General features: G+C 64.2%; 52 protein-coding genes and 2 pseudogenes (2 of these 54 cut by a window edge). 38 read left to right on the forward strand and 16 right to left on the reverse strand.

From position 1 onward, the window contains the following. The 4 genes from HT136_RS04305 to HT136_RS04320 form a co-directional block, all read left to right on the forward strand. A protein-coding gene (locus HT136_RS04305; RefSeq protein ID WP_214198190.1) for an urea amidolyase associated protein UAAP2 crosses the window boundary here: on the forward strand, positions 1–193 show its end. The gene continues 443 nt to the left of window position 1, outside the view; the window shows 193 of its 636 coding nt (coding positions 444–636); its start codon lies off the left edge, out of view; its stop codon occupies positions 191–193. Further along, entirely contained in the window at positions 190–3,786 is a 3,597-nt protein-coding gene (gene uca / locus HT136_RS04310; RefSeq protein WP_214198192.1) for an urea carboxylase, read from the forward strand. Before HT136_RS04305 ends, uca begins: the two co-directional genes overlap by 4 nt. Next, positions 3,783–5,552, forward strand: a complete 1,770-nt coding sequence (gene atzF, locus HT136_RS04315; RefSeq protein ID WP_214198194.1) for an allophanate hydrolase — start codon at positions 3,783–3,785, stop codon at positions 5,550–5,552. Before uca ends, atzF begins: the two co-directional genes overlap by 4 nt. 67 nt (positions 5,553–5,619) lie before the next feature. Next, positions 5,620–6,558: a Vgb family protein gene (locus HT136_RS04320; RefSeq protein WP_214198196.1), complete on the forward strand. Its 939-nt coding sequence runs from the start codon at positions 5,620–5,622 to the stop codon at positions 6,556–6,558. Positions 6,559–7,772: 1,214 nt separating this feature from the next. Here HT136_RS04320 and HT136_RS26575 read toward each other — a convergent pair. Further along, the gene (locus HT136_RS26575) at positions 7,773–8,117 is read right to left on the reverse strand and encodes a hypothetical protein (protein ID WP_343222108.1); all 345 of its coding nucleotides are present in this window, start codon (positions 8,115–8,117) and stop codon (positions 7,773–7,775) included. Here HT136_RS26575 and gntA point away from each other — a divergent pair. Both gntA and HT136_RS04330 read left to right on the forward strand, forming a co-directional pair. Further along, positions 8,008–8,631, forward strand: a complete 624-nt coding sequence (gene gntA, locus HT136_RS04325; RefSeq protein ID WP_343222106.1) for a guanitoxin biosynthesis heme-dependent pre-guanitoxin N-hydroxylase GntA — start codon at positions 8,008–8,010, stop codon at positions 8,629–8,631. The genes HT136_RS26575 and gntA overlap by 110 nt on opposite strands. After that, positions 8,628–9,221, forward strand: coding sequence for a DUF1989 domain-containing protein (locus HT136_RS04330; RefSeq protein WP_214198198.1), 594 nt, complete (start codon positions 8,628–8,630; stop codon positions 9,219–9,221). Before gntA ends, HT136_RS04330 begins: the two co-directional genes overlap by 4 nt. Before the next feature lie 289 nt (positions 9,222–9,510). Here the strand turns inward: HT136_RS04330 and ligD are convergent, their stop codons facing one another. The 4 genes from ligD to HT136_RS04350 all read right to left on the reverse strand — a co-directional run bounded on the left by ligD (position 9,511) and on the right by HT136_RS04350 (position 14,008). Continuing rightward, positions 9,511–12,033 (reverse strand): DNA ligase D, encoded by a 2,523-nt coding sequence (gene ligD, locus HT136_RS04335; RefSeq protein WP_214198406.1) that lies wholly within the window; start codon positions 12,031–12,033, stop codon positions 9,511–9,513. Further along, positions 12,030–12,542, reverse strand: a complete 513-nt coding sequence (locus HT136_RS04340) for an MgtC/SapB family protein (protein ID WP_214198199.1) — start codon at positions 12,540–12,542, stop codon at positions 12,030–12,032. The genes ligD and HT136_RS04340 overlap by 4 nt, the downstream gene beginning before the upstream one ends. Positions 12,543–12,545: 3 nt before the next feature. Beyond that, on the reverse strand, positions 12,546–13,451 hold the full coding sequence (gene ku / locus HT136_RS04345) for a non-homologous end joining protein Ku (RefSeq protein ID WP_214198202.1): 906 nt from the start codon (positions 13,449–13,451) through the stop codon (positions 12,546–12,548). Between the two features lie 185 nt (positions 13,452–13,636). Beyond that, the gene (locus HT136_RS04350; protein ID WP_214198205.1) at positions 13,637–14,008 is read right to left on the reverse strand and encodes a PRC-barrel domain-containing protein; all 372 of its coding nucleotides are present in this window, start codon (positions 14,006–14,008) and stop codon (positions 13,637–13,639) included. A 483-nt stretch (positions 14,009–14,491) separates the two neighbouring features. Between HT136_RS04350 and HT136_RS04355 the strand changes: the two genes are divergently transcribed. The 6 genes from HT136_RS04355 (at position 14,492) to HT136_RS04380 (ending at position 22,654) form a co-directional block, all read left to right on the forward strand. Beyond that, positions 14,492–15,586, forward strand: a complete 1,095-nt coding sequence (locus HT136_RS04355; protein WP_214198207.1) for a glycosyltransferase family 4 protein — start codon at positions 14,492–14,494, stop codon at positions 15,584–15,586. Next, on the forward strand, positions 15,583–17,820 hold the full coding sequence (locus HT136_RS04360; protein ID WP_246543328.1) for an amylo-alpha-1,6-glucosidase: 2,238 nt from the start codon (positions 15,583–15,585) through the stop codon (positions 17,818–17,820). Before HT136_RS04355 ends, HT136_RS04360 begins: the two co-directional genes overlap by 4 nt. A 207-nt stretch (positions 17,821–18,027) precedes the next feature. Beyond that, positions 18,028–20,316 (forward strand): FdhF/YdeP family oxidoreductase, encoded by a 2,289-nt coding sequence (locus tag HT136_RS04365; protein WP_214198408.1) that lies wholly within the window; start codon positions 18,028–18,030, stop codon positions 20,314–20,316. A gap of 166 nt (positions 20,317–20,482) precedes the next feature. After that, positions 20,483–21,088, forward strand: a complete 606-nt coding sequence (locus tag HT136_RS04370) for a flavodoxin family protein (protein ID WP_214198209.1) — start codon at positions 20,483–20,485, stop codon at positions 21,086–21,088. Then, a complete protein-coding gene (locus HT136_RS04375; RefSeq protein ID WP_214198211.1) occupies positions 21,085–22,347 on the forward strand; it encodes an NAD(P)/FAD-dependent oxidoreductase in 1,263 nt (420 codons plus the stop codon). Before HT136_RS04370 ends, HT136_RS04375 begins: the two co-directional genes overlap by 4 nt. Positions 22,348–22,501: 154 nt before the next feature. Then, positions 22,502–22,654, forward strand: coding sequence for a hypothetical protein (locus HT136_RS04380; protein ID WP_214198213.1), 153 nt, complete (start codon positions 22,502–22,504; stop codon positions 22,652–22,654). A 7-nt stretch (positions 22,655–22,661) separates the two neighbouring features. On the opposite strand, the gene HT136_RS04385 is transcribed toward HT136_RS04380, so the two are convergent. Genes HT136_RS04385 through HT136_RS04395 form a run of 3 tightly spaced genes read right to left on the reverse strand, consistent with a single transcriptional unit; the run spans position 22,662 to position 23,423 of the window. Then, positions 22,662–22,847, reverse strand: coding sequence for a hypothetical protein (locus tag HT136_RS04385; RefSeq protein ID WP_246543329.1), 186 nt, complete (start codon positions 22,845–22,847; stop codon positions 22,662–22,664). A 17-nt stretch (positions 22,848–22,864) separates the two neighbouring features. Beyond that, a complete protein-coding gene (locus HT136_RS04390) occupies positions 22,865–23,125 on the reverse strand; it encodes a hypothetical protein (protein ID WP_214198215.1) in 261 nt (86 codons plus the stop codon). Then, positions 23,118–23,423 carry a DUF3175 domain-containing protein gene (locus HT136_RS04395; RefSeq protein ID WP_214198217.1) on the reverse strand — a complete coding sequence of 102 codons (306 nt, stop codon included), beginning with the start codon at positions 23,421–23,423 and terminating at the stop codon, positions 23,118–23,120. The genes HT136_RS04390 and HT136_RS04395 overlap by 8 nt, the downstream gene beginning before the upstream one ends. Positions 23,424–23,835: 412 nt before the next feature. Here HT136_RS04395 and HT136_RS04400 point away from each other — a divergent pair, with 412 nt between their 5' ends. The 13 genes and pseudogenes from HT136_RS04400 (at position 23,836) to HT136_RS04460 (ending at position 35,847) form a co-directional block, all read left to right on the forward strand. Next, positions 23,836–24,234 (forward strand): CinA family protein, encoded by a 399-nt coding sequence (locus tag HT136_RS04400; RefSeq protein ID WP_246543330.1) that lies wholly within the window; start codon positions 23,836–23,838, stop codon positions 24,232–24,234. 277 nt (positions 24,235–24,511) lie between these two features. After that, the gene (locus tag HT136_RS04405; protein WP_214198219.1) at positions 24,512–25,174 is read left to right on the forward strand and encodes a cytochrome c3 family protein; all 663 of its coding nucleotides are present in this window, start codon (positions 24,512–24,514) and stop codon (positions 25,172–25,174) included. Continuing rightward, complete coding sequence (locus HT136_RS04410; RefSeq protein ID WP_214198220.1) at positions 25,162–27,909, forward strand: 4Fe-4S dicluster domain-containing protein; 2,748 nt, start codon at positions 25,162–25,164, stop codon at positions 27,907–27,909. Before HT136_RS04405 ends, HT136_RS04410 begins: the two co-directional genes overlap by 13 nt. After that, positions 27,909–29,279: an NrfD/PsrC family molybdoenzyme membrane anchor subunit gene (gene nrfD, locus HT136_RS04415; RefSeq protein WP_214198222.1), complete on the forward strand. Its 1,371-nt coding sequence runs from the start codon at positions 27,909–27,911 to the stop codon at positions 29,277–29,279. Before HT136_RS04410 ends, nrfD begins: the two co-directional genes overlap by 1 nt. After that, positions 29,276–29,761, forward strand: a pseudogene (locus tag HT136_RS04420) (quinol:electron acceptor oxidoreductase subunit ActD); the annotation flags it as partial. The gene nrfD and the pseudogene HT136_RS04420, both read left to right, overlap by 4 nt. 20 nt (positions 29,762–29,781) lie before the next feature. Further along, positions 29,782–30,285 (forward strand): c-type cytochrome, encoded by a 504-nt coding sequence (locus HT136_RS04425; RefSeq protein WP_214198226.1) that lies wholly within the window; start codon positions 29,782–29,784, stop codon positions 30,283–30,285. Beyond that, positions 30,282–31,220, forward strand: coding sequence for a hypothetical protein (locus HT136_RS04430; protein WP_214198228.1), 939 nt, complete (start codon positions 30,282–30,284; stop codon positions 31,218–31,220). The genes HT136_RS04425 and HT136_RS04430 overlap by 4 nt, the downstream gene beginning before the upstream one ends. Further along, complete coding sequence (locus tag HT136_RS04435; protein ID WP_214198231.1) at positions 31,213–31,548, forward strand: hypothetical protein; 336 nt, start codon at positions 31,213–31,215, stop codon at positions 31,546–31,548. The genes HT136_RS04430 and HT136_RS04435 overlap by 8 nt, the downstream gene beginning before the upstream one ends. Next, a complete protein-coding gene (locus HT136_RS04440; protein ID WP_214198233.1) occupies positions 31,545–32,342 on the forward strand; it encodes an SCO family protein in 798 nt (265 codons plus the stop codon). The genes HT136_RS04435 and HT136_RS04440 overlap by 4 nt, the downstream gene beginning before the upstream one ends. Beyond that, a complete protein-coding gene (coxB, locus tag HT136_RS04445; RefSeq protein ID WP_214198234.1) occupies positions 32,332–33,255 on the forward strand; it encodes a cytochrome c oxidase subunit II in 924 nt (307 codons plus the stop codon). The genes HT136_RS04440 and coxB overlap by 11 nt, the downstream gene beginning before the upstream one ends. Beyond that, complete coding sequence (gene ctaD / locus HT136_RS04450; protein WP_214198236.1) at positions 33,252–34,925, forward strand: cytochrome c oxidase subunit I; 1,674 nt, start codon at positions 33,252–33,254, stop codon at positions 34,923–34,925. The genes coxB and ctaD overlap by 4 nt, the downstream gene beginning before the upstream one ends. Continuing rightward, entirely contained in the window at positions 34,925–35,554 is a 630-nt protein-coding gene (locus tag HT136_RS04455) for a cytochrome c oxidase subunit 3 (RefSeq protein ID WP_214198238.1), read from the forward strand. Before ctaD ends, HT136_RS04455 begins: the two co-directional genes overlap by 1 nt. Before the next feature lie 11 nt (positions 35,555–35,565). Next, entirely contained in the window at positions 35,566–35,847 is a 282-nt protein-coding gene (locus tag HT136_RS04460) for a cytochrome C oxidase subunit IV family protein (RefSeq protein WP_214198240.1), read from the forward strand. A gap of 34 nt (positions 35,848–35,881) precedes the next feature. Here HT136_RS04460 and HT136_RS26160 read toward each other — a convergent pair. Beyond that, positions 35,882–35,974: pseudogene (locus HT136_RS26160) on the reverse strand (NAD(P)-dependent oxidoreductase); the annotation flags it as partial. Positions 35,975–36,354: 380 nt separating this feature from the next. Here HT136_RS26160 and HT136_RS26165 point away from each other — a divergent pair. The 4 genes from HT136_RS26165 to HT136_RS04480 all read left to right on the forward strand — a co-directional run bounded on the left by HT136_RS26165 (position 36,355) and on the right by HT136_RS04480 (position 40,238). Beyond that, the gene (locus HT136_RS26165; RefSeq protein WP_246543331.1) at positions 36,355–36,726 is read left to right on the forward strand and encodes a tyrosine-type recombinase/integrase; all 372 of its coding nucleotides are present in this window, start codon (positions 36,355–36,357) and stop codon (positions 36,724–36,726) included. A 427-nt stretch (positions 36,727–37,153) separates the two neighbouring features. Beyond that, positions 37,154–38,929: a ParB/RepB/Spo0J family partition protein gene (locus HT136_RS04470; RefSeq protein WP_214198242.1), complete on the forward strand. Its 1,776-nt coding sequence runs from the start codon at positions 37,154–37,156 to the stop codon at positions 38,927–38,929. A 55-nt stretch (positions 38,930–38,984) separates the two neighbouring features. Continuing rightward, a complete protein-coding gene (locus tag HT136_RS04475) occupies positions 38,985–39,209 on the forward strand; it encodes an RNA polymerase sigma factor (protein WP_214198244.1) in 225 nt (74 codons plus the stop codon). 99 nt (positions 39,210–39,308) lie between these two features. Then, positions 39,309–40,238 carry a HEPN domain-containing protein gene (locus HT136_RS04480; RefSeq protein WP_214198246.1) on the forward strand — a complete coding sequence of 310 codons (930 nt, stop codon included), beginning with the start codon at positions 39,309–39,311 and terminating at the stop codon, positions 40,236–40,238. 21 nt (positions 40,239–40,259) lie between these two features. On the opposite strand, the gene HT136_RS04485 is transcribed toward HT136_RS04480, so the two are convergent. Next, positions 40,260–40,622, reverse strand: a complete 363-nt coding sequence (locus HT136_RS04485; RefSeq protein ID WP_214198253.1) for a hypothetical protein — start codon at positions 40,620–40,622, stop codon at positions 40,260–40,262. Between the two features lie 363 nt (positions 40,623–40,985). Here HT136_RS04485 and HT136_RS04490 point away from each other — a divergent pair, with 363 nt between their 5' ends. The 5 genes from HT136_RS04490 to HT136_RS04510 all read left to right on the forward strand — a co-directional run bounded on the left by HT136_RS04490 (position 40,986) and on the right by HT136_RS04510 (position 44,306). After that, complete coding sequence (locus HT136_RS04490; RefSeq protein ID WP_246543332.1) at positions 40,986–42,938, forward strand: DUF3363 domain-containing protein; 1,953 nt, start codon at positions 40,986–40,988, stop codon at positions 42,936–42,938. Positions 42,939–42,982: 44 nt separating this feature from the next. After that, positions 42,983–43,432, forward strand: a complete 450-nt coding sequence (locus HT136_RS04495) for a CopG family transcriptional regulator (protein ID WP_214198255.1) — start codon at positions 42,983–42,985, stop codon at positions 43,430–43,432. After that, on the forward strand, positions 43,429–43,617 hold the full coding sequence (locus tag HT136_RS04500) for a helix-turn-helix domain-containing protein (RefSeq protein ID WP_214198258.1): 189 nt from the start codon (positions 43,429–43,431) through the stop codon (positions 43,615–43,617). The genes HT136_RS04495 and HT136_RS04500 overlap by 4 nt, the downstream gene beginning before the upstream one ends. A 33-nt stretch (positions 43,618–43,650) precedes the next feature. Then, positions 43,651–43,851: a hypothetical protein gene (locus HT136_RS04505; protein ID WP_214198260.1), complete on the forward strand. Its 201-nt coding sequence runs from the start codon at positions 43,651–43,653 to the stop codon at positions 43,849–43,851. A 224-nt stretch (positions 43,852–44,075) separates the two neighbouring features. After that, on the forward strand, positions 44,076–44,306 hold the full coding sequence (locus tag HT136_RS04510; RefSeq protein WP_214198261.1) for an NADPH-dependent FMN reductase family protein: 231 nt from the start codon (positions 44,076–44,078) through the stop codon (positions 44,304–44,306). Positions 44,307–44,320: 14 nt separating this feature from the next. On the opposite strand, the gene HT136_RS04515 is transcribed toward HT136_RS04510, so the two are convergent. From HT136_RS04515 to HT136_RS04530, 4 genes are all read right to left on the reverse strand, one after another. Beyond that, positions 44,321–45,466: an AI-2E family transporter gene (locus tag HT136_RS04515; protein ID WP_214198263.1), complete on the reverse strand. Its 1,146-nt coding sequence runs from the start codon at positions 45,464–45,466 to the stop codon at positions 44,321–44,323. Positions 45,467–45,471: 5 nt separating this feature from the next. Beyond that, the gene (locus HT136_RS04520; protein ID WP_214198273.1) at positions 45,472–46,746 is read right to left on the reverse strand and encodes a cation:proton antiporter; all 1,275 of its coding nucleotides are present in this window, start codon (positions 46,744–46,746) and stop codon (positions 45,472–45,474) included. 45 nt (positions 46,747–46,791) lie between these two features. After that, positions 46,792–47,088, reverse strand: a complete 297-nt coding sequence (locus HT136_RS04525; RefSeq protein WP_214198275.1) for a hypothetical protein — start codon at positions 47,086–47,088, stop codon at positions 46,792–46,794. Between the two features lie 99 nt (positions 47,089–47,187). Continuing rightward, on the reverse strand, positions 47,188–47,583 hold the full coding sequence (locus tag HT136_RS04530; protein WP_214198276.1) for a hypothetical protein: 396 nt from the start codon (positions 47,581–47,583) through the stop codon (positions 47,188–47,190). Between HT136_RS04530 and HT136_RS04535 the strand changes: the two genes are divergently transcribed. The 4 genes from HT136_RS04535 (at position 47,582) to HT136_RS04555 (ending at position 55,044) form a co-directional block, all read left to right on the forward strand. Then, positions 47,582–49,840 (forward strand): acyl-CoA dehydrogenase, encoded by a 2,259-nt coding sequence (locus HT136_RS04535; protein ID WP_214198278.1) that lies wholly within the window; start codon positions 47,582–47,584, stop codon positions 49,838–49,840. The two genes, HT136_RS04530 and HT136_RS04535, sit on opposite strands and share 2 nt — an antisense overlap. A gap of 23 nt (positions 49,841–49,863) precedes the next feature. Further along, positions 49,864–51,099, forward strand: coding sequence for an acetyl-CoA C-acetyltransferase (locus HT136_RS04540; RefSeq protein WP_343222107.1), 1,236 nt, complete (start codon positions 49,864–49,866; stop codon positions 51,097–51,099). A 112-nt stretch (positions 51,100–51,211) separates the two neighbouring features. Continuing rightward, complete coding sequence (locus HT136_RS26580; protein ID WP_343222104.1) at positions 51,212–53,188, forward strand: 3-hydroxyacyl-CoA dehydrogenase NAD-binding domain-containing protein; 1,977 nt, start codon at positions 51,212–51,214, stop codon at positions 53,186–53,188. After that, the gene (locus HT136_RS04555) at positions 53,185–55,044 is read left to right on the forward strand and encodes an acetyl-CoA hydrolase/transferase C-terminal domain-containing protein (RefSeq protein WP_214198284.1); all 1,860 of its coding nucleotides are present in this window, start codon (positions 53,185–53,187) and stop codon (positions 55,042–55,044) included. Before HT136_RS26580 ends, HT136_RS04555 begins: the two co-directional genes overlap by 4 nt. Before the next feature lie 374 nt (positions 55,045–55,418). On the opposite strand, the gene HT136_RS04560 is transcribed toward HT136_RS04555, so the two are convergent. Then, positions 55,419–56,849 carry a mechanosensitive ion channel domain-containing protein gene (locus tag HT136_RS04560; RefSeq protein ID WP_246543333.1) on the reverse strand — a complete coding sequence of 477 codons (1,431 nt, stop codon included), beginning with the start codon at positions 56,847–56,849 and terminating at the stop codon, positions 55,419–55,421. 309 nt (positions 56,850–57,158) lie between these two features. After that, on the reverse strand, positions 57,159–57,448 hold the end of the coding sequence (locus HT136_RS04565; protein WP_214198291.1) for a tyrosine-type recombinase/integrase. It continues 868 nt past the right edge of the window; 290 of the gene's 1,158 nt are visible here — the last part of the coding sequence; its start codon lies off the right edge, out of view; its stop codon occupies positions 57,159–57,161.

Consider the following 57,448-nt stretch of genomic DNA (forward strand, 5'->3'; position numbering starts at 1 on the left):
CAACTTCTTCATGAACGTGCCGGTCGAGGACGACGGCTCGCTCGGCATCGTCGATGGCATTTCGGCGCCGGGCCTGACGGTCGATCTCAAGGCCGAGATGGACGTGATCGTGGTCGTCTCGAACTGCCCGCAGATCAACAACCCGTGCAACGGGTTCAATCCCACTCCGGTACGGATGATCGTTTCGGCATGAGCTTCGACACTGTCCTGATCGCGAACAGGGGCGCGATCGCCACCCGCATCATCCGCACGCTGCGACGCATGGGCCTGCGTTCGGTCGCGGTCTATTCCGAGGCCGACGAGAACTCGCTGCACGTTTCCGAAGCCGACGAGGCCGTCTGCATCGGCGGCGCGCGCCCGTCCGAGAGCTATCTCAACATCGCCGCGATCATCGATGCGGCGAAGAAGACTGGCGCCGGGGCGATCCATCCAGGCTACGGTTTCCTGTCGGAGAACCTCGAGTTCGCCAGGGCTTGCGCCGATGCCGGGATCGTCTTCGTCGGGCCCACGCCCGAGAACATCTCGACCTTCGGCCTCAAGCACTCGGCGCGCGCGCTTGCCGCCGCGCACGAGGTGCCGCTGGCGCCCGGCACGGACCTCCTCACCGACGAGGAAGAGGCGGTCAAGGCCGCTGCCGCGATCGGCTACCCGGTGATGCTCAAGGCCACTGCCGGCGGCGGCGGCATCGGCATGCGCGTGTGCGAGGACGAAGCCGACGTACGCGAGGGCTTCGCCGCCGTGAAGCGCCAGGGCATGGCGAGCTTCGGCGACGCGGGCGTGTTCCTCGAGAGCTTCATCCGCCGCGCGCGCCACATCGAGGTGCAGCTTTTCGGCGATGGCGAGGGCTGCGTCGTGGCGCTCGGCGAGCGCGACTGCTCGCTCCAGCGCCGCAACCAGAAGGTGGTCGAGGAAAGCCCCGCGCCGTGCCTGCCAGAGGCGGTGCGCGCGGAGCTGATCGCCTCGGCCATTCGGCTGGGCCAGGCCGCCAACTACCGCTCGGCGGGCACCGTGGAGTTCCTCTACGATGCCGACAAGGAGCAGTTCTTCTTCCTCGAGATGAACACCCGTCTCCAGGTCGAGCACGGGGTGACCGAGGAAGTCTTCGGGATCGACCTTGTCGAATGGATGATCCGTGGCGGGGCGGGCGACTACGCCTTCCTGGGCGAAGCGATCCCCGCACCGCAGGGCCATTCGATCCAGCTGCGCCTCTACGCCGAGGATCCCTCGCTCGACTACCGCCCGACCACGGGCGTGCTCACCAACGTCGCGTTCCCCGAAGGCATCCGCGTCGAGACCTGGGTCGCAGGCGGCAGCGAGATCACCGCCTGGTACGACCCGATGCTGGCCAAGCTCATCGTCCACGCGCCCTCGCGCGAAGAGGCGGTGGCGGCGGTCCAGCAGGTGGCCGATACCGCGCGGATCGACGGCATCGAGACCAACTTGCGCTGGCTGCGCGCGGTCACCCGTTCGGACGAATTCGTGACCGGCGCGGTCTCCACCCGCGTGCTGGACACCATTCCCTATCGCCCGCACGCCTTTCGCGTCGTCAGCGGCGGCACGGCGACGACCGTGCAGGACTGGCCAGGCCGGCAGAAGTACTGGGCCGTGGGCGTGCCGCCTTCGGGCCCGATGGACGACCAGTCGTTTCGTCTGGGCAACCGGTTGCTCGGCAATCCCGAGGGCATGGTCGGCCTCGAGGTTACCCATACCGGCCCGACGCTGAACTTCGTCTCGGGCGCCACGGTGTGCCTGATGGGCGCCGAGTTCGGCGCGACGCTCGATGGCGTTCCGGTCGAACGCGGGGTGCCCTTCGGCGTCGCGGCGGGACAGACGCTCACGCTTGGTCGCGCCAAGGGCGGTGGCATGCGCGGCTACATTCTCTTCGCGGGCGGGCTCGACGTGGCGCCGTACCTGGGCAGTTGCAGCACCTTCGAGCTTGGCCAGTTCGGCGGGCCGACCGCACGGCGCCTGCTCGCGGGCGACACGCTGCACCTTGGTGAAGCGCCGACCGGCAAGGCGCTCCCTGCGCTCGACGTGCCCGAAGTTTCGACCGAGTGGACCTTGCGCGTGCTCTACGGGCCGCACGGTGCGCCTGATTTCTTCACCGACGAGGACGTTGCGACGATCGTCGCGGCCGAGTGGCAGATCCACTACAACTCGAACCGCACCGGCGTGCGCCTGATCGGCCCCAAGCCGCACTGGGCGCGCACCGACGGCGGCGAGGCGGGGCTTCACCCCTCGAACATCCACGACAACCCCTACGCCATCGGCGCGGTCGACTTCACCGGCGACATGCCGATCATCCTGGGCCCCGACGGGCCTTCGCTCGGCGGCTTCGTGTGCCCCTTCGTGGTGATCGCGGCGGATCGCTGGAAGATTGGCCAGCTCACGCCCGGAGACCGCCTGCGCTTCGCCCCCGTATCGATGGAGGACGCCAAGGCGGCCGACGCCGCGCAGCGCCGCTTCGTCGAGACCGGCATCGCGCCCGAGGCTACCCCGGCCCGTGCCCTCGAAAGCCTGAGCCCGATCCTTTCGGTCATCCCCGAGGGGCCCGGCAATCCGCGCGCGGTCTATCGCCAGCAGGGCGATCGCAACATCCTCGTCGAATATGGCGACATCGTCCTCGACATCGAGCTGCGCATCCGCGTCCATGCACTGATGACCGAGCTGGAACGCCTTGCGCTGCCCGGCGTGATCGACATCGTGCCAGGCATCCGTTCGCTGCAGTTCCACTTCGATGGCGCGGTGATGACGCAGGACCAGGCGCTTTCGGTTCTCATGCAAGCCGAGGAGCGTCTGGGCGACCTCGAGGACTTCTCGATCCCCTCGCGCGTCGTCCACCTGCCGCTCAGCTGGCGCGATCCGGCGACGCTGGAAACCATCCGCAAGTACATGAGCGTGGTGCGCGACGATGCGCCCTGGTGCCCGGACAACATCGAGTTCATCCGTCGCATCAACGGCCTCACCGATGTCGACGCGGTCGAAAGCCTGATCTTCGATGCCAACTACGTGGTGTTCGGCCTCGGCGACGTCTACCTTGGCGCGCCGGTGGCGACGCCCTTCGATCCGCGCCATCGCCTGGTCACCACCAAGTACAATCCGGCGCGCACCTGGACCCCGCCCAACGTGGTCGGCATCGGCGGCGCCTACATGTGCATCTATGGCATGGAAGGGCCGGGCGGCTATCAGCTCTTCGGGCGTACCATCCAGGTGTGGAACACCTATCGCCAGACCGACGCCTTCGTCGAGGGCAAGCCCTGGCTCTTGCGCTTCTTCGACCAGATCCGCTTCTACCCGGTGAGCCCGGAAGAGCTGGTCGAATGGCGCCGCGACTTCCCGAGCGGGCGCCGGTCGATCCGCATCGAACCTTCCGAATTTCGTTTAGCTGATTACCGCAAGTTCCTGGCAGACAACGCGGAATCGATTTCGGAATTCGAGGCGCGCCGCAAGGAAGCCTTCGCCGAGGAGCGTGCCGAATGGCAGCGCCGGGGCGAATTCGATCGCCAGACCGAGCCCGACGATGCCGAGATCGTCGAGGAGGGCGTGATCGACGTGCCCGACGGCGCCGATCTCATCGAGGCGCCCTACGGCGGCATCGTCTCGCAGCTTCTCGTCTCGCCCGGTGACGAGGTGACTGCGGGCGACCGCATCGCGGTGATCGAGGCGATGAAGATGGAAGCCCCTGTCGAAAGCCCGGTCACCGGCACGATCGCGGCGCTCTACATGCAGGAGGGCAAGTCGTTGCAACCCGGAAGTCCCATGCTCGCGCTCACGAGGCGCGCATGACCGGGCTCGATCGCCGCAGCGTCGCGGCCATCGCCAAGGCTGTGAACAGCGGGACGACCACCGCGCTTGCCGTAGCCGAGGAAACCCTTGCAAGGGCCGAGGCCTACGACGCCGTCCAGCCGCAGGTCTGGATCAGCCGTGCGTCGCGCGAGGACTTCCTTGCGGCCGCGCGCGCTGTCGACGCGCGTATCGCGGCGGGCGAGACCCTGCCGCTGGCGGGCGTGCCTTATGCCGCCAAGGACAACATCGATGTCGCGGGCATGACCACGACGGCGGGGTGCCCGGCCTTCGCCTACGATCCCGAAGGTTCGGCCGACGTGATCGAGCGGCTTTCGGCGGCAGGCGCGGTCTGCCTTGGCAAGACCAACCTCGACCAGTTCGCGACCGGGCTCAACGGGTCGCGCAGCCCCTACGGCATTCCGCGCAATGCCTATAACCTCGCCTATGTGAGCGGAGGGTCGAGTTCGGGTTCCTCGGTGGTCGTGGCGGCGGGGGTCGTCCCCTTCGCGCTGGGCACCGATACCGCCGGCTCGGGTCGCGTTCCGGCCGCGTTCAACCATCTGATCGGCTTCAAGCCCACCAAGGGCCGCTGGAGCACGCGCGGGCTGGTACCGGCCTGCCGCACGCTCGATTGCATCACCGTCTTTACCGACGACACCGCCGACGCGCGCCTGCTCGACGGGGTGATCGCCGGGTTCGATGCGGGTGATCCCTATTCCAAGCCGCTGGCCGACCGGCCGCGCGCGGTGAAGCGCATCGGCGTGCCGCGCCGCGACCAGCGCCAGTTCTTCGGCGATGCGGCTTCGGAATACTTCTACGACAAGGCGCTCGAGGTGCTGGCGGGACAGGGCGAGATCGTCGAGATCGACTATGCCCCTCTCCAGGAGGCCGCGCTGCTGCTTTACGGCGGGCCCTGGGTGGCCGAACGTACGGCGGCAATCGAGGACCTGCTGCTCTCCAACCCCGAGGCGGTCGACCCGACCGTGCGCGAGGTGGTTGAGCAGGGGCTGCCGGTCACGGCGGTCGATCTTTTCCACGGCATCTACCGCCTGGCCGACCTCAAGCGCCACGCCGACCTGCTCTGGGAGGACATCGACATGATGGTCTTCCCGACAGCGGGCACGACCTACCGCGTCGCCGAGATGCTGGCCTCGCCCGTTGCGCTCAACAGCAACCTTGGCGCCTACACCAATTTCGTGAACCTGCTCGACATGGCCGCCCTGGCGGTGCCCGCCGGGATCCGCGCCAACGGGACCGGCTTCGGGATTACCCTCATCGGGCCTGCCGATACCGACCGCGCGCTGCTCGATGCGGCCGATGCCTATTTGTCCGCAGCGGCGCTCGCGCCGGTGCCACCACTCGATCTGGAGGGAAGAATGGAAACCGTGAAACTGGCCGTCGTTGGCGCGCACCTCAAGGACATGCCGCTCCACTGGCAGCTGACCTCGCGCAACGCGACGTTCGTGGGCGCCTTCGAGACCGCGCCGAGCTACCGCCTCTACGCGCTCGCCAATAGCACCCCGCCCAAGCCCGCACTCGTCTTCGAAGAGGGCGGCGCAAGCATCCCTGTCGAGGTCTACGAACTGGGCGCGGCCGAGTTCGGCAGCTTCGTCGCCGAAGTGCCCGCGCCGCTCGCGATCGGTACGGTGACGCTGGCCGACGGTACCAGCGTCAAGGGCTTCGTCTCCGAGCCGCGCGCGACGATCGGCGCAAGCGACATCACCGCGCTCGGCGGCTGGCGCAACTACATCGCCAGCCTCGCCTGATCCCGGGAACGTCCGGTACCATTTCTCTTCGGGTCGCACATACCGAAGATGCCAGAGGGGGACCTTGATGAACACGTACAAGCGGATGTTGGCGGCTACGGTCGCCGGACTTGCCACTCTCTCGACGCCGGCGTTGGCCGAAGGCGAGCAGGTCATCAAGGTCCCCGGCTTCGCCGACTTCCTTGCAGTCGACGGCGATACGGTCTGGACCACCAACCGGGGCCGGGTCGAGCAGTGGTCGCACGTCAAGAAGCTGGCCGAAGTGCCGCTCGGGCATCCGTGCGGCGCCATGAGCATCGCGGCGGGATCGTTGTGGGTGGCCGATTGCGGCGCGGGCACGGTCAACCGGATCGACATTGCGAGCGGCAAGCTTGTCGCCGCGATCTACACCGGGATCGCCAACCCGAAGGGTGAATTGAACGTCGCAGCCGGCGGCGGTTCGGTCTGGGTGGCGAACAACCCCAATGGGGAAGTCGCGCGCATCGATCCTGCCACCAATACCATTATGGCGCGCATCACGGTCGATCCGGGTACCTGGTACCTCGCATTCGGCCTGGGCAAGCTCTGGGCGGTCAGCGCCGACCAGCAGAGCCTCCAGCGCATCGATCCCGCGACGAACACGGTGACGGGGCGCACGGCGCTCGGCAAGACGCCGGGCTTCCTGGCGGCGGGCGAGGGCGCGGTCTGGGTGCAGGAGCAGGGCGACGGCACCTTGGCGCGCGTCGATCCCGAGAGCGTGACGGTGACCACCCGCATCAAGGTGGGGGACAACCTCAAGTGGGGCGATATCGACACCGGTGACGGCAAGGTCTGGTTGCGCACCACCGACGACCAGGTCTTCGCTGTCATCGACGCGGCGACCAACGCGATTTCGGCGCGCTGGGGCAAGGCTGCGGGCAGTGGCGCGTTGCGCTTCACACCCGAGGGCGTGTGGACCACGGCGCACGACGAGCACACCTTGAGCTGGTGGCCTCGCGCGCTCCTCCAGAACCCGCCTGGGAACTGATCTGAAGCTCCGCGCAGCGCGAGACGCGTTCTGCCTCGCCACATGGCCCTTGCGGCCTTCCAGCGGCGTCTGGGAGGCCGTTTGCCTTTGCGAGGCTTCAGGGATGTTGAGACGGGGCCGACAAGGCCTGACGCGCACGCCTGTCACGGCGCTGCGAACGTGCCTTAATCTTGCGGGTCCCCCAGAGGGAAAGCACCTAGCGATTTCAGGTTTGGAGCAAGGAGGGGGCGGTAAGTCCCTCGTTTCATTCCATTCCCTTGGGCTGAAGCCCGATGGAAGGAAGTGGCTCCGAGTAGGATTATAACTAAAATTTTGTATTATATTGAAATATAGTATAAAAATTTACAAATTTTTATCAATGAAATGACGGGTTCCCCCGAAAATTCCCTCACTAGGGGGCGGAAAGGGGCGAATGCCGCTGGATGACGACACGCCGGGCAAAATTTTCAGCCATGCCATCTTTTGTCCGCGATGCGCCGTGTTTGGACCGGCTACTCGCGGCATCTCGTCGAACCATCGATTGTGTTGCGTCCCGGGCTCTTGGCTCCGTGGTAAGCATCATCGGAGGCATCAATGGCAAATTCAATCGGTTTGGACGGGTCAAAAAAGACCAGGGCGATCTGCGTGGTCGATACCGAAGGGCGGCGGGTTTGGAGAGGAAGCTGGCCAACTGATCACGCTTCGATTTCGAAGCTCATCTCCAGCTATGGTAGTGCTGACGCGACGCTAGGCGTCGAAACTGGAGCGATCACACCATAGCTTGTGCACGACCTGCGTGCCAGCCAGGGCTGGGATGGAAGCCTGCTCCTCAGCGCATCGTTGCGCGCGCGAGGAGGGGGGCAGGCTTTGCATATCAGTATCGGCGATGACTGATTTAATTGCATCCACCGTATCGGAAAGCATGGTCGTTTAACCCAGGTTAAGCTTCGGAAACCTGCCGAGATTTGCGTCGTTGTTTGCAGAACGGGGGATGGCGTCCGGGTTAATGCTCGGCCCTTGATCAAGCGAGGCTCCACCTGGGGTCTGCGCCAATCGCGTTGCTGGTGAAAAGGAGTAAGCACATGAGTTCAATTCGTTATGCGCTGGCGGCGCCATTCTTTGGTGCAGCACTGGTTCTATCTGTCCCGACCTGGATCTTCATGCACGCCGGAAGCCTCATCGTAGGGAAGGGATCCTCATCGTAGGGAAGGGATAACGCAATGCACCGCAGCCACCTACCCGCCCAGAAGCGCAAGGCCCGAGCAGGAATCTTCGTCGTTGCAATCCTGACTGCCATCGTCGTCGTCATCTTCGTGGGCCGCAACATCTGGCATGCCGAGGTGCAGCACGAAGATCACATGCAGCACCCTGCCGCTGCGAGCGCTTCCCCCTCCGGAACTGGCAATGGGCCGGTATAGCAACGAGAACAGGATGACGATCCAGTCACTGGAAGAGGAATTTCGCGCCCGGATCGAGGACCCTGCGTTTCCTTGCGTCGGTGCCAAATCGGCGCTGGCGAAAGGAACGTTGAAGGTTCTGCATGCCTGCGATCTGACAAGTGCATGGAATGACGTGATCATTCACCGCGAACTGCTGGCCTGGAGCCGTGACTATCGCGAGGGGCCGGAAGGCCTTCGCAGCCTTGCCGTGGTATTCGAGGGGCCGCTCGATTTAAGCGAGGCACGGTTCGAGGCGGCGATGTGGGACCGTATCCAGTCTTTTGCCGACAAGGACGCCTGGCTCGGTCAGCCTTACGACGAGGCAGTCAGTGCGGATCCGGGAGATCCGCATTTCTCGCTCAGCTTCGGCGGCAGCGCGTTTTTCGTGGTCGGCCTGCATCCCAACGCGTCCCGGCCCGCGCGGCGTTTCCCTCGCCCCGCGCTCGTCTTCAACCTGCACGACCAGTTCGAGCGTCTACGGGAGGAAGGTCGCTATGAACGTATGCGCGAACGAATCCTCGAACGCGACGCGGCGATTGCCGGTTCGGTCAACCCGATGCTGGCCCGCCACGGCGAGATCAGCGAGGCGCGCCAGTACAGCGGACGCATCGTGGAAAGCGACTGGTCATGCCCGTTCCGGGATCCACGAGCATGAACGGGCCGCAAGTCATCCCGCCGCGCAGCGGCACGGCCTTCCCGCTGCGCGCGGGGCAGGTGCTCACCGTCACCGACGCCTTGGGCTGCCAGGTGGCCGATCTTCTCGCTTTCGCGGCAGATGACGTGCACGAGGTCATCTCCAATGGCCGCACGTTCGATTATGAAGAGACGGTCAGATTGACCACCGGGAACCGGATCTGGTCCAACCGCTCGCGTGTGTTGCTGGAGATCGTTGAAGACACTGTCGGGTGCCACGACTTCCTGCTCACCCCATGCAGCGAGGCGACCTTCCGGCATTTCTATCCCGAAAGTCCGGTCCATCGTGGTTGCTTCGGCAATCTGGCCGAGGCTCTCGCGCCCTATGGGGTCGAGCCCGATGCGATCCCGGTCGCCTTCAATGTGTTCATGAACGTGCCCATCGACGGGGCCAGCGGACGACTGGAAGTGCTCCCTCCGCCGAGCAAGGCCGGCGATTTCATCCGCCTTCGCGCGGCGCAGGACTGCGTTATCGGGCTCACCGCCTGCTCCGCCTATGCGTCTAACGGCGGAACGTTCAAACCGATTCAGTACGAAATTGGTGCGGGATAAACGCCGTTTGCGGACACCCTGAAACTCCCGATCGTGACACCGGGGACCGGCTGCTTCAATTACCAACCGGGCAGATGCGTGGGCGCCGCTCGCCAAGCCGAAGCAATCCGGCGCTCGTGCTGCCCGAGATGATCGATCCGCTGACCTGCGCGCCCGCATCGATCAGCCCTTGCCGGGATGTGATTGTCAGGATCGGCCGGTTTACGGTTGCGCTTTGGTGGGGTGATGTCCGCCAATTGAGATGAGCGCAAGCAGTAGGTCGCAGGTGCAGGGGGGCCCGATCACCTCATCAGACGACCGGCAGGCTCTGGTCGGCGAACCCCCAACCTTTCAGGGTGCTTGCCCTCTCGACGAGCGTGGCGGCGTCGCGGATGGTGAAGGGGTGGGCATCCTTCATCCTCTCAAGTTCCTCCCAGCCGATCGGCACGGCGACAGGGGCATTGTCCCTTGCGCGGGCGGAATAGGGAAGCACGGCGGTGGACCCGCGCTGGTTGCGCAGCCAGTCGATGAAGATGCGGCCCTTGCGTTTTGCCTTGCTCATCGTCGCGACGTAGCGATCAGGCTCGGCCAGGCTCATGGCTTCGGCAAAGCGGCGGGCAAAGTCCTTATGAGTTTTCCAGTCGTGCCCTCGCTTGAGCGGCACCACGACGTGGACGCCCTTGCCGCCTGACAGCATCGCGAAGGTCACGAGGCCAAGATCCGCAAGCCGCGCCCGAATGTCTTTCGCCGCGGTTATGCATTCTGCAAAATCGAGCCCCTCGTCGGGGTCGAGATCGAAGATCAAGCGGTCGGGCTGTTCCACCGCGTCGGCTTTCGCTCCCCAGCCGTGAAATTCGATCGTGCCCATCTGGACGCAGCTCAACAGCCCATCGACATCGCGGAGGTAGATGTAATCTTCCGAGCCGCCGTCTTTCTCCCTGATGGGCACATGACGGACATGCTCGCCGAACGTGCCGCTATCGTGTTTCTGGAAGAAGCACTTCCTGGCGCGGCCCTGCGGGCAGCGGACCAGGCTGATCGGCCGGTTCGCGGCAAAGGGCAGCATCAGCGGAGCCACGGCGGTGTAGTAGTCGGCGAGGTCTCCCTTGGTCTCTCCGCTACCGGGGAAGATCACGCGGTCACGGTTGCTGATCTTCACGGTGGTTTCCGGCTTTGGCACCGGCTGGGGTTTTTCGGCTGTCACGGCTGCGGCCTTCTTGTCGCCCCTGAGGCCCAGAAAACTGCCGTGGCGGACGCGGCCTTCGCTTGTGAATTCGGTAAAGGCCACCTCGGCCACCAGCTTGGGCGTAACCCAGCTTGCGCCGCGCGCATCGGCGCGGTCGACCTCGAGCGGCGGTGTCTTGCGCGAAAGGGCCTCCAGTCGGGAAGCGATGTCCGCAAGGCTGTCGGTATCGAAGCCGGTTCCGACCTTGCCGCGATAGACGAGTGTCTTGCCCTCGTACTGACCCAGCAGCAGCGAGGAGAAGGGGCGCCCCTTGGCGCTCGATTTCGACCAGCCGACGATCACGAATTCCTGGCGGCGCGTACACTTCACCTTGACCCAGCTCTTCGTGCGGCGCCCGCGATAGGGCGCATCGACGCGCTTGGCGATAATCCCTTCCTGTCCCGCCGCACACATCGCTTCATAGAGCTTCTCGCCCGTCCCGATCAGATGATCCGCGACGAAAACCGGCGGCTCGGATTCCGCCATCAGCGCTTCGAGCCGCTCCTTGCGTTCGATGCTGGGCAGGCTGGCCATGTCCTCTCCGTCCAGCGCGAGGAGGTCGAAAGCGTGGAATTCAAGCGCATCACCGCTCGTCTGGCTGCCATTGCCGCGTTTGAGCACGGACTGAAGGCGCGAGAAGTCGGGATTGCCGTTCGGCCCCCGCGCGACGATTTCGCCATCGATCAGGCAAGGCGGCAGATCGAGCGCGGCGATGTGGCTGGCGAGCGGGGCGAACTTGTCGGTCCAGTCCAGGCCGCTCCGGGTATAAACGACGACCCGATCGCCCGCCGCCGCGATCAGCGCCCGGTAGCCGTCGAACTTGATCTCGTACATCCACTGGTTCCCGGCGGGCACGCTATCGACCAGCGTGGCGAGCTGGACTGGCCGGAAGCCGGGTGGTTGCGGCCGTCGCCTTGCGGTCTTGCTCGGCGGCGTCTTCTTCGCGTTGCGCGCGGCCGACGTCGCCATGACTTTCGCGAACTCGCTGTCTTTCCTCCCCTCCAGCGAAACGACGCCTTCCTTATCGGTCTCGATCTCAGCCATCGTCCGGCCGGTAAGGACACTGGTCAGCCCCTGATCGGTCAAGGCATCGCCTGATTGGGAATAGGCGTCACTGACCTTGCGCAGCAGCCAGTTCTCCCGCTTTTCGCCGGGCCTAGGCTTCATGCGCACGAGCAGCCATTCGCCTTTCATACGCTCGCCGTCGAGAGTGAAGTGGAGATGCCCTTCGTCGAGGTCGCTGGCGCTCTTGCCTGCGACAGGTGCCCATGTGCCGCGGTCCCACAGCATCACGGTGCCGCCACCATATTCGCCCTTGGGAATACCACCTTCGAATTCGCCATAGGAAAGGGGGTGATCCTCCGTGCGTACAGCCAGTCGTTTGTCGTCGGGATCGGCGCTCGGTCCCTTGGTAACTGCCCAAGATTTGAGCACGCCGTCGATCTCGAGCCGAAAATCCCAGTGCAGCCGCCTTGCGGCATGCTTCTGGACGACGAAGCTGTTCCCGCCGCCGCGACCGCGTTTTCCGGCCGGCTCCGCCGTTTTCGCGAAGTCGCGCTTGCGGTTGTATTCCGAAAGCAGATCGGCAGCGGGGTTCGTTTTGCTCACGGTCTGTTCGCATCCTTCCGGCTTTGCCCTGGCTCCTCGATTCGCCGATCCCGGCTCCAGTCGCCTTCCAGGAAATGGAGAACCGTGAGCATTACCACACTGACAAGCGCGCAGATCGTAACCAGCGGCCACTGGCCAGCACCGCAGGCGATCCCGATCACGGCCGTCAGCCACAGGTGAGCGGCGGTGGTCAGATTGTGCAGCTTGCCCCTGGCGAAGACCACCAGCGCGCCGCCAAGAATGCCGACGAAAGCGCCCGTAGCCTCGAAAATGCGCAACGGGTCCATCCGCGATCCCTGACCCTGATCGAACTGCAGGTACAGTGCGATGACCGAGACAGTCATGGCGGCTGCCGACACGCATATAAGCCCATGGGTTCGTAGGCCTGCCGCATAGCCGCGCATTTCCCGATCGAGGCCAAGCAGCGTGCCGAGCACGGCCGCTGTACCGAGGCGCAGCAGCAGTTGCCAATCGATGCCATGGAGCGGAACGGAGCTGTTCAACTCCATCGATCAGGCCCGCTTGCGCGCACGAGCGGCGGAGGACGAAGTCTCTTTCTTCGCAGCGCCTTTCTTCGCGGTGCTTTCCCTCGGAGAACTGGTCTTTTGCCCCCCCCGCTTGGGGGCAGCATCGCCGCCAACGGATTTCTTGAGCGCGGCCATCAGGTCGATGACGTTGCCATTGGACGCTGCGGGCTCCTCCACATCCTCGAGAATGCGTTTGTTGGTCTTCGACTTCGCTTTCTTGTCGATCAGGCGGTGAAGCGCATCGACATAGCGGTCGTGGAATTCGGCGGGCTTGAAGGGAGCGGTCTTCTTTTCGATCAGGCTCGCCGCCAGATCGAGAAGATCGGCATCGGGCTTGGTGTCCTCGATGTCGCGGAAATAGCCCTGCGCCTTGTGAACTTCGTCGGCGTAGCGCAGCACTTCCATCACCAGTCCGCGCCCGCAAGGCTTGATCGAGACGAGCTGCTCGCGCCCGCGAACGGCAAGCTGGCCGAGACCGACCTTGCGGGTCTGGCGCAACGCCTCGCGCAGCACGGTATAGGCTTCTTCGGCCAGATCATCGGCCGGGACGATGAAATAGGGCTTTTCGTAATAGAGCACGTCGATCTCGTCGGCATCGACGAACTGGACGAGCTCGAGCGTCTTGCGGCTCTCGATCCTGACCGCCTCGATCTCTTGCTCATCGAGCAGGACATAGCTGCCTTTGGAAACCTCGTATCCCTTGATGATCTCCTCCCGGTCCACTGGTCCGACGCCGGGTGCGACCTTTTCATAGCGGATGCGCTTGCCGCTGGGTTCATGGATCTGATGGAAGGCGATCGCGGCGCCCGAACGGGTGGCGGGATAGACCTCTATCGGGATCGAAACGAGCGCCAGACGGATCTGGCCTTTCCAGTATGCTCGGGCGGGCATCGGCGAGTCCTTTCTCGCCATCACAAGCCGAATCAGGCCACTTTTGTTCCCGGAATGGCCAGGTCAGGCAGTCGAGCGCAGAAGGGGGTGTGTTCTGGGAGCGGCATCGCGGGAAACGACGACCTTGGGCGGCAATTGAAAGGGAGCCGGGCGGACCGGCTCCCCTCGGCGGTGCCTTGGACATGTCAAAATGCGGGATAGCTGATCCCGTAATAGCCATAGACAGTCCGCCCGTAATCGTCGGTATATTCGGGGGCGTCGGCCTCGCGAAAATGGGGAGCGTTTTCGATCTGCTCCTTGCTGATATTCACCACATAGCCGCCCTTTTCCGTGTCATACGAGAGCATATCCCAGGGAAGCGGATAGTGATCGCTGCCAAGGCCAAAAAGCCCGCCAAACTCCAGCACGGCATAATCGGCTTTGCCTGATCGCTTGTCGACCATGAAGCTGCGGACGCTGCCGAGGCGTTCACCCTGCTGGTTGTAGACGGTCGTGCCTTCCACCTTATCGGAAGCGATGAGGCTGCGTGTCTCGTTGCGTTCCAGTGTATCACCCATGATCTTCTCCTCAAAATGACGATGCAGCGTTGCGCTGCGACTTGTCTTGAAGAAACGGGACACGGCCACCGATCGTTCCGCAATTCGTTGCCCATTCCCTTGCTTGCGACAAACCGGTCCTGCCTTGTGTCAGGCCGATGCTCGGATAGCATTCCGGGGCCTGACCGCGGTGCGTGAAGGAAATCGTTCTTCGCAGCGCGCGCTCTTACAGGCGGAGTTGCAATCGCGTGGCGCTAATGGCCGGAAGCAAGGAACCTGTCCGGCCAAAATCATTATGATCAATGTTAATCAGCCTGATTGGCGATGACACGGTTATGTGGTTTAAAAATTAGACGTTTCAATTAGTTGTATTTTGAAATGGTGCGGATTGGAACAAACCAGACGGCCTGGTGAGGGGAACTATTACTTAGCGTCGCGCCTTTAATCCTCACCCGGAGTTACGCGTCATGTTGAGCGGAAGTACGGAGCTTCGAAAGGAACATCATGCGTATTGCACAGGTCGCGCCTCTAGCGGAAAGCTGCCCCCCCAAACTCTATGGGGGAACCGAACGGGTCGCCCATTTCCTGACCGAAGAACTCGTGAAACAGGGGCACGATGTCACCCTGTTTGCGTCAGGCGATTCCGTCACATCGGCACGGCTTGTTTCTTGCGTTCCGCGCGCCCTGCGTCTCTCGAGCGACGTACGAGATTTTACGCCTTACCATGTCGCGATGGTGGAGAAGGTCCGCCAGCGCCTCAAAGATTTCGATATCGTCCATTTTCATATCGACATGTTTCATTGCCCGGCCATTCGCACCTGGTCCTGCCCAACGCTCACGACCCTGCATGGTCGCCTCGACATGCCGGATCTCTTTCCCTTTTACGAAGTGTTTCGTGACGTGCCGCTGATTTCAATTTCCAATGATCAGCGCCGTCCGCTACCGCCTGTCAACTGGGTCGATACGGTCTATCATGGTTTGCCGCCGCAGCTTCTGCCCTTCAATCCTCATGGCGGTGACTATCTGGTGTTTTTGGGGCGTATCTCACCCGAAAAGCGCCCCGATCGTGCGATTGAAATCGCCGTGCGCAGCGGTCTGCCGCTCAAAATCGCCGCCAAGATCGATCGCGTCGATCTGGACTATTGGCACGGGACAATCGAACCCATGGTCAAGGCCCATCCCAATATCGAGTATATCGGTGAAGTTGATGAGGCGGGTAAGGCCCAGTTGGTCGGCAACGCCGCGGCCTTGCTGTTCCCGATCGACTGGCCGGAGCCCTTTGGACTCGTCATGATCGAGGCCATGGCCTGCGGCACACCCGTTATTGCCTGGCGCAACGGTTCGGTGCCGGAAGTGATGGACGATGGTGTCACGGGCCGTGTCGTCACCACTACCGAGGAAGCGGTCCACGCCATCTACGAGGTATTGCGCCTCGATCGTGCGGTCGTGCGTGCCCGGTTCGAAGAGCGGTTTACCGTTACCCGCATGGCCAATGATTATGTGCGGCTCTACGAGCAGCTGATCAAAGGCAGTTTCCTGCCAGGCCCCCCCCTTGAGCGTATGGCAGTACCGGCAGTCCCGCTGCTGGATGCTGCTTGACCGGGCCGATGCCGGAGCGGCAAACCCAGGCAGAGACGGCGGCCTCGGCAAAGATTGAGGCGCAGGTCCAGCGAGATGAAGCAAAGGTAGCCGACGCGCAATTCTTCGTGCCGCCATCCGCCTCCATTCAGGAGCGGCAGCCGCGTGCCTTGCGCAGTGGGGACGCCTTTGCGCTGTTCGACACGCATGGCGACGCGCTTGGCGCCATGCATGGACCTGAGGGCGTCTATTATCGCGACACCCGGCACCTTTCCTATTGGCGCCTTACACTGTGCGGCGAATATCCGATGCTGCTCGGCTCCTCCATGGACGACCGGGTCGATGCGCTCATCGTCGATCTTACCAATCCGGACATCGTAGGGCGGGACAAGACTCTGATCACGAACGATGCGATACACATAAATCGCACCAAATTCCTGTTCGAGAACCGGATGCACGAGCGGATCGCGATCCGCAACTTCGATGAAGAGGCGCACCATGTTCGGATCGAAATCACCATGGGCAGCGACTTCAAGGACATGTTCGAGGTGCGCGGTACCCATCGCTCGCGGCGAGGGGACAAGCTCGCTCCCCATTTCCCCGACGGCAAGATCGTCCATCGTTATCGCGGCCTTGACGACGTCGAGCGCAAGACGATCATTGCCTTTTCGCCGCACCCGGCGATGCTTCAGGAGCATAGGGCGGAATTCCATCTCGACCTTGCTCCGGGCGAGCGCCGCGTTCTGTTCTGTGCGATCAGCTTCGAGGACGAGCATGAACTGCCGGCCGATCAGGCATTCCTGCAATGTTACCGGGCGCTGCGCCAGCGTCGCCGCTCTCGCAACCAGCAGCGCCCGCGCATCGCCTCTACCAATGCCGGTTTCGATGCCATGGTGTCACGCGCCGTCTCGGATCTTGCAACGCTGACCAGCACCACGGCGGATGGGCTGTGCGCCTATGCCGGCATCCCCTGGTACTGCACCTTGTTTGGCCGGGATTCGCTGATAACGGCGCTCGAACTGCTCTGGTTCGATCCTGCCTTTGCGCGCGGGACGCTGCTGCGACTGGCCGAATTGCAGGCCACCGAGGATGATCCGCTGGCGGATGCGGAGCCGGGCAAGATTCTGCACGAGACGCGTCAAGGCGAAATGGCCAATCTGCGCGAGGTGCCGTTCGGCCTCTATTACGGCAGCGTCGATTCAACGCCGCTGTTCATCCACCTTGCAGGCGAATATCTGCGCCGCACCGGCGACATGGCGGCTATCGACCGGCTGTGGCCGCATCTGCAGGCGGCGCTTGGCTGGCTCGACGACTATGCCGATCGGGACGGCGACGGCTTTCTCGAATATGGCGCGCGCAGCGGGGACGGCCTTCGCAATCAGGGCTGGAAGGACAGTTTCGACGCCATTTCCCATGCGGACGGCAGGCTTGCCGAGGGACCGATCGCGATCGTCGAGATGCAGGCCTATGCTTATGCCGCGTGGCGGGCAGCGGCGGCGATTTGTGCCTCTCGCGGCGATGATGCCGGCGCCTCCCACTGGAAAGACAAGGCGCGGGACATGAAGCGCCGGTTCGCCGAGACCTTTTTCGATCCGGAGCTTGGCTGCTACATATTGGCGCTCGATGGCGAGAAAACGCCATGCCGCGTGGTCGCTTCCAATGCCGGCCATGCCCTGCTGATGGGGATTGCGACCCCGGATCATGCCGATGCCGTCGCCCAGCGGCTGATGGCGCCGGACTGCTTTTCCGGATGGGGCATCCGCACCCTGTCGCGCAGCGAGAAGCGCTATAACCCGATGAGCTATCATAATGGCTCGATCTGGCCGCATGACAATGCCCTGATCGCCGCTGGCTTCGCGCGCTATGGCAGACACGCGGATGCGGGACGTGTTCTTTCCGCCCTCTCAGCAGCCACCGCCTATTTCGATCAGAACCGGTTGCCGGAATTGTTCTGCGGATTTGTGCGCAAGCGGGGGCGAGCTCCTATCCTCTATCCGGTGGCCTGTGCCCCGCAGGCATGGTCAAGCGCATCTCCGCTGTTCCTGGTCCAGGCCGTACTCGGAATGGACATCGACCATCGCAGCACGATCATCTTCAATGGCCCACAACTGCCCGACTGTCTGTCTGCTCTGACTATAGAGCGGATCGGCTGCGGCGCGGGCACCGTCGATCTCGACATCCAGCAGGTCGGCCACGCCACCAGCGTCTTTGTTAAACGGCGAAGCGGTGGAATTACAGTCAACACCTTCAGTTGACCCGGCCACAGGCAGGAGATGAGCTATGCCCAGAGGCGGGCTTTGATGATGTGACCGCCCGGTTGCCGTCGCGGATTGGGATGGCTGCTGACGGTCTTCGCTGCGGTCGATTATCTGACGCGAGGCGTGGATCATCTCAATTTCCCCGGGGTCGGGTGGAACGTTCAGGCCCCGGCTCCCGTTCCCCAAATGACAAGGAGGCGACCGATGAGCGATCCCACGAGGCAGGACGAAAACACCGTTCACTATGAAGGGCCGGCAGGCGGCTGGGGATCGCTGAAAGGCATCAGCCGCATCTACGGCAAGGAATGGGCCACCCCCGCCACGCTTGAGACGCTGGCGCGGCAAAACAAGCCTGGCGGCTTCATGTGCGTGTCCTGCGCCTGGACCAAGCCCAAGCATCCCCACGCCTTCGAGTTCTGCGAGAATGGCGCCAAGGCGACCTTGTGGGAGCTCACCAGCCGCCGCTGTGGACCCGATTTCTTTGCGGAGCATAGCGTCACCGAGCTTCAGGATTGGAGCGACTATGATTTGGAGCAGTCGGGCCGGCTGACTCATCCGATGCGCTACGATCCTGCGACTGACAAATATCTCGAAGTGAGCTGGGATGAGGCGTTCGAGGGGATCGCCACCGAACTCAAGGCCATCGATCCTAAGTCGGTGATCTTCTACGCCTCAGGCCGAGCCAGCCTGGAGACCAGCTATCTTTACGCGCTATTCGCGCGGCTGTACGGCCACAACAACCTGCCCGACAGTTCGAACATGTGCCACGAGACGACTTCGGTGGGGCTGAAGAAGGTCACCGGATCGCCGGTCGGCACGTGCGTACTCGACGATTTCGATAAGTGCGACGCGATCTTCTTTTTCGGCCAGAACACGGGACAGAACAGCCCGCGCTTCCTCCATCCGCTGCAAGACGCTGTGCGTCGGGGCTGCCGCATCGTCACTTTTAATCCCGTGCGGGAGAAAGGCCTGATTGCCTTCGCCAATCCGCAGGAGCCGGCGGCGATGCTGGCAGGCAAGGAGACGCGCATCTCCGAGCTGTTCCTGCAGGTTCGCCCGAGCGGCGACATCGCCGCCATGATGGGACTGTGCAAACATGTGATGGCGCGCGAGCGCAGCCACTTGGCCGAGGCCCATCGCCATTTGCTCGATCTCGACTTCATCGGCCAACATTGCCACGGTTTCGACGATTTCGTCGAACGGATCGACGCGACGGGGTGGGACGAAATCGAGCGCGAGAGCGGTATTGCGCGCGCCGATCTGGAGAAGGCGGCCGACATCTATTGCGATGCGCACAAGGTGATCGGCATCTACGGCATGGGCGTCACCCAGCACGTCCATGGTTCGCAGACCATTGGCATGTTCGTGAACTTCCTAGCGCTGCGCGGCAATCTCGGGCGCGAGGGCGCTGGCATCTCGCCGGTGCGCGGTCATTCGAACGTTCAGGGCCAGCGCACCGTCGGCATCTCCGAGAAACCGGAACTCGTGCCGTACGACAAGCTCAAGGACCTGTTTGGCTTCGATCCGCCCCCCGAGAAGGGCATGGCGACGGTGGAGGCGTGCAAGGGTATTCTCGACGGCAGCGTCCACGCCTTCATCGGCTTGGGTGGCAATTTCGTCCGTGCGATCCCGGAGCGCGGTAAGATGGAAGAAGCCTGGCGGAAAATGTGGGCGACGGTCCAGATCGCGACCAAGCTCAATCGCAGCCATCTCATCAATGGCAAGGCCGCCTGGTTGCTCCCTTGCCTCGGCCGCAGTGAAAAGGACATGCAGGCAAGCGGCGCGCAGACCGTGACCATGGAAGACAGCCTGTCGATGATCCATGGCTCCCGCGGGCATCGCAAGCCCGCGAGCGAGCATCTCATGTCCGAACTCGCGATCATAGCCGGAATTGCCAAGGCGACGCTGCCGACCAACCCCAAGGTCAAATGGGACGAATGGAGGGGGGACTATGCCAAGGTCCGCGACCTGATCGAGGCGACCTATCCTGACAAGTTCGAGAAGTTCAACGAGCGGATGTTGACGCCGGGCGGCTTCTACAAGGGCAATCCCGCGCGTGAGCGGATCTGGAAGACCGAGAGCGGCAAGGTAGAGATCACCGTGCCGGACGGGCTGAATGCGTGCGGCTTCGCCGACAAGCCGGGCCGCTATCGGCTCATCACGCTGCGTTCCAATGATCAGTTCAACACCACCATCTACGGCTTTTCGGACCGAATGCGCGGGATTGAGGGGCGCCGCGACGTGCTGCTGATCAGCCTGGACGAGATGGCGAAGGCGAACCTTGCGGAAGGTCAGGTCGTCGCGCTCGAAACTGACGCCGAAGACGGCGTTCACCGCGAAGTCGCCGGGCTGACAGTTACCCCGTTCGATCTTCCTCCGGGCTGTGTCGGCGCCTACTATCCCGAAGCCAACCCGCTTGTGCCGCTCGACCACCACGACTGCCTATCGAAGACCCCGGCCTATAAATCGGTACCGGTACGGATCAGGCCATGATCCGCCCGGAATTTCCATCTGGCCTGCCCCTGATCGTGATACTTTCGCTGGCAATTGGCGGCGTATGCGCTCGTCATCGCCGTGAGCAAGCGCGCACGCAGAGGATGTGAATCATGAATCTGGTCTGGCCACACCTAAATTCGATCGGCATCGGGAAAGGCATGCGATGATCAAGGCACTTCCTCTTAACTGCACGCTCAAGGCAAACCCTTTGGAAAGCTCCTCAACCGATGCGATGCTGGCGGTGGTGTCGGAGGCCTTCCGCGCCAAGGACGTCGCGGTGAGCGAGGCCGTCCGCGTTGCGGCGTTGAATATCAAGCCTGGCGTCACGTCCGATGAGGGAGAGGGCGACAATTGGCCGGCCCTGCGCACTAAGATGCTCGCCCATGACATTCTCATCCTGGGCGGTCCGATCTGGATGGGGCAGATCGGCAGCATAGCCAAGCGCGTGCTCGAGCGCATGGACGCCTTCCTTTCCGAGGTGGACGACAATGGCCGGATGCCGAGCTATGGCAAGGTTGCGGTTGCCGCGATCGTTGGCAATGAGGACGGGGCGCATTTCTCATGCGCCCAGATCTTCCAGGCGCTCAACGATGTGGGTTGGACAATACCCGCGAACGGCGCTTGCTACTGGGTGGGCGAGGCCATGGGATCGACTGATTTCAAGGACCTTGATGCGACACCCGAAATGGTGAGCAAGATGGCCAAGATGATGGCGGCCAACGCTGCGCATCTGGCCGGGCTGCTCGCCGGCCACAATTATCCCCAATGAAGCCTGATGCGGTTCGGCGCCTGGAACGGCACGCCTCGCTGGGCCTCACCGAAACGCATGACTTGCGGACCGGAAACGTGCCATGGCGCGAGGCTGATTGGAAATTGCCGGCCAGCGACGCTTTTCCGTCCGAGCAGGTAGATGTCGCGATCCTGGGATGCGGGATCGTCGGGGCCATCATCGCCGACCGACTCAGCGGCGCAGGTCGCCGGATCGCGATGTTCGACCGGCGCCCGCCCGGCTGCGGCAGCACCGCCGCTTCGACCGCGCAGATCATGTGGGCGATGGATGTGCCTATGAGCCATCTCTCCCAGACCATCGGTGAGACCGAGGCGGCCCGGCGATGGCGGCGCGTCCATGAAGCCGTGCGGAGGCTTGGCGAACGCGTCGACGAACTGGGCATCGAGAATGGGCGGCATGAATGCCCGACCCTGTATCTGGCGGGCGATGTCCTCAACGAATCCGGCTTGTCCGAGGAAGCGCGGATGCACCGGCGTCATGGCCTTCCCTCCGATCTCCTCGAAGCGCAGGCCGTCGCGCGGCGCTTCGGCATCGCGCCCCGGGCAGCGATCGTCTCGCAGGGCGGATTTGATATCGATCCGGTCCGCACGTGTCTCGCCATGCTGGGTCGCGCCAGAGCGGCGGGCGCAAGCCTGACCTGGCCCGTTGATGTCGTGGCACTCCATCCCGCCCAGGACGGTATCCTGATCGAGGCGGCCGACGGTCGGCGCTGCCATGCACGCGATGTCATTTTGGCGACGGGATATGAACGCGCAACTTTTTTCCTGCCGCCCGCCTTTCGCCTCCATTCCACATTCGCCATCGCAACCTTACCTGGCACCGCCCCACTCTGGCGCGAGGGCGCAATGCTCTGGGAGGCCGCTGATCCCTATATGTATATGCGGACCGACCGGCTTGGCCGGATCATCGCAGGCGGCGAAGATATCGATCACGCCGAGGGCCACGGCCGGAACGCCCTCATCGGTGCGAAGGCAGGCAAAATCGCCGCCAAGCTGCAAGCCTTGCTGGGGAGCGGACCCATCACCATCGAACGGCAATGGGCGGCGACCTTCGGATCCTCGCCCGACGGGCTACCCGCGATCGGGCAGGCAGCAGCCATGCCACACGTCTGGCTGGCTGCTGCCTTCGGCGGGAATGGTATCGCGTTCGCAAGCCTGGCAGCGGATATCTTGGAACATGAGCTGGGCGGGCGGGAGGACCCCGACCGAAACTGCTTCTGTCCCTATCGGTTCGGATGACGGACGAACGGCTCGAGACCGTGTCCGCGTAGCCGTTGCGATCGGCCAGCGCCTTGCCGATTTCTTCTTCCTCGAGCAAAGCCGTTGATGCAGCGTCCGACGACCGGCGGATGGAGTTTTCTTCGAAGGGGGCGACCAGTCCGCCGGAGAGAAAATGGTGATGATCGGCATGCGAGCCGCAGTCGGCGCGCGTCATCTTCATCCGGTCGATGTGGTCGACGTTCCCAAATGGGTGTCGGCGGTGCCGCTAATGTCTATGTGCGGCACCAACGGCTGCGAGATCGACAATGATCAATCTCCTTTGTGAGCAGCGTTCATTGCTGCGAGGGATAATCCTCGGGTTTGACCGTGCCGACGTTCGGACGGTCCTCGACCTTCTCGGGTTTCTGTCCACCCGGCGTTGGGCTGGCATCGCCGCCGGCATCGGGCCGTGCATCGCCAAGCGGGCCGTGCGGGGTGGCCTCTTGCTCGCTCTTTCCTTTGGTTTCTTCGGTCATCATCGGATCCTTCCTTCGGTTCAGTAGCGGCCGTCTCGCGCGTTGCTGCGTCCAGCGCCGTCGCGCCCGGCGCGCGTATCGTCTTCCTCGCCCTTGCGGGTCATAGCATCCGGATCATGGTAATCAGGAGCACAGCCGCCGCTCAGCGGATCGCGTCTGGCCTCGCGGTCGAGCGTGCCCCTCGACCGGCGCGCCGCGCCTCCGGGCCGCTTCTCGGTCGAGATGTTGGGATTGCGGGATTGTTGCGTCGGGAGTTCGCTCTTGCGCCGGGCCTTATCCATGGGCCGACTCCTTATCCGCATGCGGCTCCTTGCCGAACGCCTTGCGCAGCTCGTCCTTGGCTTCCTCAAGCACCTTGCGCTGACGCTTGCCGAGATTGTCGCCGGCGCGATTGATATAGAAAGTGAGCATGCCCATCGCCGACTGAAGTGGCGTGCCCTTGCGTCGCTTGCTGTGCTCGGCCGAGCGCTTGAGCGACTGCGCGATCTTCGCCGGATCGTCTTGCTTGAATACGCCCTCGTCGAGATCAAGTGCGTCACTATGTTCGGTCACGTCCTGCGACCATTTCTTCTTAGACATGTCCACGTCTCCAGATGCGGGTGCGGGTCAAAGATCGGCATCGGTGAGTTCGCGCGGCGTCGCGAGAACACTCATGCCTAGAGCCGTATGGCCCTGGTGCTTTCTCAAGAAACGCCGGCCGCCCCGGAAAGGTGCCCGGCGTCAAGCATTCCTTCCCAAATCCCGCCCGCATCGTCCAATTTGCGGCCAGCCACCCTTTGCCGGCGGGCGGTGGGCCTGACCGCAGGGACGGACAAACCAGCAGCTGGGTTCTTCTCACGCGATCAGAAGAAGGAAGAAGGTTAGGCCTCGGTCGCCGAGACGCTGGAGCCGATCCTGTCCGACGCGGTGACGCGCGCAGCTGCGTCCCTGCTCGAAGCGCAGGTTGCCGGACTCAGCATCGCCTTCGCGGAAAGCTGCACGGGCGTGTCTGTTGGCTTTGCTACTCACCGCGCTCGAGGGGGCGAGTGACGCCTTCGAGCGCGGTTTCATCGCCTACAGCAAGCTGCCCAAGTGTGATTTGCTGGGAGTCAGCCATTCCATGATCGGCAATTACGGCGCGGTCAACGAGGCGGTAGCGCGCGCGATGGCGCTGGGCGCACTTGCGCGCTCAAACGCGAGCCTCGCGATCGCTATTACCGGCTTCGCCGGACCTGCCGGACCAGGCGACGAGGCGGGCCTCGTCCATTTCGCCTGCGCCCTACACGGTATCGCGAGTCGGCACGGGGTAGAGCATTTCGGCGACATCGGGCGCAGTCCGGACCGCCTGCCTGCGCGTGGCGATGCTCGGCGATATGCCGGCCGCCGCCAGGCGGCGGCCGCGTGCCGTTAGTCAAAAGGATTCTCAGATGCAATGAAACTAAATAATTTAAGTCCATTAAATCAATTTCTTAGATATTATTCGCATTTTAGAGCGAAGCGTCATCTGTCCAGTTGGAATTGCCCATCAAAGGTTTCACATAACGTCGGTATCGAACATTCAGGGTGTTGCGACGAACAAGAGCATCGCGAGGGGCCAATCGACCCAGACAAGCTTCGCGGAGCAGCGACATTGAAAGTTTTCGGGAACGCTTTGTGCTGCGCTTGGTTGCGAAGGCAGGGAGGGCAAATTGAGCCAGCTATTCCAGCCAACGTCGAACACGCTTGCGCGACTGGCGCTCGTGGCCCTCGTCGCCGGCCCGCTGCTGCTCGCGATCATCGGCGGTGTCCTCGCCAGAAGCAAATACATGACCGGGGAGGGCCGTTTCGTGGAACAGGAGGTGCCTTTCAGCCACAAGCATCATGCAGGCGAGCTCGGCATTGATTGCCGCTATTGCCATACCGGCGTCGAGGTCCAGGCGGATGCGGTCGTGCCGCCAACCCATACCTGCATGACCTGCCACTCGCAGGTATGGACCAATGCATCGATGCTCGCCCCCCTGCGCAAAAGCCTTGCCGAGAACAGGCCGCTGGCCTGGAAGCGCGTAAACCGCATGCCCGACTACGTCTATTTCGATCACCACGTCCACGTGAAGAACGGCGTGCCTTGTGAGGCCTGCCACGGCGACGTGCGCGCCATGCCGCTGACCCGTCAGGCGGCACCGTTGACGATGGGCTGGTGCCTCGGCTGCCACACGTCGCCAGAGGATCATCTTGTCGCGCCCGCCCGTGTTTACGACAGCGCGCCATACGAAGGCCGCACGGCGAGGGACCGCGACTTCGCCCGGATGACGGTGGCCCGCCTAGCCCATCAGGGCCGCAACCTCACGGATTGCTCGACATGTCATCGCTGAGTCCCTCGCTCGACCGGCGCACGCTGCTGCGGATGATCGCTACCGGCGCCGCAGCGAGCGTGACGGGTTGCTCGGCTCCTAACGAGACCATCTACCCGTGGGTCGATCAGCCCGAGAACATGCTGCCGGGCAGCATTCGCCGCTATGCCACGGCGCTGCCATTCGCGGGCTATGGCCGCGGTGTCACCGGCCTTGTCACCGATGGGCGCCCGATCAAGCTTGAGGGCCTCGAAGCGCATCCCGCGAGCCTCGGCGCGACAGACCTTTTCACCGAGACGGCGCTGCTCGACCTCTACGATCCGCAGCGGCTGCAGGCGCCGCTTGGTCCCTCGGGGCCGGGAAGCTGGAGTGCGGCCGTAGCGTCGATCCGCGCGCGCCTCGAAGGGGGCGACGGCACCGGTCTTGCCTTGCTTACCGGGCGCGTGACCTCGCCCACGATCCTGCGCGAAATCGACGCGCTGCGCCGGCGCTTGCCCGCGATGAATCATGTCGAATGGGAGCCGATCAACGACGACGCGCAGCTTGCAGGCCTCGAACGGGCCACCGGCAAACGCCTGCTCGCTAGACCGCGCCTTGACGATGCCGACGTCATCGTTGCCCTGGGAGCGGACCCGCTGGGGACAGGGCCCGACCAAGTCGCCCTTGCCCGCGCCTGGAGCGCGCGCCGCCGTCGCTCCCCGCCGCCGCGGCTCTATTGCGCTGAACCCTCGCTCACCGCAACCGGGGCGATGGCCGACCGCCGGGTGAGCGTGACGAGCAGCGAGATGGCCGCGCTCTGCCACCATATCGCCGCAGCCCTTGGAAAAGGCGCGGGCGCACCCGCCCTTCCGCAAGCCGTGCTCGAATTCGCCGCCTCGGCGGCCCGCGACCTTGCAGAGGTCCCGAGCCGCGCACTCGTGCTCGTCGGCCAGGACCAGCCGGCCGACATGCACGCCTTCGCCGCCTGGCTGAACGGCGTGCTCCTGGCGCCGGTCGACTACATTGCCCCCATCGCATCCTCCGCATCCCACCAGGAGAGTCTGGCGGGGCTTACCGAGGCGATGCATGCAGGCAGTATCGACACGCTCGTCGTGCTCGGCGCCAACCCTGTCTATAACGCGCCGCCGGCGCTCGATTTCGCCGGCGCCATGCAGCGCGCGGCGCTGGCCGTCACCGCCGACGCCTTCCCGAGCGAGACTGGCGCTGAGGCCCACTGGCGCCTGCCGCTCAGCCATGCGCTCGAGGCGTGGAACGACTGGCGTTCCACCGATGGCACGGCCTCGATCGCGCAGCCGCTCGTGCGGCCGTTGTACGACACGCGCTCGGCCTCCGCGCTCATCGCCATGATCGGCGATCCGGCCGCCGATGCGGCCAGCCAGCACCGCGTGCGCGAGACCTGGCGCGACCTCGACGATGCGGCTTGGATAGGTGCAGTGGCGGCAGGCGTGGTTCCCGATACCGCCGTTACCCCCGAGGCGGCCGGGCCGACCGCGCGCGTATTGCCGCAAATACCGCCGGGGCGGGCAATGGAACTGCAGGTCCGCCCCTCGCCGACGCTGTGGGACGGACGGCGCGCCAGCAATGCCTGGGCACAGGAATGCCCCGATCCGATCACCAAGGAAGTCTGGGGAGCGAGCCTGCGCTGCCATGCCCAGGACATGGCTGGCTGGGGCGTGAGCGAAGGAGACCATGTCCGCGTCAGCGCTGGCGGCGAGGCGTTGACATTGCCGGTGCGCACGGCCTCCGGCCAGCGCCGCGGGGTCGTCACCATGCTGGCCGGTCACGGCCGCGCGCAAAGTGGCGCGGTCGCCGAGGGGATCGGGCAGAACGCCTGGAAGCTCGCGGGCAGCGGGGCAGTCGCGGTCGCCCGGGCCGGGTCGGGCAGGGCGCCGATCGACACCCAGAGTGTCTTCGCGCTCGACGGCGAGCTTGCCAAGATCTTCCCGATCGTGGCGCCGGGCGAGGCGCTGCCGACCAAGCCCGAGCAGCCGAGCTTGCTGCCCAATGGATCGCCCAAGGATTCGCCCGCGCCGCAATGGGCCATGGCTATCGACACGGACCTGTGCATTGGCTGCAATGCCTGCGTGGTCGCTTGCCAGGCCGAGAACAACGTGCCGGTGATCGGGCCCGACGAGATTGCGGCGGGGCGCGATATGCACTGGCTGCGCGTCGACCGCTACGAGGTGAGTGAGGAGGGCGCGACTGGTTTCCAGCCCGTCCCGTGCATGCAGTGCGAGAAGGCGCCTTGCGAGCCGGTCTGCCCGGTCGAAGCCTCCGTGCACAACTCCGAAGGGCTCAACCTGCAGGTCTACCACCGCTGCATCGGCACGCGCACGTGCGAGGCGAATTGCCCCTACCGGGTCCGCCGCTTCAATTTCTTCGATTATTCGCAGCGCTCAGTATGGGGCGATGACGAGGCCCAGTCGGTCTCGGCGCAGCGTAATCCCAACGTGACCGTGCGCGGGCGCGGCGTCATGGAGAAATGCACCTACTGCATCCAGCGCATCTCCACCGCCGAGCACGAGGCGGACGCGAACAATGCACCGGTGGGCAAGGTGACGACGGCCTGTCAGGCAGCCTGCCCCACCGGCGCGATCACCTTCGGCTCGATCGCGGACGTGGACAGCGAGGTCTCGAAGAGGAAGCGCGACCCGCGCCACTATGCGCTGCTGGAAGACCTCGGCACCCGACCGCGCACCACCTACCTTGCACGTACGGTGAACGACGGGCGCCGCCACGGGAAGGGCGAGGCGTGATGAAGCCGCACACGCGCCCCGAACATGGACGGCAATGGACGCTCCCCTCGGTCAGGACCTTGGGCGACGTCACCGAGATCGTGCTCGCGCCGCTGATGGACCGCAAGGCAGGGCGCAACTACTGGTTCGCCTTTGCCGCCAGCCTCGCCATCGCCGCCGTGGGAGCGACCGCGATCGGCTGGTCGATCGCGGTGGGGCCGGGGCTCTGGGGCAACAACACCTCGGTCGTCTGGGGCTTTCCCATCGCCAACTACGTGTGGTGGATCGGCATCGGCAACGCAGGGACGCTGATCTCCTCGCTGCTGTTGCTCACCCGACAGGACTGGCGCGCGTCGATCAACCGCTTTGCCGAGGCGATGACGCTGTTCGCTGTCTCGATGGCGGGGATCTTTCCGATCCTGCACTTGGGGCGGCAGACCTACTTCTACTGGATGGCGCCTTATCCGAGCACGATGACCCTCTGGCCGCAATGGCGTAGTGCGCTCGTCTGGGATTTCTGGGCGATCCTTTGCTACCTGCTGTTTTCGGTTCTGTTCTTCTACGTTGGCCTCATTCCCGATCTAGCGGCCTTGCGCGACCGGTCGGGCAAGCTCGGCTGGCGGCGCTTCTATGGCTTTTTCGCCATGGGCTGGCAGGGAAGTGCGAGGCAGTGGCGAACGCAGGAGCGGCTGCACAAGGCGCTGGCGGTACTCGCGGTTCCGCTGGTCTGCTCGGTCCACTCGATCGTTGGCCTCGACTTCGCCGCGAGCATGATGCCAGGCTGGATCGAGAGCGTGTTCCCGCCCTATTTCGTCGTCGGAGCGCTCTTCTCGGGTTTTGCCATGGTGGTGCTGATCGCGCTTGTCCTGCGCTGGTCGATGGGGCTCGAGGGGATCATCACGTCCGCGCACTTCGATGCGATGGCCAAGATTCTGCTCGCCGCCGCGATCATCATGAGCGCCTCCTATGCCAGCGAATGGTTCAGCGCGGCCTGGAGTGGAGAGGCAGCGGACCTCGCGCTGGTGCGCTTCGAGTTCACCGGGGCCTACTGGCCGCTCTATATCGCGATGCTCGCATGCAATGTCGCGGCGCCCCAGTTGTTCTGGGTGCCGCGCCTGCGCACGAGTGTGCGAGTGCTCGTCGGCGTATCCCTCGCAGTGCTCCTGGGCATGTGGCTCGAGCGCATCCTCATCATCATGGAGACGCTTTCGACCGGGTACGATCCGGGCTTCTTCCGCCTCTATTCGGCGACTTTCGTCGACTTCGCGATTCTTGCCGGCACGCTCGGCGCTTTCGTGTGGCTGTTCCTCGTCTTCGCGCGCGTGCTGCCGGTCTGCTCGATGTACGAGACCCGCAAGCTGCTTGCGCGCGAGCGGGAGAACGACGCGTGAGTCGGCTCGCCATTGCCCTGTTCGACGACGAAGGGCCTTTCGTGCGCGCCAGCACGCGCGCGTTGGCTCGCGATTTCCGGATCCTGGGGCAGTGGGGGCCTTACCCGCTCGAGATTTTTGAAGACCATGGGGACACGCGCGCCATCGTCTGGGCCGTCGCGATCACCGGGATCCTCGGCGCGGCCGCGATGTTCGCACTCGCCACGTTCTCCACGTACGCCTACCCTTTCGATAGCGGCGGCCGCCCACTGTTCACCTGGCAGACCTTCCTCATCCCCTCGACCGAGTTCCTCGCGCTGACAGGAGCGATCGGCGGGGTGATCGCGCTCTTCATCAAGGCCGGGCTGACCCGGCTGCACCATCGCGCGTTCGATCTGGCGGAAGTGGAGCGCGCCTCGCGCGACAGCTTCGTGCTCGCGCTCGCTTGCGACACCGGAGACAGCGCCAATGCCGCCGTCGCGCTGCTGGCCGAGGCCGGGGCCTTCCATACGCGGGTGGTCGAATGAAGCGGCGCGGAGTTTCGCTACTGTTGCTCGCGGCGCTTGCGCTCGGCGGGTGCGACCTTTCGATGAAGAACCAGGCGCGCGACGATCGTATGGGAAGCGCGCGGCTATGGAAGGATGGCCCCGCACGGCAACCTCCACCCGAAGGCACCGTCGCCCAGGACGACGTCGCTCGCATGCAGGCGCTTGCGCATCCGCCGCCGCTGACCCGTGCGCTCGTCGATCGCGGGCAGGAGCGCTACGAGATCTATTGCCTGCCGTGCCACGGCGAGCGAGGGGAGGGCGACGGGCCCGTCGTCCAGCATGGTTTCCCGGCGCCGCCCTCCTACTGGACGACGCGGCTGGAGCAGGCGCCGCCCGGGTACGTCGTCGACGTCATCTCCCATGGCTATGGCGTCATGTACAGTTATGCCGACCGGGTCGAGCCTAAGGATCGCTGGGCCATTGCGGCCTACGTCAAGGCGCTGCAGGTGGCCGGTCGTGCCAGGGAGCGGGGGCGATGACGCGCAACTTGCTCGTCGGCGGCGCCCTGCTCGTGGGGATGGCGCTCTTGCTGCTGCTCGATCCCGCGGCCGTCGCGGCAGGGTGGCGCGCCGCGTTCCTCTCGGTCGGCGCGCCGGTCTTTGGGGCGGTGCTGATGCTGATGATCGCGCGCGTGGTCGAGACCGACTGGTCGGCGATGGCTGTCGTCGCGATGCCGCTGCCCGTCCTGGCGTTCTTCGCCCTCGCCATATTTTCCGCGCAGTTCGCCAGCCAGTTGCCCGACCATCTCGAGGTGTGGGCGAACCCGGTCTTCGTCGCCGCGCGCACGCTTGTTGCCGTCGCGGCGCTTTGGTTCGCGAGTAGCCGCCTCGCCGCGGGGGCGTCACGCAGCTTCGCGGCCGTGGCGCTTGCCGTGTGGACCGTGGCGATCACGCCCCTCGCCTACGACTGGATGCTGGGCGGAGAGCTCGGTCATCCGGTCTCGGCGGTGGGCATGATGCTGACGGCCGAGCAGGTGGGAGGGGCCGGTGCTGCCGTGCTCGCTTTCGGCCTTGGCGGCGCGCGGTTGCGAAGCGACTTGTCGTGGCTGCTGATCGCGGCGGCGCTTGGGCTCAGTTACATGATTTTCATGGATTATCTCATCAAGTGGTATGCCGATCTGCCGAGCCAGGTGGAATGGTATCTTGCACGCGGCGGCGCGATGGCTTGGCTCGCGACCGGCGCACTGGTGCTCGGGCTGTTCGGGCCGATCGCGACACTCGCGTTTCTACCCGGCGAGACCGGACGCAGGGTAGCGGGCTTGCAAGCGCTCGCTGGCCTATTCCTCGCCAACCTGTGGTGGGTGGGGGCGGGCCGTTTGGCGGCGCTAGCGGCCCTGCTGGGCACGGCCGGAATCGGCCTGTGTTCGCTCGCCTTCGTCCAGTATCGCACCCGGCAGGAGGCTCGCCTTGGCTGAAACCCCCGAGCCACGCCACGAGCCGCGTTATGAAGGCTGGCACGTGACCTCGCCGGGAAAGGTCGCTCTGCTGGCGATCGCGGTGCCGCTGGTGCTGTTCGTGCTGATCTTCGCTGCCGGGTCCTGGTTCAAGGTGCAGTTCGGCCCCGAGACATTCCGCGAGCCTCATGCCTTTCCCGCGCCGGGCCTCGCGTTTGGGCTTCCCCGCCCGTCGCCCGCCGCCGATGCCGGCAAGGTGCCGCCACCACACGCCGACCCGCAAATCGAACAGGCCAAGGACCGGATCGTGCGCGAGGGCATTGTCGGCTGGGAGGGCCTGAAGCGATGAAATGGCTCTTGGTTCTCTTCGTGCTCGCAGGGCTGGCCAGCCCGGCGCTTGCCGGGCTCAGCCCTGCTCAGATCGGCGCGGCGGGCATCCGTCCTCCCGCCGATGCGCGCATCCCTGTCCATACCACGTGGATCGACCAAAACGAGCATCGGGTCCGCCTCGGTGACCTCGTCGCGGGCAAGCCGACCGTGCTGCTCTTCGCCGACTATACCTGCAAGCATATTTGCGGCCCGGGTATGACGTTGACAGGCGGTGCCCTGTCCGATGTCGCGTTGTCAGACGGCAAGCTCGTGCCGGGCCGCGACGTGGCCTTTGTTGTCCTCGGCCTCGACCCCAAGGACGGGCCGGAACAGGCGCGCGAGACGGCCTCGCGGGTGTTGGCCGACATGCCGGTGGTGGCGCGTGCCGCCCACCTGCTCAGCGCCGATCCTGGGACGGTCGAGCGGGCCGAGAAGGCGCTGGGCTTCAGCGCTGTCTACGATCCGGCGACGGACCAGTACGCGCACGATGCCTCGGTCTACGTCTTCAACGCGAAGGGACATCTCAGCAGCCTGCTACCCGAAACCGCACTGGTGGCGCCGATCCTCGAAAAGGCGCTGGAAAGTGCGGGCGGCACGCAGGCGCAGCAGGGCTTCATCGCGCACATAGCGACCGTCTGCTATGGCTTTGCCGCTGCCCACGGAGTTTACGGACGCACCATTCTCGTCGCGCTGCAAGTCGGCGGCATGCTGATGATCGTGGGCTTCGGCACATTCTTCGCGCGCATGGCAAGGAGGCGCCGCGATGATGCCTGAGGCCTCCACGCTCGCCCCGCGGATCGACCACCTGTTCTTCGCGCTGGTGGGGCTTTCGCTCGTCATTGTCCTGCTTGTCGGCTGCCTCGTCGCCGGCTTCGCGGTCCGCTATCGGCGCGGATCGAAGGCGCAGCGCGGCCAGTTGCCTAAGTGGATTACGCGCGACGTCGAGCTGGGCTGGACCGCGGCGACCTTCTTCGTCGCGATCTTCATCTTCTGGTTCGCCGCAAGCATGCAGACTTCGGAATTCGAGATCCCGAACAATGCCATGGAAATCCACGTTGTCGCCAAGCAGTGGATGTGGAAGCTCGAGCATGCCGACGGCCAGCGCGAGATCAATACGCTGCACGTCCCGGTCGGCGTGCCCGTCCGGCTGGTGATGACTTCGCAGGACGCAATCCACAGCTTCTTCGTGCCCGCCTTCCGCATCAAACAGGACGTGCTGCCCGGCCGCTATACGGAGACGTGGTTCCAGGCCACGAAGCCCGGCACCTACCACCTGTTCTGCGCCGAATACTGCGGCACCGACCATTCGCAGATGACCGGCGGTATCGTCGTAATGCCGCCTGCTGCCTTTGCCCGGTGGAGCGAGGGCGCCGCGGCGCAAGGTACGCTCGCCGCGCAGGGCGCGGTGCTGTTCCGCCAGCTCGGCTGCAGCGGCTGTCACGGAAAGTCGGCGAGGGTGCGCGCGCCCTCCCTCGCAGGCCTCTACGGCACCCGGCAACCAATGGCAGGCGGGGGCTTCCGGCAGGTCGACGAGGAGTATCTGCACGATTCGATCGAGCAACCGCAAAAGGACATCGTTGCCGGCTATACCCCGGTCATGCCCAGTTACCAGGGCATCGCCAGCGAGGGCGACATCATCCGGATCATCGCCTACCTCAAGACCCTGAAGGCGGGAGGCAGGCAATGAACTCCGACCCCACGCGCGGCGGCATTCCCGAGAGGGGTGCCGAGCCGCCCAGCTACTTGCGCGAGGGGACGACGGTCCGCTCGTGGCTCACGACCACCGACCACAAACGCATTGGCATCCTCTATGCGCTGGCAATCACCTTCTTCTTCGCACTGGGCGCAGTCGCCGCGGCACTGATCCGCGCCGAACTGGTGACGCCTTCGGGCGATTTCCTGACCAACGACGAGTACAATCAGGCCTTCACCCTGCACGGCATCGTCATGGTCTGGTTCTTCCTCGTCCCATCCATTCCCGCGACGCTGGGCAACTTTCTGTTGCCGATGATGATCGGTGCGAAGGATGTTGCTTTCCCCCGACTGAATTTGATGAGTTGGTACGTCTTCATGGCGGGCGGCCTGCTCGCGCTGTTCGCGATTCTGGCGGGCGGGGTCGATACCGGCTGGACCTTCTATACGCCGTTCTCGACGCTCTATTCGAACAGCCACGTGCTGCTGGCCGCGCTCGGTGTCTTTGTGGTCGGCTTCTCCTCAATCGCGACGGGCGTCAACTTTATCGCGACGGTCCACCTGCTGCGCGCGCGCGGGATGACGTGGATGCGTCTGCCGCTGTTTGTTTGGGCGATGTACACGACGAGCCTCGTCATGGTGTTGGCGACGCCGGTCTTGGCGATGTCGCTCCTGCTCGTCGTCGCCGAGCGCGCCTTCGGCCTGCCGATCTTCGATCCGCGCTCGGGCGGCGACCCGCTATTGTTCCAGCACTTGTTCTGGTTCTACAGTCATCCTGCCGTCTACATCATGGTACTGCCCGCCTTCGGGGTCGTCTCCGAGATCATCACCTGCGAGGCGCGGCGGCGGATCTTCGGCTACCAGTTCATGGTCTACGCGATGGTCGTCATCGCCGTGATCGGCTTCATGGTCTGGGGGCACCACATGTTCGTCTCGGGCCAGTCGGCATTCGCCAGCATGGTCTTCTCGTTCCTATCCTTCGTCATCGCCGTGCCCAGCGCGATCAAGGTCTTCAACTGGACCGGCACGCTCTACCGCGGCCAGATCCGATTCTCCGCGCCGATGCTCTATGCACTGGGTTTCATCGGGCTGTTCACCATCGGCGGGCTGACGGGCCTGTTCCTCGCCTCGGTGCCGCTCGACGTGCACCTCACCGACACCTACTTCGTCGTGGCGCATTTCCATTACATCATGGTCGGCGGATCGGTATCGGCATTCTTCGGCGGGCTGCACTTCTGGTGGCCCAAGATCACCGGGCGGCTCTATTCCGAGCGGCTGGCTCAGTTTGCGGCGATCTCGATGTTCTTCGGTTTCAACTTCACGTTCTTCCCGCAGTTCATCATGGGCACAATGGGAATGCCACGACGCTATCATGATTATCCGCCCGAATTCCAGCCCTGGCACGTCATGAGCTCGGTCGGTGCGCTGGTGCTGGGCTTTGGCTACCTGTGGCCGATCTTCTACCTGGGCTGGTCACTGTTCAGGGGCGAACGTGCGCCCGCCAATCCCCACGGCGCGACCGGGCTCGAATGGCAGACCCGCTCGCCCCCGCCCAAGGACAACTTCGATCGCCTCCTGGTCGTCGATCAGGAACCCTATCTCTACCACCCCAAGGAAAGCACGCCCGACGAAGTCGAACAGGCGCATGCGAAGCAGAAGCCGTGATGGCTGAAGATCTCGTCCTGCACGAACCCTTCGAGGAAGCAGCGCGGCAAAGAATCGCGGTGCCCTTCGGCGTCTGGTCGTTTCTTGCCACCGAATGCCTGTTCTTCGGCGGAATATTGCTCTTCTATGCCTATGCCCGCTGGCACGGCGGCGAGGCGTTCACGCAAGGGGCGAAGGAGGCGGCAGTCTGGTACGGCACGATCAACACGGCCGTGCTGATGACCTCAAGTCTGACCATGGCGATCGCCGAACGCGCTACCAAGGGCGGCTTTCGCGTCGTGGCACGCTGGATGCTGGGCGGCACACTGATGCTGGGCCTTTCGTTCCTCGTGATCAAGGGCTTCGAATATCGCAAGGACGTGCACGAGCACCTTATCCCCGGTCCCGGGTTCAAGTTCGGGCAGGGGCCCGCAGCGCAATTCTGGGCCTTCTACTGGACGGCCACCGTGACCCACGCGATCCACGTAACGATTGGCCTCGGGATCATCGCCAGGTTGCTGTGGATCGAGAGGCGCGGGGACCTGCTGCTCCATGCGACGAGCGCGCAGGGCGGCGCGCTCTACTGGCACCTCGTCGATATCGTCTGGGTGGTCCTCTATCCACTTCTCTACCTGGTGGGGCGGCCGTGAGGGACAGGCCCATGACGCATGAGGAACGCCGCGAGATCGTGCTTGCGCCGCTGATCGTATGGGCTGGCCTGTTCGTACTGCTCGGACTAACCTGGGGTTATGCCTATATCCCCGGGGCGTCGGCGAAGGTGATCGTCAGCCTGACGATCGCCTTGGCCAAGGGCGCGCTAATCGTCGCCTTTTTCATGCAGTTGCGCCGCGCCGATGGGCTGACGCGCCTTGCCGCACTCGCTGGCATTGTATGGGCGAGCTTCCTTTTCCTATTTACCTTCGCCGATTTCCTCACCCGATAGGGGCGCTGCCTTTTGGGGCACCCGGTCGTGTCCGTCAGCCGTTGACGTTGAACCCACCGTTGGGATGGAGGACCTGTCCCGACATGTAGCTGACGTCCTCGTAGGGGAGGAAAAGGGAGGCGTACGCCAGGTCTTCGAACTGGGCGTTTGGAAGGAAGGGGATGATTGCGACAACCGGCACATCTGACAGTGGTGGAAGCAAGTGCGGGGCTGATGGAGGGCGAAATATCTTATTTGATTAATCATTGCATTAGTTGAACTCCAAGAATCTCGTGCGCGCGGTAAGGCGCAGGTTGCCGCGACAGCCCAAGAAAGAGGGCCACTTCGCAGCTAAGCCCTTCGACAAGGGCTCCGGCGTTCTTCGTCTGGTTGCGCGAGCGCGAATCTTTCAGCCGTGTCGCGCTTCAGTTCGCGTTTCTCACCGCCGTGCGTTCGGGGGAAGTCCGCCAAGCAACTTGAGCCGAAATTGACTTCGACGCCGCTCTCTGGACGATTCCCAAAGAGCGCATGAAAGCCCAGCGCGAACATGTCGTGCCTTTGACGTCCCCAGCGCTACGCATTCTTGAGCGTTGCAACGAATTACGGCTGGCCAATAACGAGCTGGTCTTTCCGGGCGCGCGGCGCAATGCGCCGCTGTCCGACATGACGCTGACCAAGTTGCTCAAGGAAATGAAGGAGCCTTATACGGCACATGGCTTCCGGTCGGCCTTCCGCGACTGGGTGAGTGAGACGACCAATCACCCAGGCGACGTGGCCGAAGCGGCCTTGGCCCATGTGGTCAAGAACAAGACCGAGGCGGCTTACCGGCGAGGCAACCTCTTGGAGAAGCGACGTGGCATGATGAAGGACTGGGCCGCTTTTTGCGCGCCGCGCCTGTGAGCTCGGTGAGGCAAAGCGGGCTGTGTGACGGGCTGATGCAAACAAGGAGGGCTGACCCGCGCTCATGGCGCGGCCGGGCTCTATTTCGCTGACGCTCAACCAAGCCACCGGCTGCGCCGCCGTCTCGTCGGCAGAGCCGTGACGATCCCTGTCAGGGGCGGGATGCAGTTCGCATCCCTTCAAGTGTCGCCGCGCTGACCCGCGCGGCGGCGTTGGCCTTTGTCGGCTCCAAGGTGGCGGGGGGCGTCGCTGCCCGATAGCCCCGCCGCGACGGGGCGCAACCTGTCCGCTTTGCTCCCGGGTCCTTCACGGTGTTACGGCCTTGCAGGTGCGCCCCGCCTTTGCCGGCGGGGCTGCTGGTTCGCTCCTGCCGCCCCCCGCCACCCTGGCGCCGGTCAATGGCGGTTGAAGGAAGGAGTGAAGCAAAATGGAACTCATGCACATCGACCTTGCGCGTCTCTCGGTTTCCAGCCTCAACATGCGGGGCACGAAGACGACCTGCGACATCGCCAATATCCTGCCGTCCGTCAGGGCGCGGGGTGTGCTGGTGCCGCTCATCGTTCGCGAACTGCCCGGCACAGGTGAAGGCGGCAACGACAGTCTTCCCGCTTATGAAATCCTTGCAGGCAAGCGGCGCTATCATGCAGCGCGTACGGTGGCCGAAGAAGGCGGGGGCATCGAGGACCTGCCTTGCGCGGTGATCGAACCGGGCGATGATGCAGCCGCCCTTGAAGCATCTCTCATCGAGAACGTGGCCCGGCTCGATCCCGACGAGATGACCCGCTGCGAAACCTTCACCCGGCTGGTGCGCGAGGGGCGCGACGTCGAAGGCATCGCGCAGACCTTCGGGCTGACCGCCTTGCAGGTGAAGCGCACGCTGGCGCTCGGCAATCTGGTCCCGCGCCTGCGCAACCTCTACCGCTCGGACGGCATCGATGCGGTGTCGCTGCGGCATCTGACCATGGCCTCGAAGGCCAGGCAGAAGGAATGGCTGGACCTGCACGACGACGAACGGGCGACCGCACCAACCGGCTCGTGGCTCAAGGCGTGGCTGTTCGGCGGGGCCTCGATCCCGGTGAGCGCGGCGCTGTTCGACGTCGAGGCTTACAAGATTGAAACAATCGCCGATTTGTTCGGAAACGAGGCCTATTTTGCCTCTCCGGACGCCTTTTGGGGCCTCCAGATGGCCGAAGTCGACAATCGGGTCGAGGCGCTGCGAGAGGCCGGTTGGGGCGAGGTGGTCGTGCTGGCAAGGGGCGACACCTTCCATTCGTGGGAACACGAACGCATGGGGCAGGCGAAGGGTGGGCGCGTCTATGTCGCCATCGGTCATCGCGGCGACGTCACGTTCCACGAAGGCTATGTGACCACGAAGGAAGCGCGGCGGCTGGAACGCGGCGAAGCCTTGGAAAAGGTTACCCGGCCCGAAGTGTCGAGCACGGTGAACGCCTATATCGACCTGCACCGCCATGCCGCCGTGCGCGCCAGACTGGCCGAAGATACCGGGCTCTCGCTGCGGGTGATGGTCGCCCATGCGATTGCCGGGTCTTGTCTATGGTCGGTGCGGGTCGAGCCGCAGAAGACTCCCAACGATGCCGTGGCCGAGAGCGTCGAGAACTCTCTTTCGGAAAGCCTGTTCGATGCACGGCGGCGCGAGGTTCTGGCCCTGCTGGGCTTCGATGCGGACACGCCAACCGTCACTGCAGGCAATCCCGATGGGGAAGGGCTTTGCGGTCTGCTGCGCCGTTTGATCGCGCTGGACGATGCCCAAGTGTTGCGGGTTCTGGCCGTGGTCATGGGGGAAACGCTTGGCATGGGCAGCAGCCTGATCGAGATGCTGGGCCAGCACATGGCCGTGACCCTGGCTGATGTCTGGCAGGCCGACGATGCCTTGCTCGATGCCGTGCGCGACCGCGAGGTGATCGGGCATCTATTGGCCGATGTCGCGGGCGAGAAGGTCGCCGCCGAGAACGCCAAGGCGACGAGCAAGGTCCAGCGCGGCATCATCCGCGATTGCCTGACGGGGAGCAATGGACGGCGCAAGCACGAGAGCTGGGTACCGCGCTGGATGGCGTTCCCGGCCAGCGCCTACACCGAGCGCGGCGGCGTGGGCAGTGCCGAATGTTCGGTGCGGATCGCCGATCCTGCCGAGGTCGAAAAGGCCGGGCCGGACACCTCGAACCCGCTGCCGCAGGCGGCCTGATGGGTGAGCCCGGTGGCGAAGGTCGCCGGGCTCCTTCGCATAGGAGACAAGGCCCATGGAACAGGACTTCAATCCCGAACGCCTGCGCCGGACCGAGGCGGCGCTGCTCGAACTCACCAACCTCGACCGCCAGATATTCCTCGCGATGCGGCTCGACAACATGTCCGTAGAGGAGATTGCCCGGCACACCGGATTGTCGCAGCGGCAGGTGGTGAAACGCTTGGCGCGCGCCATCCGTCATCTGGACAAGCGGTTGCGCGCGTTGGGGGCGCAACCGTGATGTGCGTTCCCCCCAAACGCGGCAAGGGCTGGTCCTGTGCAGGGCCGGTCCTTGCACTTTGCTCTTGGCAATTGGGATGTTAGGCGCGAGTCTGTGCCCATGAAAACGAGCCTCGACCATCTCCCGGCGAACAAGCAGCGCGAGCTCGAACGCGTGGTGCAGATCGTCTTCGAGGAATTCGAGGACGCCTTCGCGCTCTCGACGCAGAACTGGAAGAAGAAGGGGCGCATCCTCAAGATCGTGCTCTACGGCAGCTATGCCCGGGGCAACTGGATCGACGAGCCGCACACCGCCAAGGGCTACAAGTCGGACTACGATCTGCTGGTGATCGTCAGCGACAAGCGGCTGACTGACCGGGTCAAGTACTGGACCCGCGTCGACGAGCGGCTGATGCGCGAATACGGCATCACCGAGAGCCTCAAGACGCCGGTCAATTTCATCGTCCACACCATGCAGGAAGTGAACGACGGGCTCGCCCAGGGCCGATACTTCTTCATGGACATCGCCCGCGACGGCATCGCGCTCTACGAGGCCGACGACAGCGAACTGGCGACCCCCAAGCCCAAGACCCCGCATGCCGCGCTGGCCTTGGCGAAAGAGTACTATGAAGAGTGGTTTCCCAGCGGGGGAGAATTCTTCGACAACTACAAGTTCAATCTCTCGAAAGGCAGACTGAACAACGCTGCTTTCCAGCTGCACCAATGCACTGAACGCCTCTACCACTGCGTCCTGCTGGTCTCGACCTTCTACACCCCGCACGTCCACAATCTGGCGTTCCTGCGCACGCAGGCCGAGCGTCTCGATCCCCGGCTGGTCTACGCCTGGCCGCGCGAGAACCGCTGGCAGCGCGGCATGTTCGAAAAGCTCAAGGAAGCTTACGTCAAGGCGCGCTACTCCAAGCATTACACCGTGAGCGAAGAGGAGCTGACCTGGCTTGGCGAACAGGTCGAGGAGCTTGGCCGCGTCGTCCAGATGGTGTGCTCCGAGCGCATCGCCCAGCTCGAAGAGACCGCCCGCGAAGCCAGCTGATCGGCTGGTTTCCATTCCCTTTCAGACGCTCTCCTCGACCACGATGTCGAGCGTCAGTTGCAGCACATCTTCCTCGGCATCGGCGGCTTCCGGCTGCAGGGTTTCCTGACCGCAAGCGAGCGTGATCCATTCGAAATTTGAGGTCAGATCGACCCGGTCACCGTCTTCGTGACGCGTGATGCGAACTTGCGCCGCACCCTCGACCGCGAGGGCAAAACGACAGGTGGAGGCTTCGTCCAGGAACGTCCCACGGATCAAGGTTCCATCCGAAAAGGCCAGCGAAAACCCCTCGGTAATCCCGCGCGCAGGCACATCGAGGCGCGTCTCGATATCGCCTGTCAGCAGCAGGCTCGATTTGCCTCCACCCTCAATGTGAACACCCATGCTGCCATGCCTCCATGCGATTCGATGCGGGTGCCCTGATGTAGAACATAGAGTGAACATCGTGAGGGCCGTTTCCTCGGCGGGTCGGATGAGGGGAGGCAGATGGGGGTGATCGCAGGAGAGGGGGATAGGGCGTAAGGCAAGATAAAGGCAGGTGTCTCGTGACCCCTTTTAACTGTCTGTCTGCACATCGTTTTTGTGGGAGATTAGGTGCGCTTGGCGATGCTCGTGTGCCTCCACGACGAGATTGCGCGGGAAAATCGCGTGGATTTGCGCTGGTTTGGCGCGAGACTCCGGTGGAGGACCTTGAAGCGTTGGGGCGGTCCTCCCTCATCGGGTCTTTTGGACCTGGAGGTGTACCTGATGGACGACGACTTCGATGTCTGGCTTGGCCATATGGGTAAGGAGCGCCCCCTTCGCCACGACCTGCGCCGCGCGGTCAACCAGGCCGGAGGGAACGGAGCCCGCAAGGCCGGGGCCCGTGGTCGGTTTACCGGCAGCCGGATCGGACGCGGATCGACAATCGCAGCGGTACTGGGAAACGCCGGGCGTTTTTCCAATCCGCGCGCCCGGCGCGTGATCGTCAAAGCGCGCTTCGTGAAGCTGGCGGGCAAGGGCGCCAAGGCCGCCACCGCGCACCTGCGCTATCTCCAGCGCGAGGGCACCACGCGCGAGGGCGAACGCGGCGATCTTTACGGCCCCGATCGTGACGAGGTCGACGGCAAGGCTTTCCTCGAACGCGGGGCCGGCGACCGCCACCAGTTCCGCTTCATCGTCTCGGCCGAGGACGGGGCGCAGTATCCGGACCTCAAGCCACTGACCCGCGATCTCATGAAGGACGTCGAAAAGGATCTGGGCACGCGCCTCGACTGGGTCGCGGTCGACCACTTCAACACCGGCCATCCCCACACCCATATCGTCGTGCGCGGCGTCGACGAACGCGGGCACAACCTGATCATCGCGCGCGACTACATCCGCCACGGCATCGCCGGGCGCGCGAGCGACATCTTCAATCGCGATCTGGGCCCGCGCACCGAGCACGAAATCGCGCAAGGCAACGCGCGCGAAGTGAGCCAGGAGCGCTTCACCGGGATCGACCGCCGCCTGCTGCGCGATCGCGACGAGAATGGCATGGCCTCGGCCTGGCACCGCGATCCGGCCGAACAGGCCCTGCGCGCCGCGCGGCTCGGCACGCTCCAGCGCATGGGACTGGCCCACGAGGAGGGCAAAGGGCGCTACCGGCTCGAAGAGGGCCTGGAAGCGTCGCTGCGGACCATGGGTACGCGCCACGACATCATCGCCACCATGCACCGCGAGTTGAAAGCCACCCCGCAGGTGCTGGCGCATGACTATGCGATCTACGAGCCGGGGAAGGGCCAGGAGCTGCTTGGCCGCATCCAGGCGCGCGGGCTCTCCGATGAAATCCGTGATCGCCACTACCTCATCGTCGAGGCGACCGACGGGCGCTCGCACTACGTCGATCTGGGCCACGATCTGGCCGATGGGGCGATGACCGGGCGCCTGGTCGAGATTGCGCCCAGTCGCCACGGCCTGCGCGCCTCGGACAAGACCATCATGGAGGTCGCCGAAGCAAATGGAGGGCGCTACAGCATCGCCGCGCACCAGGCTCACGATCCGGGCGCGACGCGCACCTTTGCCGAGGCGCATGTGCGCAGGCTCGAAGCGATCCGAAAGGCGACCCGGAAGCTGGAGCGTGCAAGCGATGGCAGCTGGGCGATCGGACGCGATCACACCGCGCTCGTCGAGGGCTACGAACAGGCCCGTGGCCAGCGCCGGCCCGTGCAAGTCTCTGTGGTAACCGAGCGCGACCTGACGAGCCTTGCCCATCACGACGGGCCGACCTGGCTTGACCGCAAATGTCTGGAGCCCGGACGGCTGCAGCTCGAGGGCAAGATCGGCGTCGAAATCCGCGATGCGCTCGCACGGCGTCAGCAGTGGCTGATCGAGCAGGATCTGGCCCGGCAGGAAGGGGAGGCGATGGTCTACAAGCCTGACCTCATCGCCAGCCTCAAACAGCGCGAACTGACGCGCGTCGCCGGGCAGCTCGCGAAGGAGTTGGGCCTCGACTATTCGCAGAGCAAGGGCGGGTATCTGGAGGGCGTCTACAAGCAGCCCGTTCAGATTGGTGAGGACAAGTTCGCGGTGGTGGCGCGTTCGCGCGACTTCACGCTGGTTCCCTGGCAGCCGGTGCTCGAACGCGAACGCGGCCGCTTCGTCTCGGGGATCCAGCGGGGAGACGCGATCAGCTGGACCATCGGCAAGGGCCGCGATCGCGGTCCGGAAATCGGCATGTAAATCGGCAGGGGCCCCAGCTGGCACCGGAGAGGTTCTGTCGGACCATGGCGCGCCGGTGCATCCTCGTACGCATGCAGACGACCAAGACCCGCCACCAGTTCTACCTGCCCGACGTTCTCTCGGCCAAGCTCGAGGTGGCTGCGGCCGCGCCCGAGAGCTCGAAGACCGACGTTCTGACCAAGGCGCTGACCGCGTGGTTCGCGGCAGAGGAGGGGCAGGCGATCGAAGTGAAGTTCGGGGCTACGCTTGCCCGTCAGGTGAAGGCCAGTGAAGCCCTCGAAAGGCAGATGGCGCATCTCACCGAAGTGGTTGGTCTCCTGGTGCGCCATCAGCTCACGATGACCGCGCACCATCCCGCCTTCGACGCCGAGACCCGGCACCTGGGCAAGCTTCGCTACGAGCAGTTCGTGCGCATGGCCGGTGAGCTTGCCGCCAAGGGCAAGGCATCGGGTCAAGGCTCCAAACCCGAGATCCAGCAGGAGTTCGATCTATGAGCGACAAGACCCCGGCCCCGACCGAGCCCATCTCGGTGCGCATTCCCGAGGCCTGTCGGCTCACCGGGATCGGGCGTTCCAAGCTCTATGAGCTCATCGCTGAAGGGCGCATCGAGGTCGTCAAGGTGGGGGCGATCACCCTCGTGCCCTACGCCAGTCTGCGCGGGCTCATCGAGAAGGGCTGAACGTCCCGACAATCACGAAAGGAGATCGATCCCATGAATACCCTGGACCTGCGCCGTATCGAGGCCGTCATCACCACCAGTATCGTGACCATGCCGATGAAGCTGCGCCGTGGGTTCGCTGATGATGGCAACCTGCTGATCGGTGATCAGGACGATGTTCTCATCCGGCGGATCATGGATGCGTTGCGGACCTGGGCGAAGGAGATGGATGAGGCGGACGCAGGGGATCGGTAGGCTAGCCATCGATCAGAAGCTCGATCGAGGTGGTTGGACTGGCCGCTGGTGGGACTATGGCGACAGTCGGATTTGCTGCGACGACCTTGGGAAAGCCGACGCTCGCTTTTGCGGCTGTGCGAGACCAGGTCAAAGGCTACCGTTGGGCAAGTGGAGCTCTGATCGGCAAGGTTGGCGGTGCCTTCGCATCGACCGCGACCCAGCACGGAGGGCACGAAACGACGATGTTTTCCATCCTTACCAACCTCCTGCACCTTGGTCTTGTCTGCGTCGGCCTGCCGCCGTCATTCAAGCGGATGGCCTCCGTCGACGAAATGGCCGGAGGAAGTCCTTACGGTCCCACGACCATCGCCGGAAGCGACGGCGAGCGCGCGCCGGGCAAGCTCGATCTGGAGGGCGCGCACTTCCATGGCGCGCATGTCGCGACGATCGCCGGCAAGCTTTGTGGGGCATAGCGGCTCTGCCGCGATCATGGGGAGCCGGAGGACGCATTTTGGCCGGTGCCGGCCTGTTCCGGGGTTTCTCCGGGTATCGATGTATCCGTATCCAGCATGCCGCGGACGTAGAGCCGTTTGACGAGAACAAAGAGTACTACCAGGATTGGCGTCGCAAACACCATCCCGATGATCCCGAAAACTGCGCCGGCGGCCACGATCCAGAATAACGTAAGCGCGGGGGGCAAGCTGACGAGTTCGCGATGGATTATCGGAACGAGCGTGTTGCCTTCAATTTGCTGCACGCCGACATAGATGCCCATGGCCCACAAGGCTGTTTCGGGCCCGTGGATGAGCGCCAGCAGCAGGCCCGGCACGGCGCCGATGATAGGTCCCAGATACGGCACGCCTTCGGCCAGCCCCGAAATCAAGCCCAGTGCAACCGCCGAAGGCACGCCTGCTAGCCACAGGCCGACGCCGGTCAGCAGGCCGACGGCCACCATCGATATCAGCTGTCCCAGCAGCCACAGCCGTAGCGCTCGCCCCGAATCGTGCAGGGCGTCGGTCACCATGGGCCGCTGGCGGCAAGGGAAGAGTGTGACCAGCCCATGCGTGTAGAGCGCGGGCTGGGCTGCGAGAAACACGGCACCCACCGGGATAAGCACCAGAGTTGTCGCGGCGCTGCCGAATACCGAGACAAGTCGGGGAACGATGCCCGTGAAATCGAGCGCGTCCGTCAGCGAACTCAGCAGCTCTTGTCCGAAGGGCAACAGGGCAATCTGCTCGCGCAGGCTGCGCCAGGCTTGGGGAATGGCCTTGTCCAGATGCGTGAATTGCGCACTGAGGGTCGACCCGAACAACCAGAGTGCACTTCCGGCGAGAATAAGCAGGATGACCACCGACAGTGTCACCGCGAGGCGCGGGCTCAGGCCCGTCCGGGCGCTGATCGGATCGGCCATTGCCCTCAGCAGCACAGCCCCGGCGACTGCACCGATGATGTCCACGACAAGTGTGCGGACGGACCACATCAGCCACAGGGCAACCACGAAGATGACAATGATCATGAGCCTTTCGGTGAAGATTCGGTGCCTTCCCCGGCCGCCATCCTGCGCCGTATAGTTTGAGCCCGGCAGGCCGGCATGGGTTCCTTGCGGGGCGGGATTGTTCCGGGGAGATTTCATGATTTCTATCCGGCCCCACGCTGTGTGGGTCCGGGCAGCGCCATGAGCTCAGGGAAGCGGCTTTCTTCGATGGCTCTTGATCTCGCAAGGTCGATCCGCCTCATCATCGGCCCCGAGATCAGGCCGAAGAGGACTATCGACATCAGCACGGTCAGCGCCGCCAGCACGTGTGCGCTGCGGTAGTCCGGCAGCAAGATAGCCGAGGTCATGGCCAGATAGTACAGCGTCGCGATGCCGCGGATGCCAAGGAACGCGGCGGCCAGCCGCCCTTTTGCGGGAAGGGGGGAGCCGATCATCGCCAGTATCACCGCAGCCGGTCTGGCAACCAGCAGAAGGCTCGCGGCAATAGCGATCTCGCGCCATGATACGGAAGCCAGCAAACCGTTTGGGACCGCCATGCCGAACAGGAATATGACGGCCATCGCCACCAGCCGCTCGATTTGTTCGGTGAAGTCGGTCATGGCCCTGTGGAATGGGTCCGAGGGGCATGTGGCCCGCAAGGCGAGGGGTGTCACGAAGACCGCGATGAAGCCAAATCCGCCGCCGAGCTCGGTCAGCGAGAATGCCGTGACAGCCACGCCGATCGCAACCAGGCCGCTGGCGGCGCCCGACAGCGGCAAATGCTTCAGACGGAAGGCGAACCAGCCGGTCGCGTGGCCAACCAGCCATCCTATGGCAAGGGAAACGGCGACCTGCAGGATGAAATGCTGTGCGAGCCAGCCAGCGCCGACGGGCTCGTTCCCCATAAGTGCCAGTCCCAGCAGCACGATGGGAAACGCGAGACCATCGTTGAGGCCGGCTTCTGCGGTCAATCCGAAGCGGACCTCGCCTTCGCCCCCCGATCCCGGCGGTCCGACGGACACTGACGAGGCAAGCACCGGGTCTGTGGGACTGAGAATTCCGGCCAAAAGGATGGCAAAGGGCATTGCCGCCCCTTCGGCAAAGACGAAGGCCTCTGCTGTCAGCAGGGCCATCAGGGGCATCCCGATGCCGATCAGCCGCCAGGCCGTGTTCCACCGCTTCCAACCCAGCATACGATCGATCTTGAGGCCGGCCCCCAGCAGCGCGATCACCAAGGCGACCTCGGCGCAGGAGGTGAAGATATCGCTGGTGAACAGAGCGCCGTAATGCAGGGGAAACGCCCCGGAGGCTCCGGCGGCCACTCCCAGCCCCAGGCATGTCATCGGCAAGGACAGAGGCAGCCGGCGCAAGGCCAGCGGCAGCCAGGCGACCAGCATCACCAGAAGCCCGCAGCCCAGAAGAAGGATATCGGTGTTCATGGATAAATCGTCGAGAGGCCCGCCTGTCGTCCGCCGATTGCCTGGCTAGCGCGCCAGCCGGGCCTCGGCCGATACCAGCAGCGTTCGGATCTCGTCGGCGCGGTCCTCGTCCGTGTCCACGGACAGCTTGATTGAGGCCATCAGTGCGCCATCGGTCCGTGTCCCGGTATCCGGTCTGCCATCGGCATGATCGCCGCCGAAAGGCAGTTGCCCTTCGCTGTTCGCAGGTCTCGCCGGTTCGAGGAAAATGTCGGACCGCTCGACCCCGTGCTGCTGGAGGAGGTGCTCGCTCGCGAAGTCTGCCGTTTCGCGCGTGCTGAAAAATGCAGTGATGTGCTTCATGGTTCGTTTCTCCCGGGTCCGCGGTGGGGCCGTGCCGATGAAATGGCGGCCGATGTCGGCGGATCAACCCGGCCCGGCCGGGCGCGTTGCCCGCAAAACTCAAGCGATCGCGATGACCTGTGTGGCGAGGACACCGGCAAGGCCTACGCCAAACAGGCATAAGGCAATGACCACCGTACTGCGCGGGGCGATCGGCGGCTTGGAGGACGGCACGACATCGGCCTTGCCGCGAAAGAATGCTGCGAGCGCCGTCAAGTGAAGCAGCAGCCAGATTCCCGCGAGCAGACAGACAACGGTGAAAACCGCGAAGATCGCGGGCAAAATCCACATGTCCATAACAATACTTCTTTCAAAGCCTGATCTCGATGATTCAAGCCCCGACGGCCCGGAATGGTTCCTGACGACCGGCCCGACGCTGCCTCTCGGAACTTTTGCACGGCCCTGCCCATTACCTTTGTGACGACCACAGGATCGCCAGGCAGCGGAGAAGATCATGTTGAAAGGCCTGCGAATACACCTTGCAACGCGCCCCATCTTCCGATGGGCCCGGGAGAGCCTGCCCTCGCTTTCCTCCACCGAACGCGAGGCCATGGAGGCAGGGGACACCTGGTGGGATGCCCAGCTGTTTTCCGGCGCACCTGACTGGGAGGCCCTCCAGGCCATGGCGCCGCCCGCGTTCACTGCCGAGGAGCAGGCATTCCTCGACGGTCCGGTGGCCGAACTGTGCGACCGCCTCGACGACTGGAAGATCACGGCCGTCGACATGGACCTGGCGCCTGATATCTGGGATTTCCTTAAACGCGAGAAATTCTTCGGGATGATTATTCCCCGCGAACACGGAGGGCTTGGCTTCAGCGCCTATGCGCACAGCGAGGTCGTTAAGCGCATATCGACGCGATCGGTCACCGCTGCGGTCACGGTCATGGTGCCCAATTCTCTCGGGCCGGGCGAATTGCTGCTGCAGTTCGGTACTGACACGCAGAAGGAGCGGTGGCTGCCCCGGCTGGCCGACGGCCGCGAAGTCCCGTGCTTCGCGCTGACCAGCGAGGAGGCTGGCTCCGATGCCTCGTCGATGGTCGATACCGGCACCGTATGCAGGCGGACGATCAATGGCCGCGAAGTGCTCGGCATCAGCCTGACTTTCGCCAAGCGCTATATCACGCTGGCCCCGGTCGCGACCGTATTGGGCCTCGCGTTCAAGCTGCGCGATCCCGATCATCTGCTTTCGGACGAGGTCGAGCGCGGGATCACCGTGGCGCTCGTTCCCACCGACACGCCGAACCTGCATCATGGCCGCCGCCATCTGCCGGCGATGCAGGTGTTCCAGAATGGCCCGGTCGCCGGAAAGGACGTGTTCGTGCCGATCGACGCGATCATCGGCGGCGAGACGCAGATCGGGCAGGGCTGGAAGATGCTGATGGCAGCGCTTGCGGCCGGACGAGGTATTTCGCTGCCCTCCCTGGCCACTGCAGCTGCCTGTCTCGGGGCGCGGACGACAGGTGCCTATGCCCGTGTGCGCGAGCAGTTCGGTATCCCCGTCGGCAAGTTCGAAGGCGTGAAGGAGCGGCTCGGCCGGCTGGCGGGTACCGCTTACACCCTCGAGGCGGCAAGGCGCTTCACCTGCGCCGGGATCGACCATGGCCATCATCCCTCGATCGTTTCGGCGATCATGAAATATCACGCTACCGACCGCATGCGTGAGGCCGTGAACGATACGATGGATGTGCATGGCGGCAAGACCATCATCGATGGACCGCTCAACTGGTTTGGCGGCGTCTATCGCTCGGTCCCTGTCGGGATTACGGTCGAAGGAGCCAACATCGTGACCCGCAGCCTGATCATCTTCGGTCAGGGAGCGACGCGCGACCATCCCTATCTGATCGACGAGATGGCGGCGCTGGGCGCCGAAGGCGGCGATGCCCTGGCCGCGTTCGATGATGTGGTGTGGAAACACGCCGCGCACATCATGGGCAATCTGGCCCGCTCGATGACGTCAGCCTGGAGCGGTGGGAGCTTTGCCGGGGCACCGAGGGCCGGACCTGTCCGGCGCTACTACAAGCAGATGTCGCGTTACAGCGCGGCACTGGCCACGGCGGCCGAAGGAGCGCTGATTGCCATCGGCGGCGGCCTCAAGCGCAAGGAAGCTATCTCGGCTCGTTACGGCGATATCCTGGCTGAACTTTATCTGCTCAGCGCGGTGCTCAAGCGCTGGCAGGACGACGGGAGCCTCGAAGAGGATCTGCCGTTGGTCGAGTGGGCATGCGAGACCGGTTTCTGCCGGATCGAGGACCGTTTCGACGCCATTTTCGTGAACTTCCCGGTCCCGGTCCTCGACAAGGTTCTGCGCATGATGACGCTGCCCTTCCGCAGCCACCCGCGCGGACCCACCGACGAATGCATCTTCGCCTGCGCCGACGCTTTGCTGAAGAGCGGGGAGCAGCGTGACCGGATTGCCTGCGGCGTCCATGAAGGCCCGCCCGGCGCGCCTTTGTCTCAGCTCGAGACCGCCCTCGATCTCGTGGAGAAGACCCAGCCCTTGCGCGACAGGCGCAGGAAGCTCGGCGACGAGGCGCTCAACGATGCGGAACACTCCGCACTGGCCGCGGCGCAGGATGCCGTCGCCAGGATCGTCGCGGTCGATGATTTCGATCCCGAGGAACTCAACGGCATCCTTGCCGGCTACAGCCACACGAGAGAGGAGCAGGTCCCATCGTCCGGTCAACCCGATCGCAAGCCCGTCCCGTCCATGTAATCGACGGCGCGCGCACGCCCTTCATCAAGGCCCGGGGTAAGCCGGGGCCCTTCAGTCCCGCCGACCTGGCCGTGCAATGCGGCAGGCCGCTGCTCATACGCCAGCCGTTCGCTCCCGATGCGTTCGATCAGGTCGTGCTGGGCTGCGCGAACCAGATTGCCGGGGAAATGAACGTTGGCCGTGTTGCCGCGCTGCGGCTGGGTTGCGGAGACGCCATGCCCGCCTGGACAGTGCACCGCAACTGCGGGTCCGGAATGCAGTCGCTCGACGATGCCTTTCGCGCCATCGCCCATGGCGATATGGATCTCGTGCTGGCGGGCGGGACCGAAGCGCTCAGCCGCGCGCCGCTCGTCCTTGCCGACGAGGCGGCCGGGTGGCTTGGCGAATTTCAGCAGGCGCGCAGCGCAGGCGAAACGATCAAGGCGCTTTCGCACTTCGAGCTGGCCTTCCTGTCCCCGGAGGTGGGCCTCAAGCAGGGACTGACCGATCCTGTTTCCGGACTGTCGATGGGGCAGACGGCGGAGGAACTGGCGTTCCGCTTCAACATCACTCGCTGGCAGGCCGACGACTATGCCCTGGAAAGCCACCGCAGGCTGGCGCAGGCCCAGCAGGAAGGCTGGCTCGAGGGGGAGGTCGAGCTGATGTTCGCCCCCGACGGGACCGTCTACGATCACGACGACGGGGTGCGGGCGGACAGTTCGATCGAAGCACTCGGCAAGCTCAAGGCGGTTTTCGAGCCTTACGGCAACGTCACCGCAGGCAATGCCAGCCAGATCACCGACGGGGCGTGCTGGATGATCCTCGCGTCCGGCGAAGCGGTCGCCCGGCACCAGCTGACGCCGATCGCGACGATCCTCGACAGCGAATGGGCCGCGCTCGATCCGAGGGTCATGGGGCTCGGGCCGGTGCTGGCAACTGCCCCGCTGATGACCCGTGCCGGGCTTGCGCTGGACGACATCGACCTGTGGGAATTGAACGAGGCGTTCGCGGCGCAGGTTCTGGCCTGCCTCGAAGCCTTCGCCGATCCCGCGTTCTGCCGCGACGTGCTTGGACTGGACGCTCCGATCGGGACGATCGATCGCGCCCGGCTCAATATCGACGGCGGTGCGGTCAGTCTCGGCCACCCTGTGGGCACGAGCGGAGCACGCATCGTGCTGCATCTCGTCAATGCGCTGCGCCGCACCGGTGGGCGGCGCGGCATCGCCACTGAATGCATCGGTGGCGGTCAGGGCGGGGCCATGCTGGTGGAGGTCGCATGATGAAGACGGGAAAGACGAAAAGCGTAAAGGCCTTCCTTAGCCCCGAACCGAGCACCGGTGTTGCCGGCACGCGTGGGACCCACTGGATCCGCCATGAGGAAGGCGACCGGCTGTGGCTGGTGCTCGACCGCGAAGGGGTGTCGACCAACACCTTCAACGAAGAGGTCTTCCGCGAACTCGGCACGCTGCTGGACGAAGCAGCGAAAGGGCGCTGGAAGGCGGTGGTGTTCCGATCGGCCAAGCCATCGGGGTTTGCGGCCGGCGCGGATCTCTCGCAGTTTCGCGGTCTATCGCAGGAGGCAGACATCGCCGCTCGGGTCGAGGAGGCGAATGCAGTCATCGACCGTATTGCCGCGCTCGATGCCACGACAGTCGCGGTGGTGCATGGCACTTGCGTTGGCGGGGGACTCGAACTGGCTCTAGCCTGCGACCGGATCATCGCGGCGATGATGCGAAATTCGGATTCCCCGAAGTCCTCGTGGGCCTGCATCCCGGTCTCGGCGGGACCGCGCGCCTCTCGCATCGGATCCAGCCGTTGGAGGCGATGAAGTTGATGCTCACCGGCAAGACCGTCACGGCGGGCAAGGCTAGCGCGCTGGGTATCGTCGATGCAGTGGTGGCGGAGCGCAATATCGGCCGGGCCATCGACGAAGCTGCCAGCAGGCGCATGGAACGGCACGGCGCAGGCCGAATCGGGGACGCGCTCAATCTGCTTCCCGCCCGTAAGGCGGCAGCGCGTCAGATGCGCAGCGAAACCGAAAAGCGTGCACCGGCAAGGCACTATCCTGCGCCGCAGTCGCTGATCGACCTTTGGGAAAAGCACGGCGGATCGCAGCCCGACATGCTGCGGGCCGAACGCGCTTCGTTCGCGCGACTGCTGCCGATGCCGATTACCCAGAATCTCATACGCAACTTCTTCCTGCGCGAGACGCTCAAGGGCAACGGCAAGGGCGGCTCTGGAATCGAGCGGGTCCACATCGTCGGTGCCGGCAACATGGGGGCGCAGATCGGTGCATGGTGCGCGTTTAAAGGTATGCATGTCACGATAGAGGACCCGGAACCGCAATCGCTGGGGCGCGCCGTTGCAGGAATGCACCGGCTGGCCGATCGCAAGCTTCATGACCCCGAGGCCCTTCGCGCGAAGGATCGCTTCATCCCCGATCCTCACGGCGACGGCCTTCGACAAGCGGACCTGGTAATCGAGGCCGCGCCAGAGAACGTCTCGCTCAAAGGAGCGATCTACGCGCGGCTGGAAAGCGAGGCGCGGCGCGATGCGATCATTGCCACCAACACCTCCAGCCTCGATATCGCCGAGCTGACGAGCGGGCTGGCGCGGCCGGGGCGTTTCGTGGGCATCCATTTCTTCAATCCCGTCTCCCGCCTCGACCTGATCGAGGTGGTGTGCCACGACGGTGTTGATGAGACCACCCATACGCGGGCTCTGCGCTTCGTTGCCGACATCGGCAAGCTGCCGTTGCCAGTGAAGGCCGCGCCTGGATTCCTCGTCAACCGTGCGCTCATGCCCTACCTCGGCGAGGCCCTGCTGATGATCGACGAGCGGGAGCAACCCGAACGCATCGATGCTGCCGCGGAAGCATTCGGGATGCCGGTCGGGCCGGTTGAGCTGGCGGATCAGGTCGGGCTCGACATCTGCCTTGCCGTTGCCGAATCGCTCGCTGAGAACCTTGACCGTCCCATGCCACGGATTCCCGAATGGTTGCGCGCCAAGGTCGCCAACGGAGAATTCGGCCGCAAGACCGGGCAGGGGCTCTATGCCTACGATGCAGACGGCAAGCCGAAGAAGGACAAACTTCGTCACGACCCCGATGAAGCCATGCAGGACCGGCTGATCCTGCCGATGGTGGACGCGGTGGCGGCCGCGCTGGAAGAAGGTGTCGTTGCCGATGCGGACAGTGCCGATGCGGCCATGATCTTCGGAACCGGCTTCGCCCCGTTCCGCGGCGGGCCGATGCACTACGCGCAGGAGCGCGGTCGTGGGAACGTGCTGGCGACGCTGGACAAGCTGGCCGCGGTGCACGGCGCCCGTTTCGAACCGAGCCGCTGGTGGCGGCAGAAGGCGGAAGCTTGACCCGCCGCTTCTCCAGTCCCGCCGGGCTTGCGCGGTGGATCGTCGGAGAACTGGGGCACGATCTGCGGATGGCCTTGCCGCTCGGCATCGGCAAGGCCACGCACGTTGCCAATGCGCTCTACGCCATGGCGTGCGAGGACAGTGCGCTGGCGCTGCATGTGCTGACCGCGCTGACACTGGAGCGCCCGCAGGCGTCCTCGGAACTGGAAGCGCGCTTCATGAAGTCGTTCGCGGACCGGCACTTCGATGGATACGTGGAACTCGACTATGCAAAAGACCTGCGGCGCCAGTCATTGCCGGCGAATGTGCGCGTCACCGAATTTTTCCTCAATTCCGGGGCATGGCTGTCGATCCCGCAGGCGCAGCAGAACTACGTCAGCGTGAATTACAGCGCTGCCGCGCGCGATGTGATCATGGCGCGGCCGATCAACCTGCTGGCGCAGATGGTCGCGATCGACGAAAGCGGGCCGCAGCCACGCTACAGCCTGTCTGGAAACCCCGATGTCACACTTGACATCCTGCCCGAGATGGAAGCCCGCCGAGCAGGCGGCGTGCCGTTTCTGTTCGTGGCGCAGGTCAACCGGGACCTGCCGTTCATGCCGGGCAGCGCCGAGATCGATCCGGCACGCTTCGATGCGGTGCTCGATGATCCTGCGGTGGAGTTCCCCATCTTCGCGGCGCCGCGCAGACCGGTGACGACGGCCGAATATGTGGCGGGGCTGCATGTCGCGAGCCTCGTCAAGGACGGCGGTACCCTGCAGATCGGTATCGGTTCGCTGGGCGATGCCGTGACTTACGCATTGATCCTGCGCCAGCGAGAGAATGCTCTCTTCCGCCGCCTGATTGCCGCGCTGACTGACGAACCTCGCGAGACGGCGCCGTTCGAGGAGGGGCTCTATGGCGCCAGTGAAATGTTCGTGGATGGTTTCCTCGAACTTTATGACGCCGGGATTCTCAAGCGGCGTTCCCATTCAGGGGCGGTGCTTCATGCGACCTTCTTCGTCGGCTCGCGCGATTTCTATGCGCGGCTTCGGGCGATGCCGGAAAGCCGCCGGGCGGACTTCGACATGACCCCGGTGTCCTTCACCAATGCCCTCTACGGCGATGAGGCGCACAAGCGCGCCGACCGCGTTCATGCCCGTTTCGTCAACAACGTGATGAAGGCGGACCTGTTCGGCGCGGTGCAGTCTGACACGCTGGGCGACGGCCGCGTGGTGAGTGGCGTTGGCGGCCAGCACGATTTCGTCGAGCAGGCGATCGCGCTGCGGGGGGCAAGTTCGATCTTGATGCTGAATGCCACGCGCACCAAGAATGGCAGGACTCATTCGAACATTGTGTGGAACCTCGAGCGGACCACGATACCGCGCCACATGCGCGACATTGTCGTGACCGAATACGGCGTGGCCCGGATCAAGGGTGCGAGCGACGCCGATTGCATCGCGCGCATGACCGCGATCGCGGATGCCCGTTTCGCCGATGATCTCGCGAAACAGGCTAAAGCGTCGGGCAAGAGGCAAGTGATTGGCGTCGAGACCTGGCGTGGAAACACGCCCGAACGGCTCGGAGAAATACTCGCCGGGCCACGCGAACGGGGCCTGTTTCGCGCCTTTCCGTTCGGCAGCGATTTCACCCCGGCCGAGCAGACCGCGCTTAAGGGGCTGGCAGTGCTCAAGCAGGCGGGCGTTTCGAAACGGGCGCTGGGAAGGTTGATCCTTGTCGGGGTGGGCCATCGCTTCGATCGGGCTGAACGGGACGCGTTGCAATGCCTCGGGATCGACAGCGGCCTACCGGACCGCTTCTACAGGCTGCTCTTGGCGGGAGCCTGGAGAAGGGCGGGCCGGTCGAGTCGCGGCTGAGTGATAGCTCGATCCGGAAACCTGAGTATTTCGTTCAGATCAGAACCGATCCGAGCCCGGCCGTGACAATCTCCGACATGACCGCTCTCCTGTGTGGATCGTTCCACACCCACCTTCGCACATCAATGCCGTCGGGGGGCGGTCGCATCATCAAAGCCGTTCCGAATGATAAAGGATTGCGGAGGCTCGCAGCGACACGCGGCGATGTCCGCCGACGACGATCCGCGTGGCATGGCTGTCGATTGTCTTTGCTCGGCCTTTCTTGAGCCTAGCCCCGAAGCTGCCCCCTCGTCCTCGCTACGAGATCGATCTGTCTAGGGCGGACAATTCTTAAGGTGAACGTGTAAAGGCCGACTAGGCGCGGGGGAGGCAAGCTATTCCACGGGGCGCCGGGAATCGAGCAAATCCTTTTCCGCTTCTGGCGCATGGAGGCGTTCCTTTTCGACCATTTCGGCAATCACCTCGTCCGGCGCGACGTGGTCCTCTGCGTCTTCAACCGCCATGGCAACATCAGAGCGCTCGGCGTCCGGGGGCAACACATCCGTGACATTGAGCAGCGGTAGCGGTGAATTCTGGTCGAAGCGCAGGCGGTAGATCGGTTCGGGCAGGGCGAAGCCGGCAGTTTCGAGAGCGTTTTTTACGGCAGGAATGGCTCGGCTGCGGGCCTTGTACCAGTCTGTCTCGGTCTGGTCGATCCAACCCAAGAACTTGACGACGACGTTGGAGTCACCCACTTGTTCGATGCGCGCGGATGGTGGCGGATTTTTCAGGACGAAGCCGAGTTGTCGCAGTGCATTGACGCCCAGATGCCGCGCTACGGTCGGATCGGCATCGGCATTGATGCCGAGTTCGAAATCGAAGCGGCGCTCAGGATTGCGCGTGTAGTTGAGGATCACCGCCTTGAACACAGTGCTGTTCGGGATGCGCAACTGGTTGCCGTCGAGCGTCATCAGGATTGTGGCGCGGCTGGTCAGGCGGATCACGCGGCCCTCGTAATGGTCGATGACGATCCAGTCGTTCGCCCGGAAGGGCTGTCGTACCGAGAGCATGACCGAAGCGACGTAGTTTTCGATCATGTCACGCATGGCAAAGCCCAGCGCGATGCCGACTATCCCTGCGCCGCCAAGCACCGCGCCCAGAAGGCCGCCCGCGCCGATCATTTGCAGCGCGATGGCTAGACCGCCGATCACGAACACGAAGCGAATAGCGCTGGCGATAAGTTCGGTGAGGAACGAGCTCGGGACCAGACGCCGCCATAGCCAAGTAGATGCAGCCAGCCCGTATCCAGCAAGTGCGACCAGCAGCGCGACGGCCAGGGCAGCGCCGATCAGGGGCATTATCGTTACGAAATTAGCCAGCTTGCCGGAGAAGCCTCCGAGTGACTGGACGCTGTCCTCCACCGAGACCTTGCGCTCCACGCCGTTCTCTACCGTCACCACACCGACGATGCGCGAGGCGATCTGCTCGGCCCGACCGATGTCCTCGGGTGCGGCGACGGTGCCATCCAGCACGACGACCCCCTGCCGGACCGAGACGCGCACATTTCGCAGGGCGGGCACGGCAGAGAAGATACCTTCGATTCGCCGGGCAATGCGCTCGTCGGAGCCTGCTTCGCTGGTATCACCGATAGTCTGGGCCGGCGCAGGGCTGGTTTCGGCCTGTGGCTGCGAGATAGCTTCTGAAAGCACGGCGGCGGCCGGAGTAGCTGGCATGGCGAAGAGAAACGGCAGAGCAAGCAACGCCGCCGCTAACGCGCAGCGAAAGGAGGGAGTGTTTATAGTCTGCCTTGCTGCTGCCTCGCCCATTTTGTCCCTCAGCCTCATCCTGTGGGGGGCGACGATGGCGGCGGCGAGGCATCCGTGTCAATCGCAGGGACGCCCCTTCGTCTGCAACAGGAAGCCTAGTTTCTCTCGGTTGCTTTGCGGGTGCGCCATCCAGCCGGATATTCGGCATGGCCCTCTGAACCAGACAGCCGACTGACGATCTGGTCTCGCTCATGCGCGAGGAAGAAGGCGGGTGGGCCTGGGGGAGCAAAAGCGCGTACTAAATGGCGCATAGCGTCGGGACCGGTCCTGCCCCGTAGGTTTTCGGGAGCGTCTGCAAGGGGGGGAGGCTCACGTGCGGCGGACCGACGCCGCGAACGCTGCCCACTCATTCATCAATTCTCGGCGCTTATCGAAAAAGTCAGTACGGCGATAGGCGGCCTCGACGGCCTTGGGTACCGTGTGGGCAAGGGCCGCTTCGGCCACTTCACCGGGAAAGTTCGTCTGTTCCGCAGCCCAATCACGAAATGTCGAGCGGAAACCATGTACCGTGAAGAGGACCTTCATGTCACGAAGCGCCTTGGTCAGCGTCATGTCGCTCAATGCTTTCCCACTGGCAGATGGAAAAATCAGATCGGTCT

Source organism: Novosphingobium profundi (assembly GCF_018491765.1).
GTDB classification, from domain to species: Bacteria; Pseudomonadota; Alphaproteobacteria; order Sphingomonadales; family Sphingomonadaceae; genus Novosphingobium; species Novosphingobium profundi.

Coding starts and splice junctions, on each gene's coding strand:
- HT136_RS04425 (WP_214198226.1), top strand. CDS start 29,782: ATGAAGCGGCGCGGAGTTTCGCTACTGTTGCTCGCGGCGCTTGCGCTC.
- HT136_RS04320 (WP_214198196.1), top strand. CDS start 5,620: ATGAACACGTACAAGCGGATGTTGGCGGCTACGGTCGCCGGACTTGCC.
- HT136_RS04350 (WP_214198205.1), bottom strand. CDS start 14,008: ATGGGTGATACACTGGAACGCAACGAGACACGCAGCCTCATCGCTTCC.
- HT136_RS04380 (WP_214198213.1), top strand. CDS start 22,502: ATGGTGATGATCGGCATGCGAGCCGCAGTCGGCGCGCGTCATCTTCAT.
- HT136_RS04410 (WP_214198220.1), top strand. CDS start 25,162: ATGTCATCGCTGAGTCCCTCGCTCGACCGGCGCACGCTGCTGCGGATG.
- HT136_RS04370 (WP_214198209.1), top strand. CDS start 20,483: ATGATCAAGGCACTTCCTCTTAACTGCACGCTCAAGGCAAACCCTTTG.
- HT136_RS04510 (WP_214198261.1), top strand. CDS start 44,076: ATGTTTTCCATCCTTACCAACCTCCTGCACCTTGGTCTTGTCTGCGTC.
- ctaD (WP_214198236.1), top strand. CDS start 33,252: ATGAACTCCGACCCCACGCGCGGCGGCATTCCCGAGAGGGGTGCCGAG.
- HT136_RS04330 (WP_214198198.1), top strand. CDS start 8,628: ATGAACGGGCCGCAAGTCATCCCGCCGCGCAGCGGCACGGCCTTCCCG.
- HT136_RS04470 (WP_214198242.1), top strand. CDS start 37,154: ATGGAACTCATGCACATCGACCTTGCGCGTCTCTCGGTTTCCAGCCTC.
- HT136_RS04375 (WP_214198211.1), top strand. CDS start 21,085: ATGAAGCCTGATGCGGTTCGGCGCCTGGAACGGCACGCCTCGCTGGGC.
- HT136_RS04455 (WP_214198238.1), top strand. CDS start 34,925: ATGGCTGAAGATCTCGTCCTGCACGAACCCTTCGAGGAAGCAGCGCGG.
- HT136_RS04525 (WP_214198275.1), bottom strand. CDS start 47,088: ATGAAGCACATCACTGCATTTTTCAGCACGCGCGAAACGGCAGACTTC.
- HT136_RS04495 (WP_214198255.1), top strand. CDS start 42,983: ATGGCGCGCCGGTGCATCCTCGTACGCATGCAGACGACCAAGACCCGC.
- HT136_RS04475 (WP_214198244.1), top strand. CDS start 38,985: ATGGAACAGGACTTCAATCCCGAACGCCTGCGCCGGACCGAGGCGGCG.
- HT136_RS04395 (WP_214198217.1), bottom strand. CDS start 23,423: ATGTCTAAGAAGAAATGGTCGCAGGACGTGACCGAACATAGTGACGCA.
- HT136_RS04365 (WP_214198408.1), top strand. CDS start 18,028: ATGAGCGATCCCACGAGGCAGGACGAAAACACCGTTCACTATGAAGGG.
- HT136_RS26575 (WP_343222108.1), bottom strand. CDS start 8,117: ATGATCACGTCATTCCATGCACTTGTCAGATCGCAGGCATGCAGAACC.
- HT136_RS04515 (WP_214198263.1), bottom strand. CDS start 45,466: ATGAAATCTCCCCGGAACAATCCCGCCCCGCAAGGAACCCATGCCGGC.
- HT136_RS04500 (WP_214198258.1), top strand. CDS start 43,429: ATGAGCGACAAGACCCCGGCCCCGACCGAGCCCATCTCGGTGCGCATT.
- HT136_RS04430 (WP_214198228.1), top strand. CDS start 30,282: ATGACGCGCAACTTGCTCGTCGGCGGCGCCCTGCTCGTGGGGATGGCG.
- nrfD (WP_214198222.1), top strand. CDS start 27,909: ATGAAGCCGCACACGCGCCCCGAACATGGACGGCAATGGACGCTCCCC.
- atzF (WP_214198194.1), top strand. CDS start 3,783: ATGACCGGGCTCGATCGCCGCAGCGTCGCGGCCATCGCCAAGGCTGTG.
- HT136_RS04535 (WP_214198278.1), top strand. CDS start 47,582: ATGTTGAAAGGCCTGCGAATACACCTTGCAACGCGCCCCATCTTCCGA.
- HT136_RS04560 (WP_246543333.1), bottom strand. CDS start 56,849: ATGGGCGAGGCAGCAGCAAGGCAGACTATAAACACTCCCTCCTTTCGC.
- HT136_RS04385 (WP_246543329.1), bottom strand. CDS start 22,847: ATGATGACCGAAGAAACCAAAGGAAAGAGCGAGCAAGAGGCCACCCCG.
- HT136_RS04440 (WP_214198233.1), top strand. CDS start 31,545: ATGAAATGGCTCTTGGTTCTCTTCGTGCTCGCAGGGCTGGCCAGCCCG.
- ku (WP_214198202.1), bottom strand. CDS start 13,451: ATGCCCGCCCGAGCATACTGGAAAGGCCAGATCCGTCTGGCGCTCGTT.
- HT136_RS04480 (WP_214198246.1), top strand. CDS start 39,309: ATGAAAACGAGCCTCGACCATCTCCCGGCGAACAAGCAGCGCGAGCTC.
- HT136_RS04390 (WP_214198215.1), bottom strand. CDS start 23,125: ATGGATAAGGCCCGGCGCAAGAGCGAACTCCCGACGCAACAATCCCGC.
- HT136_RS04530 (WP_214198276.1), bottom strand. CDS start 47,583: ATGATCTTCTCCGCTGCCTGGCGATCCTGTGGTCGTCACAAAGGTAAT.
- HT136_RS04490 (WP_246543332.1), top strand. CDS start 40,986: ATGGACGACGACTTCGATGTCTGGCTTGGCCATATGGGTAAGGAGCGC.
- HT136_RS04505 (WP_214198260.1), top strand. CDS start 43,651: ATGAATACCCTGGACCTGCGCCGTATCGAGGCCGTCATCACCACCAGT.
- HT136_RS04340 (WP_214198199.1), bottom strand. CDS start 12,542: ATGGAGTTGAACAGCTCCGTTCCGCTCCATGGCATCGATTGGCAACTG.
- HT136_RS04520 (WP_214198273.1), bottom strand. CDS start 46,746: ATGAACACCGATATCCTTCTTCTGGGCTGCGGGCTTCTGGTGATGCTG.
- HT136_RS04485 (WP_214198253.1), bottom strand. CDS start 40,622: ATGGGTGTTCACATTGAGGGTGGAGGCAAATCGAGCCTGCTGCTGACA.
- HT136_RS04355 (WP_214198207.1), top strand. CDS start 14,492: ATGCGTATTGCACAGGTCGCGCCTCTAGCGGAAAGCTGCCCCCCCAAA.
- HT136_RS04460 (WP_214198240.1), top strand. CDS start 35,566: ATGACGCATGAGGAACGCCGCGAGATCGTGCTTGCGCCGCTGATCGTA.
- HT136_RS26165 (WP_246543331.1), top strand. CDS start 36,355: ATGAAAGCCCAGCGCGAACATGTCGTGCCTTTGACGTCCCCAGCGCTA.
- uca (WP_214198192.1), top strand. CDS start 190: ATGAGCTTCGACACTGTCCTGATCGCGAACAGGGGCGCGATCGCCACC.
- coxB (WP_214198234.1), top strand. CDS start 32,332: ATGATGCCTGAGGCCTCCACGCTCGCCCCGCGGATCGACCACCTGTTC.